This window comes from Nocardioides sp. GCM10027114 (genome assembly GCF_042659625.1).
Classification (GTDB): Bacteria; Actinomycetota; Actinomycetes; order Propionibacteriales; family Nocardioidaceae; genus Nocardioides.
This window is the reverse complement of record NZ_JBHSSS010000001.1, coordinates 57,327-101,440: the sequence shown is the minus strand read 5'-3', so window position 1 is coordinate 101,440 and position 44,114 is coordinate 57,327. Positions and strand designations below refer to the sequence as shown.

Sequence of the window (44,114 nt, the reverse complement as noted above, 5' to 3'; positions counted from 1 at the left end):
GGGCCTTGGACATGGCCGAGCATCGAGGAGCCCGGGAGTGTTTCCGATGTCCTGAGACATGGTGTCGCCGATGTCTTGAGACATCTGTCGCCTATGTCCTGAACCAGCACACTGCCGGGGGCGCCGGCGCGCGGTCCGCCCAGTGGGGCGGGCCGCGCCAGGTGTCAGGCGCGGTCAGGCCGGTACGGCGGTGACGACGAGGTTCTGCTGGTAGCCGCCGGCCTCGGGCAGGAACGCACCGGTGCACGTGACCAGCCGCAGCCGCTCGGGACCGGTGCGGGAGAAGACGCCGGCAGGGAGCGCCTGCCGGTCGAAGCGCTGGATGCTGTCGACGCGGTAGGTCCGGGTGCGGCCGTTGGCGAGCGTCACCTGGATGAGGTCGCCCGCCCGGATCTCCGCGAGGCGGGCGAGCGGACCGATGCCGAACCGCTCCGAGTCGACGTGCCCGGCCATCACGACCGAGCCGCGCTCCCCGGGGCCCGAGCCGTAGCGGTACCAGCCGAGGACCGACGGGTCGGCCGGGAGGCTCATCTGGCGTCCCTTGCCCACCCCGACGGGGCGGACCCGCGAGTCGAGTCCGACGCTGGGGACGCGTACGCGCGCCGGCGGTCGGGTGCGCGGCACCTTCAGGGCGTCGAGGGAGGCGTCGTTGCGGCCCACCACGGGGGCGGCCTTCGCCTTCTTGCCGCCCGACCGCGACGCGGGCCGCGCGGGGCCCGGCGCGGGGGCTGCCGGCGCGGCGTCGACGGCCGGGCCGGCGTCCGCCTCGAGGGCGGCCCCGCCGCGGACCTCGTCCACGGCGAGCGGTGTGCTGCCGCCGCCGGACAGCCCGGGCAGCACGACGACGAGGCTGAGCAGGAGCCCGGCGAGCGCGGCGACCGCCACGACCCACCAGGTCCTCCTGCCCAGCCTCGACTTCATCGATGCGACTCGTTCAGCTCGTCGTCACTGGCGAGCGCGGGCCGGGGCGAGCCGCGAGGCGGCGACACCCAGGGCCAGCAGGGACGCAGCGCCGAGGCCGAAGGCCCACAGCGGAGCGCCGTCCTCCATCGCGGCGGCACCGGTCTCGCCGCCGGGGACGCCGGACGGGGCCGAGTGCAGGTTGTCGATGGTCTGCACGGCGAGGTCGAGGTTGCCGTCCTCGGCGGAGCCCCAGGCGTAGACGATGGTCGAGGTGCCCTCGCCGAGGTTCAGGTCGGCCGGGCCGAGCACCGGGTCGCTCTCGCCGGCGAGGACCACGTCGGCGGAGTAGGTGCCGGCCGGGACGTCACCGGAGGCCTCGTTCGGGTTGGACAGGCCGTCGAAGAGCACCTGGCCGTCGGCACGGACGTCGACCGCGGGGGCGGCGGCGGTGTGCCGGACCACGAGCCGGGCTTGGCCGGCGTCGGTGGCGGAGGTGTCGTTGACGAACGGCGTCAGCACCGGGTTGCCGTCGGCGTCGAGGTGGGCCACCACGGTGGCGTTGGCGCCGGCGGGCACCTGGACGCCGTTGGCCTCGATGGCCGGGTCGGCGCTGTCGGGGGTGTCACCGTCGGCGAAGACCTGGAGGTCGTAGGTGCCGGCGGGCAGGGTCAGCGGATCGGTGAGGGTGCCGGGCTCGAAGTCGGGCAGCAGCTCCTCCCCGTTCGCGTAGACGTCGACCGTCAGGCCGGGCACGCCGTGCAGGACGGAGACCGTCGCTTCTCCCTCGGCCGCAGCGGCCGGCGAGGCGAACGCCGCGGGTACGACGACCACGGCGGCCGCGGACAGGGTGGCCAGGGTGCGCTTCATCGGACTGTTCCTTTCCTCGGAGAACTTGCCGGGGGTTCGGAACGGTCCACACAGCCGGATGGGAATCTCAACAACTTTTTTCAACAAGTTGTTTAGACCACTCCATGCCGGGACTGTGTCAGTCGTCGACCGCGGACGCCTCGACGACCCTCAGCCGGTCCGGCTGGAAGCCGTGGCTCATCCCCCAGGCCACGGCCTGCGAGCGGCGGGTGACGCCGATCTTCCGGTAGCCGGTGCGGATGTAGGTCTTGACCGAGTTGATGGACAGGTAGGTGCGCTCGGCGATCTCCTGGTTGCTCAGGCCCTGGGTGATGAGCGCCAGCACCTCCGCCTCCCGCGCGGTGAGGCCCCACTCCCGCCCCGGCCACTCCCCTGCGGCGCCCCGGTCGGACGTCTCGTCCAGCTCAGGTCGCACGACCTTGCCGGCGTGCACCGCCTCGACGCCCGCGATGATCTGGTCCGCGGTCATCCCCTTGGACAGGTAGCCCGCGGCGCCCCGCTCGAGCGCCCGGTCGACGAGGTCGGGCTGCACGTTCCAGCTGAAGACCACGACCTTCGCGTCGCCGCCGTTGAGCAGCACGTCGAGGTCGAGCCCGTCGCCCTGCACCTGCCCGAAGGTGTCGTAGAAGATGACGTCGACGTCGCTGAGCACCGGGAGCCCCGAGTCCAGCTCCACCACCCGCACGCGGTGGTCGTGGTCGTCGAGCATCGCGGCGATGCCGGCGACGACGATCTCGTAGTCGTTGACGATGGCGAGGCGGATCGGGGAGTCGGCCACACCCTGACTGTAGTCAATCGGTGTTCTTTCACCCGGCTGGATGAGGTGCCCGGCGAGACGGGTCCGTAGCGTGGCGACGGCCCGGTCCCCCGCCGGTGCGTCCCCCCGAAGGAAGCTCGTGCTCGACTTCACAGAGACTGGCAGTCCCCGACGCCTCGTGGTCGTGGCGGCCCACCCGGGCGACACGACGTTCGGCGCGGGTGGCCTGGTGGCCACGGCGCACGCGAGCGGCGTCTCCGTGTACGTCGTGCTGCTCACCGCCGGTCGGAGCCTGACCGGCCCCGTCGACCCGTCGCTCGCCCTGGCCCACGTCGCCGCGGTCGAGGGCGCCGTCGACCTGCTGGCCCCCGGAGCTCCCGTCGCCTACCTGGGGGCGACCCCCGGGACGCTCCACCAGCGGGTGGAGGAGATCGAGGCCGGCCTCCTCCCGCTCGTGCTCGGCGGCCGGCAGACGCTCGTGGCCGCACCGTGGCGGCGCGACGGCGACCCCGACCACGAGACGACCGGACGGGCCGCGGCAGCGGTCGCGACGTCGGCAGGAGCGCGGCTCGTGGAGTTCCCGGTCTCGGCCTGGCGGACCCGGCAGCACCCCTGGCCGACCCTGGAGCGGCTCGCGCTCGTGCCGGAGACCCAGTTCCGCAAGCAGCAGGCGGCCGACCGGCTGCGCGGGATCGACCGGTGCCAGCCGCCGCCCTCACGTGCCCTGGCGAACGCCGAGCACTTCGTCGTCGAGGCAGTCGTCCCGGTCGACGGCTGAGCCCGCCGACTGCTGGGAGGACGGTCAGGTCCGCGCGGCGTACTCGTCGATCTCCGCGATGATGCGGTCCTTGACCGGCTGGTCGGCGAAGGAGGCCGTCACCGCCGCCCGGGCCAGGTCCGCGACGCCGGCCTCGTCGAGGTCGAGCAGCTCGGCCGCGATCTCGTACTCGCGGTTCAGCGTCGTCCCGAACATCGGCGGGTCGTCGGAGTTGACCGTGATCGTGACGCCGGCGTCGCGGAACGTCGTGATCGGGTGTGCGTCGAGCGTCTCGACGGCCCGGGTCGCGATGTTGGACGACGGGCAGACCTCGAGCGCCACGCCCTGCTCGGCGAGGTGCGCCAGGAGCTCAGGGTCCTGCGCCGCGGTGGTGCCGTGGCCGATCCGCTCGGCACCGAGCAGCCGCAGCGCGTCCCAGACGGTCTCGGGGCCCGTGGTCTCGCCGGCGTGCGGCACGCTGCGCAGCCCCTCGGCGCGGGCGGCGTCGAAGTGCGGCTGGAACTGCGGCCGCGGCACGCCGATCTCGGGACCGCCCAGGCCGAAACCGATCAGCGCGTCGGTGCGGTGGCGCAGCGCGTACTCCAGGGTCGCGTCGGCGGCGGGCAGCCCGCTCTCGCCGGGGATGTCGTAGATCCAGCGCAGCACCAGCCCGAAGTCGCGCTCGGCGGCGACCCGGGCGTCCTCGATGGCCTCGGTGTAGGCCTCGATCGGGATGCCGCGAATCACGGAGGTGTACGGCGTGCAGGTGAGCTCGGCGTACCGCAGCTGCTGGCCCTGCATCTCGCGGGCGACCTCGTAGGTGAGCAGCCGGACGTCCTCCGGCGTGCGGATCAGGTCGACGACCGCGAGGTAGACCTCGATGAAGTGCGCGAAGTCGCGGAACTCGAAGAACTTCCGCAGCTCGTCGGGGTCGCTGGGCACCACGCCGGGGTGGCGCTCCGCGAGCTCGCCGACGATCCGAGCCGACGCGGAGCCGACGTGGTGGACGTGGAGCTCGGCCTTGGGCAGGCCCGCGATGAAGGACGAGAGGCTCATCCGAGCGAGTGTGGCAGCGGCTCCGCGCCCGTGCCGAATCGAGCCCCGCCGTCAGGAGAGGGCGTCGAGGATGCCCTGCAGCGGGTCCTCCGCCCGCTCGCCGTCGACGAACACCGTCGGGGTGCCGTTGACGCCGTTGCGCGACATCGCGTCGGTGGCGTTCTCGACCCACTGGTCGTAGGCCCCGCCCTCGACCAGCGGCCGGATCTCGGCCTCGTCCGCGCCGGCCGCGACGGCGTACTCGACCAGCTGGTCGTCCTCGTGGCCGGGCCCGCCCTCGGGAGTCTGCTCGGCGAAGAGCGTCTCGTGCAGCTCCGCGAACGCCTCGGCGCCGGCGACGTCGTACGTCGCGGCGAGGACGTTGGCGGCACGCGAGGAGTAGTCGTTGGTGGAGGCGTTGTCCAGGAAGGAGACGACCCGGTACTCGACGCGGACCTCACCCGCCTCGACCGCCTCGGCGAGGGGCTCGCCGACCGCGTCCTCGAGCTGCGCGCAGACCGGGCACTGCGGGTCCTCGTAGATCACGATCTCGGTGGGGGCCGAGGCGTCCCCGACCACGAGGCCGTAGTCGTCGGTGGCACCGTCGGGCGTCGCCTGCGGCACGTCGCCGGTGGTGTCCTGGCGGCTGCTGAGGAAGAAGACGACGCCGACCACCAGGACCAGCACGGCGACGATGGCGCCGGCCACCGCCATCTGACGGTTGCGGTCGCCGCGGCGCCGCGCCTCCAGGGCGGCCTGGGCGCGGGCGGCGCGCGACGCGTCAGCGGACTTCTTCGACATCGGTCTTCCTCTCCGGGACTCGGAACAGCACGTGGTCGAGCGCGAGGCGGGTGCGCGGCCTCCAGACCAGCCACAGCGACAGGGCGAGCAGCCCGACGTCGCGGGCGATCTCCCAGGGGTAGTCCTCGGCGGCGTCCTCCTTGAAGCCGCCGCCGCCGAAGCAGCCGCAGTCGATCTGCAGCCCGCGCGCCCAGGCCGAGGCGATCCCGACGATGAAGGCGACGAAGAGCAGCGACGACAGCACGCCGGAGACCCGCACCATGACGCCGAGGACCAGGCAGGCACCCAGCACCACCTCGCAGATCGGCAGCAGGTAGCCCACCGTCGGCACGACCGCCTCCGGGAGCAGGTCGTAGGCCCGTACCGCCCGCACGCTGGCGGCGGGGTCGGGCAGCTTGAGGGCGCCAGCGACGATCCAGACACCGCCGGTGACGAGCCGGGCGACCAGACCGAACCAGGCGCCCGCACCGGGGCGCGTCGAGATGCCGGGCCGCTGCTGCACGTGCTCGACGCTAGTCGTGTGACCTGAGCCGCGGCTGAGAATCCGGGCCCGGCGTATGGTTCAGCCCGTGAATGAACGACTCGTCTGGATCGACTGCGAGATGACCGGCCTCGACCTGCGGGCCGACGCGCTCATCGAGGTCGCGGCGCTCGTGACGGACTTCGACCTCAACGTGCTCGGCGACGGGATCGACCTGGTGGTCAAGCCGCCGGCCGAGGCGCTGGACCAGATGAACGACTTCGTCCGCACCATGCACCAGGAGTCGGGACTCCTCGACCAGCTCGACCAGGGGCTCACGCTCGCCGAGGCCGAGGAGCAGGTGCTCGCCTACATCCAGCAGCACTGTGCGCCCAACAGCCGGCCGCCGCTGGCCGGCAACACCGTCGCCACCGACCGGTCGTTCCTCGCACGCGACATGCCCACGCTGGAGTCGTTCCTGCACTACCGGATCGTCGACGTCTCCTCGATCAAGGAGCTCTCGCGCCGGTGGTTCCCCCGCGCCTACTTCCAGGCTCCGGCCAAGCGCGGCAACCACCGCGCGCTGGCCGACATCCAGGAGAGCATCGAGGAGCTGCGCTACTACCGGGAGGCGGTCTTCGTGGCTCCGCCCGGCCCCGACAGCGACGCCGCCCGCCAGATCGCGGCCCGCCACGGCGGCTCGCTGACCGGCCTTTCGGGCGAGCCGGCACCCGATTCCGCGATCACCGACTGATTCCCCTACACTTTCCGACAGCCCGGGCTCGAACCGGGCGCCCTGGTGGGTGTAGCTCAGCTGGTAGAGCACCTGGTTGTGGTCCAGGTGGCCGCGGGTTCAAGTCCCGTCACTCACCCCACCGCCCTCGGGCCCCGGACGCGATGTCCGGGGCCCGAGGCCATTTCTTGGGCGCGGCTCAGCCGACGACGGCTGCGGCGTCGAGCCGCACCCCGAGCCAGGCCGTCGCCGAGGCGTCGAAGTCGGGCACCGGGCGGCGTTCGGCCTCCTCCTGCGTCGTCGCCGGGCCGTTCTCCTCGATGTCCTCGATCAGCCACTCCATCTCGGCGATCTCCGTGCGCTGCGCCTCGAGGATCTCGTCGGCGAGCTCGCGCACGCGGACGTCGTCGAGGCCGGCACGCTCGCTCGTGAGGATCGCGATGGAGTGGTGCGGGATCATTCCCTTCATGTAGGCGGTGTCGTCGACGAGGGTCTGCGAGCGCGAGAGGTAGAGCGCAAGCAGGCCGAGGACCACGGCGCCGGCGAGGATGCCGACGTTCACCGGCAGAGAGCGGTACATCGCCCACATGAACGAGAGCATCACCACCGCCATGGCGGCGCCCATGAGCAGCGCCATGTAGACCCGCTCCTCACTGAAGCGGACGTGCTCGAGCTGCATGGAGTTGGTGTAGGTGAGTGCGAACATCACCGTGGTCGACGTCGCGATCATCGCGCCGAAGCGCAGGTAGCGGCGCAGGTCGGGGCGGTCGTGCTCTGTCATCGGGCGGTTCCTCCTCGGGTGGACGGACCTCTGGACTCGGACGGGTGCCCAGACCGGCGGGTGCCCAGACCGGCGGACGCGGAGGCGATGACCGCCGCGAGCACGAGAAGTGCCGTCACGAGGGGTCCGGACAGGCGGCGCCTCCGCGCGGGAGTCGCGGGAGTCGCTCGGGCGCACTGCCTCATCGACAGTTCCCCTACCCCGTCTGCGGCCTCCCAACCCTCCCGAGGCGCGCGAGCGGCGGGTCAGCGGCAGAAGGCGTGCACGACCAGATCGGGGTGCTTGCCGTCGAAGACGTGCGCGAGGGCCTTCGCCACCGCGTCCGGCCCGCCGTACGACGGCGCCTCGTCGCCGGGGCGGGTGACCACGACGTGGCCGGGCAGCTGACCCTGCACGTCCGGGGGCGCCTGCCCGGTCCAGCAGTCGTGCTTCTCGATCAGCCACGGCACCGAGCCGAGCGCGGCCGGCTTGGCGCTGACCGGGTCCTCCGTCTGGCCCCCCACGGCGACCAGCAGGACGACGCTGGTCCCGGCGAACCCCAGAACCGCGCGTCGCAGGTGGTGCACGGCGTCGGCTGCCCGCATGGTCCCCCTCGGTCGGCTGGCGGTCAGGGGTCCAACGACGTGAGCCGGCTCACGTTAGGGCTCCGCCCGCAGCCGACTAGACCGTGGCCGACGGAGTCAGGGCAGAGGGCACGCACGGCACCCGGCGGACACGGGGAGCCTCAGCCGGCCGCCAGCGGCTGGTGCCGGTCGCGGAGGAGGAACGCCAGCCGAGCTCGCTTGTGCGGGAGGTCGAGCACCCGGTCCGGCTCGAACCCGAGCCGGGTCAGCAGCCGCAGCGACTTCTCGTTGGCGACGTCCGGCTCGACGACGACGCGCTCGACGTCCGGGTCGGCGAGCACGAAGTCCAGGAAGAACCGCAGCAGGGTCCGGCTGTGACCCGGCCGGTGGCCGGTCGGGGGCGCGAGGAGGAGGTGGATCCCCCGGTCGCCGGGCAGCACGTCGTAGTGCTCCCCGACCGGCTCGGCCTCGGGCAGGTAGTCCTGCAGCAGCGCGACCGGCTCGCCGTCGAGCCGCAGCAGCCAGGCTCGGAGGCCGGGCTGCCCGGCGATCCAGGTGTAGACCTCGCGGACCTCCTCGAGGCTGTGGTCCTGCATCATCCAGAACCGCGCCCGCTCCTCGGTCACCCAGCCGTGGACCAGCGGCGCGTCGCGGTCGGGGTCGAGCCGGTGGAGCTCGAGCGCGCCGAAGCCGGGCACCGCGGCGCGGGCCACGGGGGCCGACAGCGCCTCGCTCACGGGGTCTCCTCGGTCAACCGGTCCCAGTCGGTCACCAGCGGCACCAGCCGGACGGCGGCCCAGTGCGGCAGCTGGTCGGCGTGGTGAGGGCTGCGGGGGTCGGCAGCGGCCCCGAGGGGCACCACCCAGCCGCTGCGCTCCCGGTCGGCGAGGTCCCAGACGTAGCGGGCCACCGAGCCCCGCCAGGCCGCGTCGTCGACGCCGGGCACCGAGCCGGTGCAGCGCACGCAGTCGGTGTCGCCACCCACGGCGTACGCCGGGAGGTGCGGCGGTTGCGGGCCGTCCGGCCCCTGCGGGGCGCCGTGGAAGGCGTGGGCGGCGAAGAAGGTGTGGCTCTCGCCCCAGGTGGCCGCATGGCCGGCGGCGTCGTCGAGCGCCTGGGTGGCCAGGGCCGCGAGGTCGATGCCGAACGGCTCGCCGGCCGCGACCAGCGTCTCCACGGCGACCCCGACGCGCGCGGTCGGGTCGAGCCAGGGCGCGAGCACCTGGTCGTCGACCACCGGCTGGGCCAGCGGCGCCAGCACCGGCTCGGCGGCAACCCGCCGGACGAGCGCCCCGCGCCAGGCGGCGAAGGCGGCGGCGCCGGCCGAGTCGGTCTCCATCCGGCCGTCCCACGCGAGCAGCAGGTCCCGCACCCGCTCCCCAGCCGGGCCGGGCGACAGGGGCCGCAGCAGGTCGCGGTACAGCTCGAGCGCCGGCAGCAGCGCGTCGGCGTGCACGGCCGCGAGGTCGTCCGCGGTGAGGTCGTCGCGGCCCTCGAGCAGCGCGCCGATCCGGGCCGCCCGGTGGGGAGGCGCGAACGTCGTGCCGATCGCCGCGCTCTCCGGTCCGCGGCGCTCGTTGGCGGTCACCACGTGCCCGTCGGCGGGCACGTCGGTGCGGGGCAGCGGGTCCACCCAGCCGGTCCAGCCGTGCGCCGGGTCGGCGGCGTCGACGATGCCCCGCCGGTTGGCCTCGGCCCGCAGCGGCACCCGGCCGGCGACGCGGTAGCGGACGGCGCCGTCCCGGTCGGCCGCGACGACGTTGTTGACGGGCTCCACCCAGCGGTCGAACGCCGCGTCGACGTCGTCGACGGAGCGCGCCCGCAGCAGCGGGAGCAGCGCGTCGAACCCCAGGTCGCCCAGCACGTCGGTGGGCGTGCGCAGGCTGAGCGCGTGGCCCGTGCTCCCCGGCTCCTCGGCCGGCTCGCCGGCGAGGACGCGGCCCCGCTCCGTGGCGATGACCTCGACGCGTACGTCCTCGGCGTCGCGCACCGCGATCGTCACGACCCGCGAGTCCGCGGGCTCCCAGCCGTGGGGGCCGAGGGCCTCGACCGTGCCGTCGGCGGTTCGCCGCAGCTGCTCGGCGTACACGTCCTGGGTGTCGGCCATGGCGTTGGTGATGGCCCAGGCGACGTCGCCGGCGTGCGCGAAGTGCTGGACACCGGGGACGCCGGGGAAGGCGAAGCCCGCCACGTCGAACCGGTCGTCGGCGTCCTCGCAGGCCAGCCGGACCTGCATGTAGACGCCCGGGCTCTCGAACGCGCGGTGCGGGTCGCCCGCCACCAGCGGGAAGCCGCTCGCGGTCCGGTCGCCGCCGACCGCCCAGGCGTTGCTGCCGCTGGTGACCGGCCCCTCGTGGGACAGCAGCCGGGCGTCGTCGCCGAGCACCTCCCGCGCCCGGTGGGCCCAGAGCTTGCCCGGGAGGCTGCCGAACAGCAGGTGCTGCGCGGCCATCACCGCGAGCGGCGTCCACGGCTGCCACGGTTCCGGCGTCGCGCCGAGCTGCTCGAGCTCGGGCACGTCGGCACGGAGACCCTCGTTCAGCCCCGCGACGTACGCCGCGACGAAGTCACGCGTCGCCGGCTCGAGGCCCGCGTGGGCGCGGCGTGCGACGTCGGCCAGCGCGGTGCGTCGCGCCAGCCGGTCCCACGCCAGGCCGGCCGGGCCGAGGAGCTCGGCGGTGGTGCCGGTGGCGCGGCGCCGGAGGTGCTCGAGCTGCCAGGTCCGGTCACGCGCCGTGACGAGCCCCTGCCCGTGGGCGAGGTCGTGCAGTGAGGTCGCGCGGACGTGCGGGACGCCGTACGCGTCGCGGTGGAGCCGGGCCATGTGAGGTGACCCTAACCGAGCGCGGCGGCGTCACCGCACCGGCTCGGCTCAGGCCGGGATGTGGCCGAACGCGCCGCGCTGGAAGTCCTCGTAGGCCTCGAGCACCTCGGCCTTGGTGTTCATGACGAACGGGCCGGCCCAGGCCAGCGGCTCCCGGATCGGACGGCCGCCGACGACGATCACGTCGAGCTTCGGCGAGCGGCTCTCCTGCGCGCGGTCGGCCCTGATCGTCAGGAAGTCGCCGGCGCCGAGGACGGCCGACTGCCCCATCCGGATCGGACGGCCCTCGGTGCCGACCGTGCCCTGGCCGTTGAGCACGTAGACGAGCGCGTTGAAGTCGACGTCCCACGGCAGCTCGAGCTGCGCGCCCGGCTCGATAGTCGCGTGGACCAGCGTCATCGGGGTGTAGGTCGACCCGGGACCGGCGTGGCCGTCGACGGAGCCGGCGATGACGCGGACCAGCGAGCCGGCGTCGGCCGAGGTGACGAGGGCGACCTCGCCGGAGCGCAGGTCCTGGTACCTCGGGTTGTTCATCTTGGCGTCCCGGGGCAGGTTCACCCAGAGCTGGATGCCGTGGAAGAGGCCGCCCTTCTGCACCAGCCACTCCGGCGGCGCCTCGATGTGGAGCAGGCCGCTGCCGGCCGTCATCCACTGGGTGTCGCCGTTGGTGATGGTGCCGCCACCGCCGTGGCTGTCCTGGTGGTCGAAGACGCCGTCGATGATGTAGGTGACGGTCTCGAAGCCGCGGTGCGGGTGCCAGGGGGTGCCCTTGGGCTCGCCGGGCGCGTACTCCACCTCGCCCATCTGGTCCATCATGATGAACGGGTCGAGGTGGGCGAGGTCGATGCCGGCGAACGCGCGGCGCACCGGGAACCCCTCGCCCTCGTAGCCCTGCGGGGCGGTCGAGACCTGCCACACGGGGCGCGGCTGGTCGCCGAGCCCGGGCGCGCGCAGGCGCTCGAGGACGGTCAGGTCGGGGACGGTGACGGCGGGCATGGCGTTCCTCTCTGCTTGGGACCACCTTGGTCGTGCGGGGTCACCCCGTCCAACGGTAGTTGAAAGTTGGATATTCCGCTCCTCCTTTCCCCGGCGGGTGCCGTGCGGCACAGTGCTGGACATGACGGGGGGCCGCGCACAACTGGAGCGCCTACAACCAGTCGCAGGTGGGAAGGGGCGTGCGACCGCTCCTCCGCCGCGTCCTGGAGCTCGCCGGGCCCGGCCGCGACCGGCTCGCCGTCGACCTCGGCGCCGGCGCAGGCACGTGTACCGCGTGCTGGCGCGACGGCTAGGTTGACCCGGTGACGTCACAGAGGGATCAGTACGACGCAGTCGTGGTCGGCGGCGGGCACAACGGCCTCGTCGCGGCCACCATGCTGGCCCGCGCCGGGATGTCGGTCGTGGTGCTGGAGCGGCTCGGCCAGGTGGGCGGCGCCGCGGTCTCGGCTCGGGCCTTCACCGGCCACCGGGCCCGGCTGTCGCGGTACTCCTACCTGGTCTCGCTCATGCCCGAGCAGCTGGTGCGCGAGCTCGGCCTCGACCTGGAGCTGGTGTCGCGGTCCACCGCGTCGTACACGCCGACGCTGCGCGACGGGAAGCCCGGCGGCCTCCTCGTGGAGCGTCCGGAGGGCCGGGCGACCGCCGCCTCCTTCGAGGCCCTCACCGGGGGCTCCGAGGAGTACGACGCGTGGCAGGCGTTCCACGCCGACGTGGCCAGCCTGGCCGGAGCCGTGGCGCCGACGCTGCTCGAGCCGCTGCCGACCGAGCGGGACGTCCGCGCCCGGGTGGCTCCCGAGGTCTGGTCCGACCTCGTGGCCACGCCGCTCGGCGACACCCTCGAGAAGCGGTTCCGCGACGACACCGTGCGCGGCATCGTCGCCACCGACGGCGCCGTCGGCACGTTCACGTCGATGCACGACCCCGCTCTCCACCAGAACCGCGCGTTCCTCTACCACTCGATGGGCAACGGCACCGGCGAGTGGCGGGTGCCCGTCGGCGGCATGGGGGCGGTGACCACCGCCCTCGGCCGGGCGGCGGGGAACGCCGGCGTGGAGATCGTCACCAACGCCGGGGTGAGCGCCATCCACGCCGGCGACGACGGCGCCGAGGTCGTCTGGCACGACGGCATCTCGTCGCAGACGCTGCGTGCCCGTCACGTGCTCGCCAACGTGGCGCCGTGGGTGCTGCGGATCCTCCTCGGCGGGCCCGAGGAGCCGGAGACCAAGCCCGAGGGCGCGCAGCTCAAGCTCAACATGCTCCTGTCGCGACTCCCGCGGCTGCGCTCCGGCGCCGACCCGCAGGTCGCCTTCGCGGGGACCCTCCACGTGGCCGAGGAGCTCAGCCGCCTCGAGACGGCGTACGCCGAGGCCGCCCGGGGCGAGATCCCCTCCGTGGTGCCGGGCGAGATCTACTGCCACTCGCTCACGGATCCGTCGATCCTCGACCAGCACCCGGAGGGCCAGCACACCCTGACCTACTTCGGGGTCCACCTGCCGGCATCGCTGTTCGCGGGCCCGGACCGCGAGGAGCGGAAGCGGCTGGCCGTGGAGCGCGCGCTCGCGGCCATCGACGAGCACCTCGCCGAGCCGATCGCCGACTGCCTGGCCCGCGACGCGCAGGGCGAGCCCTGCCTCGAGGCCAAGATCCCGCAGGACATCGAGGCCGACCTAGCGATGCCGGGCGGGCACATCTACCACGGCGACCTCGACTGGCCATGGGCCTCGAACCGGGCCCGGCTCGACACCCCGGCGCAGCAGTGGGGCGTGCAGACCGACGTCGAGTCGGTGGTCGTCTGCGGCGCCGGCGCACGTCGCGGCGGCGGCGTCTCGGGCATCGGCGGGCACAACGCGGCGAGCGCCGTGCTGGCCTCCCGCTGAGCCCGGCCGTGACCTGCGCAACAGCGATCGCGGCGGGGCCCTCCCGATTTCTCCGCGACGGACCCCGCTGGTAACGTATGCGTCGCTTCACCGGGCGCCATTAGCTCAATTGGCAGAGCAGCTGACTCTTAATCAGCGGGTTCGGGGTTCGAGTCCCTGATGGCGTACCAACACCGGAACCCCCGGGCTCTTCGAGCTCGGGGGTTCCTGTCGTTTCAGGACGGTTTCCCCAATATGGGGCGGGCTGAAGATGGTCCCTCTGCGCCATTCCACCTGACCGGGCACCGACCTAGCGTGGCGCCTACGCCTGGATCGGGTCGCGCTCCCGCTGCAACGAGGGAGGCGCCACACCATGCCCGCCAACTTCAAGATCGGATCCTGGGTCCTCGCCCTCGTGGTCGGGCCCCTGCTGGTGCTCGCCGGTCCACCCGCGAACGCCACCTCCGTCTCCGTGGACTTCGTGCACGTGGGCGGGGGGATCACCTGCTTCGGTGATCCGTTCAACCCCGGCGCCGTCGCCGGCACCGTGACGGCGACCCGGACGGCGTCCAGCCTGGAGCTCGACGTTCAGCTCAGCTCGGCGCTCACCTCGACCACGTTCTCGGTCGAGGTCTTCGAGGCCAACCCGAGCTGCGGGAGCGACGACGGCGCCGCGACCGGCCAGTACGTCTCGACGGACGCGACGGGCGCGGGCAGCGCTTCCATCGTGGTGCCGCTTCCGTGGAACCGGATCAACGGCATCCTCGGGGACGGAGCCGGCTCCGAGCTGGCGGTGATCGTGCTCGACAACCGGAACAGCAGCTGCGGGTGCGGTGATCAGTACGTCGCGACGTTCGACATGACGCTGCTCGACCCCCCGGCCGACACCGACGGGGACGGGGTCCCTGACGACACCGACAACTGCATCTCGACGCCGAACCCGGGTCAGACGGACTCGGACGCGGACGGTCGCGGCGACGCGTGTGACAACGAGACCTTCGGCGCATTCGAGGCACCGGTCGACGGACCGCCCACAGTCAACGCCGGCAAGGCCGGCCGGACCTACCCCTTGAAGTGGACGATCGTGGGACCCAGCGGGCTCCTCACCGATCTCGACGCCGTCTCGCAGATCAGGCACAAGTCCGTCGCATGCGGGACCTTCGTGGGAGACCCGGTCGATGCCCTCGAGTCGACCGCTTCGGGCGGTTCGGGCCTGCGCATCGCCGGAGACCGCTACGTCTACAACTGGTCCACGCCTGCGGCAGCCGGCTGCTACGAGCTCTACATCTCGCTGAGCGACGGCGGCGTGCACACCGCGCAGTTCAGGTTGAAGTGACTGACGAACACCGGAACCCCCGGGCCCTTACGGTCCGGGGGTTCGGCCATTTCAGAGTGCCCTTCCGGATCCCCGGCGTCCGCGGCCGAACGGCCTCGCCGCAACGGACTTCGGTCCTCCGGCGCATCCCCTTCCGCACTGTTGCCGGGCCGCTCCCCCGGCGAGGCTGGAGGCATGGAAGCCCTCTTCATCACGATCGCCATCGCCGTCTGGATCGTCACCGGGCTGGCCACCGGGCTCTGGATGGCCCGTCGCGGCCACGGGACACGGTGGACCCCCATCGCTGTGCTGCTCGGCCCGCTGTTCGTGCCCATCGCGCTGGACCGCGTCGAGCAGGAGACCCGCACGCTCGCCTCGAGCCACGACCCGGTCGACGGGATCGCCCCCAAGTCCGGCCTGACCGTCCTCGTCGGCGTCGACGGGTCGGCCGAGGCCGACCACGCGATCGAGACCGCGCTGGCGCTGACCGGGCCCGGCTGCGGACGCCTGGTGCTCGCCGAGGTCGTCGACTTCGACACGGCCGAGCTCGACAACCTGCAGGGCGCCGACGCCGCCACCGACCACCTCGACGAGGCGGCTGCCGAGGCCGCCCGGATCCTCGGGGACGTCCCGATCGACCGCGAGGTGCTGGTGGGCTCCCCCGGCCGCGCGCTGCGGGACTACGCCCACGCGCACCAGGTCGACGTGGTGGTCGTGGGCCGTCGCGGGCGCGGCGTGAGCGAGCGGCTCCTCGGCAGCGTCTCCGCCGACCTGCTGCGCCACTCCGAGGTGCCGGTGCTGGTGGTCGAGCCGAGCCGCGACCGGAACGCGCGTCACCGCTCGCCCGACGAGCAGGCCGCCGATGTTCAGACCGGGGGCCTCACGACCTCGTAATTGGGGCGCGGCCCGGCCGGCCGTCGACCTACCGTGGCCGGGTGACCGACATCGCCCGCCGCGCCGCCCTCGCACTGCTCGCCCTGAGCGTGCTCGGCGTCGCGGTCGCCATCCCGCTCGACCTGACCGCGCAGTTCGTGGCCCGGCCCGAGACGGAGCTGGGGTGGAACGCCCTGTGGGACGGCAGCGCGGTGAGCGCACCGCCGCCTCCCCTCGTGGGCCTGCTGCTGGGGATCTGGCTCACCACCCGCTCCGACCGAGCTCGCTTGATCGGGCTGTGGGTGCTGGTCCTCACCGGGATCGTCGTGACGATCGGCCACGTCGGCGAGTACAGCCACGGCGTGCCGTTCGCGGGCACGGACCGCGCGGTCTTCCTGGCCTTCAACGTCGTGGGGCTCGCGCTGTGCCTGCTGCTGGTGGGCAGCGCCCTCAGCGCCGCGGTGCGCCGCGCCGCGCCCGTGCCAGCCACCTGAGCCGGCCGGGGCTGCCGGAGCGCCGCGGGGTCGCCGTCGCGCCCGGGAGCGATCCCCGGCGGGCCGGGGATCCGTGGCGCCCGCGTGCGCAACGGCAGGCGTGGGCCGGCCGGGAGCCTGCGGTTGCGCACAAGTGACGTGAGCTCAGCCCGCCCGCGCGCCGGGCCCCGGCGCCCGCCTCCCGGCAGTCCACGTCAGCCCCCGGAGACGACGTACGACGACAGCAACTGCGCGCGCACCTGCGCCGGCGTCCAGGGGAAGCGGACCCACTTCCCCTTCGAGAAGAGCCGGGTCTGGTCCCGTGACCAGGGCGAGGCGGGGTCCTCGGCCTGGCCGTAGGTCAGGATCGTCCGCGCGTCCACCCCGCCCCCGTCCCGGAAGGCGACCGCCTGGATGTGCGAGGAGCCGTACGTGATCGGCCGGTAGCGGTCTCCGGCCTCGATGTAGCGGGACGCGAGCGCGTTGGCGTTGCCGACGGCGTCGCCCGTGCCGCCGCCGAGGGCGATCGGCGGTGCGCCGCGGTCGCCGGCGACCTGCAGCCGGCCCCAGCGGGCGTCGAGCGGGATCCCGCGCTCCCGCAGCGAGGCGATCGCGTCGGACATCGCCTGCCGCACCTGGGGGTTGCCGACGTTGAGGTCGCGCGGCGTCGTCAGCGGCCGCTCGGGGTCGAACGGCGTCAGCCAGACGCCCTGCGCGGGCAGCCGAGCCACGAACTCCTCGAAGATGTGCGTGCCGATCGAGTCGGTCTCCGACCGGCCGTCCCAGGCGGCGAGCACCTCGCACGCCTCGGTCTCCCCGGTGGCCAGGCAGACGGCCCCGAGGTCGTCGTCCTCGCGCATCACCTCGGCGGCCATCAGCCGGTTGGCGTGCTGGTGGCCGCGCAGCGAGCGCGGCGACTCGAGGCCGCCGTCGGCCAGCCGGTCCTGGACGTAGCGGTAGACCATGCGGGTGCGCATCGTCCGCTGGCAGCGCTCGCAGCCGATGATGCCGGCGAAGCCCTCGAGGCGGACCTCGTCGTTGGGCGTCCAGTAGGAGTCGTTGGCGTTGCCGACCCAGTCGCGGCGCACCACGGCCGGCAGGTTGCCGGGCCCGAAGATGCCGGGCCGGGCGGCGTCCTCGTCGGTGCGCCACTCGCACGTCGACCGGGCACGGGTGCCGTCGAGGCCCGGGAGGCCGGCCGCGCCCTGCAGCACGCGGCCGGTCGGCGTCATGCACTCCTCGGCGAGGGCGTCCGGCACGTTCGGCACGACCGAGTGGTCGGCGTACAGCACGTTGCCGTCGCGGTCGGCGGCGGTGGTGTTGACCCACGGCATGCCCGCAGCGCGGTCCTGCCGCCGCAGCAGGTCGCGGACGTCGCTGGCCTTGCCCATCTCCAGGAACGTGTCGACGGTGCGCAGGTGCTCGGCGTTGGCGTCGCGGAGCGCCCACACGCTCGAGGTCGACCACGGCATGAACGCCTTGGGGGCGTCGAGCACGTACCCCTCGGCTGTGCGGTAGACGTCCTCGGTGACCTGCTCGAGCCCGCCGTCCGCGGCGCGGACGGTGACGGTGACCTCCCGGCGCCGCAGCTCCTGCGGACCCGACTCGGTGACGTACGTCGTGGGACCGACGAGGCGGTACTCGTAGGGGGTGAACCGGAAGGCCGTCGAGACCGTGTGGCTCCAGGCGACGTGCTGGTTCCAGCCGATGTTCACGGCCGGCGAGCCGATGAGCGAGGCGCCCGCGACGTCGTACCGGCCCGGGATCGTCAGGTGCTGCTGGGTGAACCGGTAGCGGCCGCGCCACGGGAAGTGCGGGTTCCCGAGCACCATGCCCCGGCCGGTGGTGCTGGCCTCACCGCCGATCGCGGTGGCGTTGGACCCGAACGGCGACTCCGGGTCCCGGCCCAGCTCGGTGAGCAGGTCGTCGCGGTCGACCGCCGCCCGGGTCGGGTCCGGCGTCCCCGGGTCGTCGGGCGACGGCGGGTCGGCGTCGACGATCTCCGGGACGAAGACGCCGCTGGAGGCCAGCAGGTTGGCGAGGTAGACGCCGTACCAGAGGTCGAGCGCGGTGGCCCGGCGCCGCAGGTAGCCGGCGCCACGGCACTCCGGGTCGCCCACACCGTCGGGGCCGACCTCGTCGAGGTAGTCGTTGACGCCGGCGGTGTAGCCGCGGACCATCGCCCGCGCCTGGGCACCGGGACCGCGCACGTCGTCGCGCAGCAGCTTCTCGACCACCCGCCGGTTGCGCAGGTCGGTCACGAACGTGTCCACCTGCAGGTTGCTGGCGTCCAGCGTCACCTGGTCGTTGTAGCGGGCCTCCGGGCCGAGCCAGCGCGAGCGCTCGCCGCGCGCGGTGAGCAGCGTGTCGGCGAGGGTGCAGACCGACGTCTCCGCCGCGGCGTACCCGCTGCCGAAGCCGAGGTCGCCGAAGTCGTCGCCGGTGATGTGCGGGATGCCGTGCTCGGTGCGCTCGATCGTCGCGGAGTACCGCGGGGGCCGGTCCGGCGCCGCCGGCGCGGCCGAGGGAGAGGCGGCGACGGCCGCGAGCGGCAGCAGGGTCGCGCAGGACAGCAGGGCGGCGAGGCGGCGTCGGAGCACGACCCGCTCAACGGCGGGACCCGTCGCGGGTTATGGAGGACCCGCACCGTCGACGGCCGGCGCCGCCGGTCAGAGGTAGAGGCCGGTGGACTCGTCGCCGAGCCGGTCGGCGGCCACGGCGTGCACGTCACGCTCGCGCATCACGACGTACAGCTCGCCGTTGACCTCGACCTCGGCCTTGTCGTCCGGGTCGAACAGCACCCGGTCGCCGACCTCGACGGCACGGGCGTGCGGACCGGTGGCGACCACGCGCGACCAAGCGAGGCGCCGGGCCCCCATCGCCGCCGTGGCGGGGATGACGATGCCGCCCGAGGAGCGGCGCTCGCCGCTCTCCCGGTCGGTCTCGACCAGGATGCGGTCGTGCAGCATCTTGATCGGACGCTTGTCGGACACAGGGCTTCTCCGGGGCGGTGCGTCAGCGGGCGAGGCGGCGCACGACCGCGAACAGCGCGACGGTGCCCACGACGCCGCCGGCGACCTTGAGGATGTTGTCGGTGCGCGGGTGGCCCTCGTCGTCGACGAAGTAGGCCTTGATGGCGCTCACCTCACGGGTGACGATCGTCTTCGGGTGCGACCGGTAGAGGAGCTGGTCGATGGTGGTCGCCAGGCGCTCGCGGGTCTGCTCGATCTCACGCTCGAGGGAAGACGTCTCGTTGCTCACCCGGGAAGGCTACCAATCGCCCGCAGGTGGGCCGGATCGAACCCGAACGGCAGCTCCAGGCGGTGCGCCGCCATCAGCTCCTCGTCGGTCAGCACGTCGTACGTCGACCCGTCGGCCACCACGACCCCGTCGCTGAGGACGACCGAGCGCGGGCAGAGCTCGAGGGCGTACGGCAGGTCGTGGGTCACCATCAGCACCGTCACGTCGAGCGAGCGCAGGATGTCGGCCAGCTCGCGGCGGGACGCGGGGTCGAGGTTGGAGGAGGGCTCGTCGAGGACGAGGATCTCCGGCTCCATCGCCAGCACGGTGGCGACCGCGACCCGGCGCCGCTGGCCGAAGGAGAGGTGGTGGGGCGGCCGGTCGGCGAAGTCGGCCATGCCGACGCGGTCCAGCGCCGCCATCACCCGCTGGTCCAGCGCGGCGCCGCGCAGCCCGAGGTTGGCCGGGCCGAAAGCGACGTCCTGGCGGACGGTCGGCAGGAACAGCTGGTCGTCGGGGTCCTGGAAGACGACGCCGACGCGGCGCCGGATCTCCTGCAGGTGCAGCTTCTCGACCGGCAGCCCGCTGACGGCGACCGAGCCGGCCCCGGCCGTGAGGATGCCGTTGAGGTGGTGGACGAGCGTGGTCTTGCCGGCGCCGTTGGGGCCGAGCAGCGCGACCCGCTCGCCACGGTGGACGTGCAGGTCGACGCCGAAGAGCGCCTGGTGGCCGTCGGGGTAGGCGTACGCCAGGCCCCGGACGTCGAGCACGGGCGTGCTCACCGGCCCACCTCCTGCGGCAGGGACCCGGTGTAGCCGCGGGACAGCATGGCGAGGTGGACGCGCTCGCCCCGCTCGTAGGAGCGGACGAAGAGTGCGCCGAGCGAGCGGGCCAGCGCCGGCCAGTGGCGCGGTGACCGGGGCTCGCAGCCGCGGGCGCGCATCGCGACCAGCTGGCGGCCCATCTCGCCGGTGACGACGTCGAGGTAGCGGATCATGAAGCCGGTGATCTGCACGAGCGTGTCGGGCACGCGCAGCCGCTGCAGGCCGCGCAGCAGGTCGGCCGCCTCGGTCGTGGCGGCCAGGGTGAGCGCGGCCAGCACGCCGAGCGTGCCCTTGGCCAGCAGCGCGCCCGCGGCGACCAGCCCCGTCTCGGAGACGCTGACCCCCAGCACCTCGGTGCGCGGACCCGTGGACACGAACGGCACGAGCACCGCGAACACCACGAACGGCAGCTCGATCAGCATGCGCGGGGCGAGGTAGGTCGCCGGCACCCGCGTGGAGGCGACCACGGCCAGGAGGACGACCGCCTCCACCGCGAAGGCGGCGTACCAGTCGCGCGGGGTGGCGACGACGACGAGCATGAACGTCACCAGCGCGACCAGCTTGCGGTGCGCCGGAGCCCGGTGCAGCCAGGAGTGGCCGTGGTAGTGGAGCTTGTGGCCGTGACCGGCGCCCACGCTCAGGCCTCCGGTCTTGACGGGTCGCGGCGGCGCAGCAGCCAGAACCCGCCGCCGGCGACCAGCAGGACGACGCCGACGCCGACGACGCCGGAGATCCCGACGCTCCAGCGCTCGTCGTCGACGCCGCGGGTGGCGTAGTCGGCGAACGGGCTGTCGGCGGTCGCCGAGTCCTCGGCGGTGTCGAGGAAGCCGGTCTCGGCGGCGACGTGCTCGAGGCCGTCGGGGTTGCTGCTGGCGTAGTAGCTGGCGACGCCGGCCACGAGCAACGTGACCAGCAGGCCGGCGACGAGGAACGCTCTGCTGGTCGGGCGGTCCGGGCGGCTCATGCGGTCACCGCCGTGCGGATCTCGAGCTCGCGGCGGGCCAGCGCCGGCCGGGCACCGTGGACCAGGTCGGGTCGGACCGCGACGACGCTGCCGACCACGAGGCCGGTGATGACGGCCTCGCCGAGGCCGATCACGGTGTGCCAGGCGAGCATCGCGGCGAGCAGGGTGTCGAGGGCGACCGGGGCCTGGCCGCCGACGGCGAACAGGCCGGTGAAGACGACCGCGGTCGCGGGCACGCTCAGGAAGGCACCGACCGCCGCGGCCGGCGCGACCACGCCCAGCCGCTTCGGCAGCACGGCTTGGAGGCCGCGGAAGACGAGCCAGCCGACGGCCACCGCGACGAGGCCCATCAGGGTGATGTTGGAGCCGAGGGCGGTGATGCCGCCGTCCGCCATGAAGAGCGCCTGCACCAGGAGCACGACGCTCAGGCAGAGCACGGCGGTCCAGGGCCCGGCGAGCACCGCGGCGAGCGCGCCGCCCAGCAGGTGGCCGCTGGTGCCGGCGCCGACCGGGAAGTTCATCATCTGGCCGGCGAAGACGAACGCGGCGACGAGGCCGGCCATCGGGGCGGTCCGGTCGTCGAGCTCGCGGCGGGCGCCGCGCAGCGCCACCGCGATGCCGGCGGCCGCGACCGCCCCCGTGGCCACCGAGGTGGTGGCGTCGAGGAAACCGTCGGGCACGTGCATGCAGGACTCCTTGCGGGGGTCTGGGCGGGGGTCGGGACTGTCCGGCACGGGCGGCCGGGAAGGGGCTGGGCCCGGCTCGGTAGGTTGGTGGCCGGGTTACCGCCCAGTCTACGTTGTTGCGAACGACTCGCAACAAGCCGCCGAGCCCACCAGGAGGACCCCGTGACCGCAGCCCGCCTCTCCCCCGGCGACCAGGCCCCCGACTTCACGCTGCCGTCGGACACCGGCGAGAAGGTCACGCTCTCCGACCTGCGCGGCCGCAAGGTGATCGTCTACTTCTACCCGGCCGCGATGACCCCGGGCTGCACCAAGCAGGCCTGCGACTTCACCGACTCCCTCGACTCGCTGCGCGGCGCCGGCTACGAGGTGCTCGGCATCTCCCCGGACAAGCCGGAGAAGCTGGCGAAGTTCCGCGAGCGCGACGGGCTCTCGATCACCCTGCTCTCGGACCCCGACAAGGCCGTGATGACCCAGTACGGCGCCTTCGGCGAGAAGAAGCTGTACGGCAAGGTCGTCGAGGGCGTCATCCGCTCCACGCTCGTCGTCGACGAGCAGGGCGACGTCGAGGTCGCGCAGTACAACGTCAAGGCGACCGGCCACGTCGCCAAGCTCCGCAAGGACCTCGGCCTCACCGACTGACGCCGGCCGCTCGGGCTCCTCGCGCCCGGTCAGTCCCAGACGACGTGGTTCTCCCACTCGTCCCCGGAGAGGATCCGCGTCACGCCGGACCCGTCGGGCCGCATCACGCACACGTCGTCGGACGACTGGCCCGGCGTCGTGCACCCCATGACGATCCAGCGGCCGTTGGGCGAGTAGTCCGGCTTGAATGCGTGCAGCTCCGGGGTCGTGGCCAGCAGCTGTCGCGGCTCCCCTCCGGAGGCCCGCACGGTCCAGATCCCGTTGGAGTCGGCCGTCGGGTTCCGCCGGTCCTCGACGTTGTAGATGATCGTGCGGCCGTCGGGTGACCAGCGCGGGTGCTCGGCCTTGCGCAGCCACGGCGTGAGCCGTCGTACGCCGGACCCGTCCGCCTTCACGACGTGGATCGCGGTGGTCGCGGCGGCGTCGTGCCGGTAGCGCATGAAGACGATCCGCCTGCCGTTCGGTGAGAACTCCGGCTCGGTGTCGTCACCGCCGCCGTCGGACAACCGGAGCGGGCGCTGCCCCGATCCGTCGGCCGCCATGACCCACAGGCTCGTGGCGAAGTCCGAGTGGTGCTGCAGCACGTCGGAGTGGGCGTAGACGATGGTGCGGCCGTCGGGCGCGTAGTCGGCCGCCTCGTGGTAGCCCCACCCCTTGGTCAGGATCCGGAGGCCCTTGCCGTCGGGCCTGATCGTCGCTATCCGCTGGGGGCCGCGGGAGTCGGTGAGGTCGAAGACCAGCCGCCGGTGGTCCGGCCTCCAGTCCGGCCACCAGCCCTCCTGCCTGCCGACGGGCGCGGCGTCGCTGCCGTCGCTGTCGGCGGTCCACAGCCGGGGCCGGTCGGGGTCGGTCGTCCAGCGGGTGAACGCGATGCGGGGACCACCCCGGGGCACCGCCGCCGGTGGCGCGGACTCCGGGTCCGCGGGCGAACCCGTCTCGGACGCCGGGGGGAGGTCGGGGGGTTCCGGCGACCCGGCGGGCGCGGGCCCGCTGCACCCGCTCGCGACCACGAGCAGCGCCGCACCCACGAGCAGTCGCACGTCCCCTCCTGTCCCCCGGGTACTTCGATGGTGGCAGCCACGGCGGGTGCCGCACATCCTCCGACCGGGCGGTCCCGCCTAGACTCTGGCCCCGCGCGCCCGTAGCCCAACAGGCAGAGGCACCAGGTTTAGGTCCTGGACAGTGTGAGTTCGACTCTCACCGGGCGCACCGCCCGCCGGCGTCACGCGCCGTGCAGCACCCGATCGGGCCGCAGCACCATGACGCAGGTCCCCCAGGTGTCCGGCCGCCCGAAGCGCTCGGCGTACGCCGCCCGCGCCCGGGCCAGGTCGTCCGGCTCCTCGCTGACCACGGCGGCGCCCTCGACGGTGGCCCACAGGCTCGAGGTGTGCTCGGCGATCGAGGCCCGGCCGGTGCGACGCACGTTGCGGGCCTTGACCGTGGTGGGCCGGGTCAGCACCAGGAAGTCCTCGCCGCAGCGCATCGCCTTGACCGGGGTGAGGTGCGGACTGCCGTCGCGGCGCACGGTCCCGAAGGTCGCGAGCCGCGGACTGCTCCAGAAGTCGTCGAGGTGTGCGGGGATCACGGCGCCGACGCTAGGACCTCGAGCGCACTTCAGGTCAACGCGTGCGGCTACCCGGTGGCGGTGCCGAGTGCCTGGGCGACGACCGGGGCGATCTCGCGCAGCGCCTGCCCGCGGTGGGAGATGGCGTCCTTCTCAGCCGCAGGAAGCTCCGCCGAGGTGGTGCCGTCGGCGAGGTGCTGGTCGGCGACGAACAGCACGTCGTACCCGAACCCGCCGCTGCCCTTCTGCTCACGGATCACGCGCCCGGCCATCTCGCCGTGCACCACGACCTCGGTGCCGTCGGGGTGGCAGAACGCGACCGCGCACACGAAGCGGGCGCCGCGCCGCTCGTCGGGCACGTCGGCGAGCTGGTCGAGCAGCAGCCGGTTGTTGCGGTCGTCGTCCTTGGGCAGCCCCGACCAGCGGGCCGACAGGACGCCGGGCATGCCGTTGAGGGCGTCGACGCACAGGCCGCTGTCGTCGGCCAGGGTCGGCAGGCCGGTGGCGGCCAGGCCGGCACGCGCCTTGACCAGCGCGTTGCCCTCGAAGGTGGCCCGGTCCTCGACCGGCTCGTCGTACGCCGTCACGTCGTCGAGGCCGAGCACCTCGACGTCGGGGGCGTGCTCGCGCAGGATGCGCTGCATCTCGGCGAGCTTCTTGGCGTTGCGCGAGGCGAGGAAGACGCGGCTCACGACTCCAGCGCCTCCCGCTGCAGACGGGTGAGGTCGGCGCAGCCCTTCTCGGCGAGGTCGAGCATCGCGTCGAGCTCGGCGCGGTCGAAGGCCACGCCCTCGGCGGTGCCCTGGACCTCGACGAACTTGCCGTCGCCGGTCATGACGACGTTCATGTCGGTCTCGGCGCGGACGTCCTCCTCGTAGGGCAGGTCGAGCCGCGGGACGCCGTCGATGATGCCGACGCTGACGGCAGCGACCGAGCCGGTCAGCGGCTCGCCGGCGAGGGCGCCCTGCGCCCGCAGCTTCGCCACGGCGTCGGCCAGCGCGACGTAGGCGCCGGTGATGGCGGCGGTGCGGGTGCCGCCGTCGGCCTGCAGCACGTCGCAGTCGAGGACGATGGTGTTCTCGCCGAGCGCCTTGTAGTCGATCACCGCGCGGAGCGACCGGCCGATGAGCCGGGAGATCTCGTGGGTGCGGCCGCCGATGCGGCCCTTGACCGACTCCCGGTCGGAGCGGGTGTTGGTCGCCGCGGGCAGCATGGCGTACTCGGCGGTGACCCAGCCGAGGCCCGAGCCCTTGCGCCAGCGCGGCACGCCCTCGGAGGCGGAGGCGGCGCACAACACGCGGGTCCCGCCGAACTCGACCAGCACGGAGCCGGCGGCGTGGTCGAGCCACTTGCGGGTCAGGCGGATCGGGCGGAGCTCGTCGTCGGCACGGCCGTCGGCGCGGGCGGGGGCGTCAGTCATGGGGGCCAACCTAGTCGTCGGACTCAGAGCCCGATCGGCTGCCTCCGGGTGACCGCCAGCGGGGCCCGCCGGACCTCGGTCCACGCCAGCCGCGCGGCCAGCGGACCGAGGTCGCGGGCGCGGCGGCCCAGCCACGGCGCCCCTTCGACGACCATCCACCCGACGTCGCGGCGCCAGCTCGGCTCGTGGCCGCCGGAGGTCTCCAGCGCCGGCGGGTCGAAGACCAGACCCTCGCCGGCCAGCAGGTCGGCGTAGGCACGGGCCAGCGCCCGGTGCCCACGCTCGGAGGGGTGGAGCCGGTCGACCGACCAGAAGCCGCGGGTCGCCACCTCCGGTCGCAGCGCCAGGTCGACGCGCAGGCCGCCGTACCTGGCGCTGACCTCGTCGTAGACCCGGTTGACGGCCTCGATCCGCGCGAACAACGGCCGCCGCAGCACGCCCGGCAGCCCGAACACGGCGCCGTGGTCGTGGAAGCGGGCCGTCAGCAGCAGGGCTCCCACGGCGTGCAGCTCGTCGGCGCAGGCGAGCACGTCCTCGCGGAGCCGGGCCGGGTCCCAGGTGGAGCGCATCGTGTCGTTGACGCCCACGATGAGGGACGCCAGGTCGGGCCGGTGGGCGACCGCGCGGTCGAGCTGCTCGGCCCGCACGGTGGCCGCAGTCGCACCCGAGACCGCGGTGTTGCAGAACGAGACCGGGTAGCCGGTGGCCAGCGCGTCGGCGAGCAGCAGCGCCCAGCCGCGCCAGCCTCCCGGCACCGGGTCACCGATGCCGCAGGTGGTGCTGTCCCCGAGGGCGGCGAACCGCAGGTACCCCGTGCTCCGCATGGCTCCCAGCGTGGCGTCGGCGGGTACGGCGCCCTGACCCGGACGTGTCGGCTCCCTCAACGTCGGGTGAAGACCCGAGCGGTGCTGCGAGCGGCTGGGAAGGGGTCAGAGCTCGTAGGCGTCGCCGGCGCGGGCCAGCCGCAGCGGACCGTCGTACGTCGTGCGGGCGTCGGCGAGCGCCTGCTGCGGGTCGTGCCACGGCGGCACGTGGGTGAGCACCAGTTCGCGCGCGCCGGCCCGCTTGGCGCACTCCCCGGCCTCGGCGCCGGTGAGGTGGATGTCGGGCGGGTTGTCGTCGGCAGCCATGAACGAGGCCTCGGCCAGGAACAGGTCGACACCGTCGGCGACGCCGTCGAGGGCGGCACAGGCCGCGGTGTCGCCGGAGTAGCCGAGCGTGCGACCGCCGGCCGTGACCCGCAGCCCGTAGGCCGTGACCGGGTGCAGCACCTCGACCGCCTCGACCTGGAAGGGGCCCACCTGCACGGTGGTGCCGTCGTAGGGGCGGAAGTCGAACTCCTCGTGCATGCCCGGCTCGTCGGGCAGGTCGTAGGCGCGGGCCATCCGGTCGGCGGTGCCCGCAGGGCCCCAGACCGGGATCCGGGGCTGCTGGCCGGCCGGGTGGTACTTGCGGAGCACGTAGTAGCCGCACAGGTCGAGGCAGTGGTCGGCGTGGAGGTGGCTCAGGAAGACGGCGTCGACGGCCAGCGGGTCGGTGTACCGGTGGAGCGCGCCGAGCGCGCCGTTGCCGAGGTCCAGCAGGATCCGCCACGTGCGGGAGTCGTGCTCGGCCTCGAGGAGGTAGCAGCTCGCCGGCGAGTCGGGCCCCGGGTAGGAGCCCGAGCAGCCCACCACGGTGACCCTCACCTGAGGCCCCCCGCGAACTGGTGGGCGCTCACCATCTCGGGGCCGAGGAAGCGGCGTCCGATCGTCTCGAACTCGCCGGGCGCGCCGGTCGTCAGGAACCGGTGCTCCGGTTCGCCGCCCTCCCGCATCAGGCCGGTGTCGGCCAGCCTGCGGTAGAGGTCCTTGGCACTCTCCTCGGCGCTGCTCACCAGCGTCACCTGCTCCCCCATCACGAACGAGATCACACCAGTCAGGAGCGGGTAGTGCGTGCAGCCGAGCACCAGCGTGTCGACGCCGGCCGCGGTCAGCGGGTCGAGGTACTCGTGGGCGACGGCCAGCAGCTCGTCGCCGCCGGTCACCCCCTGCTCGACGAAGTCGACGAACCGGGGGCAGGCACGGGTGACGAGGTCGATGTGGGGCGCGGCGGCGAACGCGTCGTCGTACGCCATCGACTCGGCAGTGGCCCGGGTGCAGATGACGCCGATCCGGCCGTTGCGGGTGGCGGCCACCGCGCGGCGGGTCGCCGGGAGGATCACCTCGACGACCGGGACGTCGTAACGCTCGCGGGCATCGCGGAGCATCGCGGCGCTGGCGGAGTTGCAGGCGATGACGAGCGCCTTCACGCCCTGGTGGACCAGGTGGTCGAGGCACTCGAGGGCGTACTCGCGGACCTCGGCGATCGGCTTCTGGCCGTAGGGCTGGCGCGCGGTGTCGCCGACGTAGAGGACGGACTCGTGCGGGAGCTGGTCGATGACGGAGCGGGCCACGGTGAGGCCGCCGAAGCCCGAGTCGAAGATGCCGATGGGGGCATCGTTGCTCACTGCATGCACACCCCGAAGGCTAGGCGGTCGCGCGGACGCAGCGCACGATCCGCGACCCAGGTCACGGATGAGCGTCGTCACGTCAGCCCGCGGTTCGCGGCCCGCGGGTCACGTTCGTCGCCTACCCTGCCAGGCATGCGCGCGAGGATCCTCGCCCTGCTCCCCGCGCTCGTCGTGGCCTCGGTCGTGGCAGCGCCGGGGACGGCGCGCGCTGCCCTCGCCCCGACGGCCGGCCCGTCGGAGCCCCCGCCGGCCCGGACCGTCGTGGTCGTCTCGATCGACGGGCTGAACCCCGCCGCCCTGCGGCGGCTGGGCCGGCAGCGGGCGCCGGTGCTGCACCGGCTGATGCGGCAGGGCGCCTCGACCCTCAACGCGCGGACCGCGCACGAGCGCACCGAGACGCTGCCCAACCACACGACGATGGTCACCGGTCGGCGGATCGACGCGAGCCGCGGCGGCCACGGCGTCACCTGGAACGACGACCGGACCACCCCGCGCACCGTCCACGACGCCGCCGGCGAGCGGGTCGCCTCCGCCTTCACCCGGGTCGACGGCGCCGGGCGGCGGACCGCGTTGTTCGTGGGCAAGACGAAGCTGTCGCTCTTCGAGCGCTCGTGGCCGGACGCGGTGGACCGCTCCGTGCTGCGCGAGGACGACCGGCGGCTCGTCGACGTCGTACGCCGGGACATCGGGCGGCAGGGCCGGGCGCTGCGGTTCGTGCACCTGGCGGAGCCGGACCGGGCCGGGCACGAGCACGGCTTCCTGACCGCCCCCTACCTCGCGGCCGTGGAGCGCACCGACCGGCAGCTGGGCCGGATCGTCGCCAAGGTCGAGAGCAGGCCGCGGCGGGCGCGTGGGACGACGGTGGTGGTCACCTCCGACCACGGCGGCACCGGTCTGCGCCACCACGAGGCGGACCGCTGGGCCAACTACCGGGTCCCCTTCGTCGTGTGGGGGTCCGGGGTCGCCGCGGGCAGCGACCTCTACGACCTCAACCCCGACTACCGCGACCCCGGCCGGCGTCGCACGACGTACGCCGCGCAGCGCCCTCCGGTCCGCAACGGCGACGTCGCCAACCTGGTGACCCGGCTGCTCGGGCTGCGCCCCGTCCCCGGCAGCGAGGTCGGCCGGGCCCAGGTCCTCGACGTGCGGTAGCCGGTCTCCCGGGGGTCGAGCCCGTCGGGACCTGATCTGCTCGGCCGCCTAAGGCCGGATGTTCTGGTTCGCGCGGAACCGGTTCTCCGGGTCGTACTCCCGCTTGATGCTCACCAGCCGGTCGTAGTTCTCCTTGTAGTTGGCCTCGATCCGGTCCTGGTCGTCGGCCCCCATGAAGTTGATGTAGCCGCCCTCCTCGGAGTGAGGTGCGATGGCGTCGTAGTAGCCGCGGACCCAGGCGATGTTGGCGTCGTTCTCCGCCGGGTCGGGCCACATCCCCGCGACCACGGTCGCGAAGGTCGCGTCGCGGTACGCGAACGCCGTCTCACCCTCCGCGACGCGGTGGCAGGCGCCGTTGATCGAGTAGATGTGCACCGTCGAGTTCAGCGTCGGCAGCTTCGGCCCGTGCTCGAGGTGCGCGGTGATCGCCTCGTCGGTCAGCTCCCGGGCGAAGTTGCCCTTCCAGTAGTGCTGCAGCCCCGGGGGCACGAGGGCGTCGAAGGCGCTGTTGAGGGCCGGGTACGGCATCTCGCCGACGTGCTCGGCCACGACCGGCGCGATGTCCCGGAACGGCTCCAGCGCCGCCGGCCCGTCCTTGGTGTCGCCCGCCCAGCAGAAGACCATGGCGACGAACGGCTCGCCGTGCCGCTCCTCCGGGATGAAGGGCAGCGGTGGCGCGATCTGGAAGGCCGGGAAGCAGCCGAGCTCCTCGGGCGCGTCCTTGATGTGCTCGCGGTAGAACTCCAGGATCGCCCTGGCGTGCTCGAGCTCGAAGAACATCGGGCCGCCGTAGATGGTGCTCACCGGTGCCAGCCGGTACTCGAACGAGGTCACGATCCCGAAGTTGCCGCCGCCACCGCGCAGCGCCCAGAAGAGGTCGGAGTCCTCCTTCTCGCTGGCCTCGTGGAAGCGGCCGTCGGCGGTGACCACGTCGGCCGAGACCAGGTTGTCGCAGGAGAGCCCCAGCCCACGGGCGAGGTAGCCGATCCCGCCGCCGAGCGTGAGTCCGCCGACCCCGGTCGTGGAGATGATGCCGCCGGTCGTGGCCAGGCCGAACGCGTGGGTCGCGGCGTTGAAGTCGCCCCAGGTCGCGCCGCCCTCGGCGCGCGCCGTCTGGGTCAGCGGATCCACGCGGACGCCGCGCATCCGGGACAGGTCGACGACGACAGCGTCGTCCCACGTGCCGAAGCCGGGGACGCTGTGCGCCCCGCCCCGCGTCGCCACGGGCTTGTCGTGGGCCCGGGCGAAACCGACCGCCGACATCACGTCGCCGGCGTTCACGGGGCGCACGACGACCGCCGGCCGTTTGTCGATCATCGCGTTGTAGACGCGCCGAGCCTCGTCGTACTGCTCGTCGTCGGGAGCGATCACGTCGCCGCGGACGCTCTCCCGCAACGAGTCGAAGTCTGCAGGGTTCATGGCCGGTTCCTTCACTCGAGAGAGGTCCCGCGACGCGCGCGCGGGGTGTCCGGCCACTCAGCGGGCACAGGAACGCCGCGGGCTCCTCCGAACGTACGGCGACCAGCTCCCCCGCCGTCAGACACGACCGGGCCACACCCGTCCGGGCCACCCCCGGGAGGCACAGACGGACCCGCCCACCCGGGCCACCTCACCCCGGGGTCACCGAGACCCGGCAACGTGGGCGGCGACCACACGGTGGTCGAGCCCGTCGAGTCCCCTCGACCCGGCCCAGCGGCCCGAACGTGTTGCCCGCGCCGACCGCTGATGTCGCTGGGTCTCGACGAGCTCGACCGACGTACACCGATGCCCTGCCCACGTCACCGGGTCCCGACTGCTGGAGGTTCACCTGTTGGGGTGGCGCCCCTCCCCCGCGGGCGGCGGCTGTGCCAAGGTGAGCGGCATGGGCCACCTGGTGCTCGGACCGATGCTTCGTCACGTCGACGAGACCGGTGCGTGCGTGTGGGTCGAGACCACGGACGCGGGGACGGTGGCGGTCGTCGCCGGAGACCACCGCGCCGAGGCGCGGACCTTCGGCGTCCACGGCCACCACTACGCGCTGGTCTGTCTCGACGGCCTCGAGCCCGGCACGAAGACGCCGTACACCGTCGAGGTCGACGGGCAGCAGGTGTGGCCGGAGCCGGGGTCGCCGTTCCCGCCGTCGGTGGTCCCCACGATGGACATGAGCAAGCCGCTGCGGCTCGCCTTCGGGTCCTGCCGCACGTCGGTGTCGCACGACGAGGAGGGCAACAAGCTCCACGGCGTCGACGCGCTGCGCGCCTACGCGCTGCGGATGGCGGGCGTGACGGGCGTGGACCACGAGGCGGACCCCGACCCGGCGGACGAGGTGCGCTGGCCGGACCTCGTCCTCTTCCTCGGCGACCAGGTGTACGCCGACGAGACGAGCGACGAGATGCGCGAGTTCATCTCCTCCCGCCGCGACATCGACCAGCCGCCCGGGACGGAGCTCGCGGACTACCAGGAGTACGCCCACCTCTACCGGCTGGCGTGGTCCGAGCCGGCCAACCGCTGGCTGCTGTCGACGCTGCCGAGCGCGATGATCTTCGACGACCACGACATCCGCGACGACTGGAACACGTCGTACACCTGGAAGCAGCAGATGGAGGCCACCGACTGGTGGCACGGCCGCATCGTGGCCGGGCTCGCGTCCTACTGGGTCTACCAGCACCTCGGGAACCTCACCGCCGACGAGCGTGAGGCCGACGTCAACTGGAAGGAGATCGCCGCCCACGACGGCCCTGACGAGTACGACGCCTCGGCGCTGCTCGACGCCTTCGCGGAGCGGGTCGACCAGGAGCCGACCGAGTACCGGTGGAGCTTCGCGCGCGACTTCGGCGACCAGGCGCGGCTGGTCGTGATCGACTCCCGGGCGGCACGGGTCCTCGACCCGGAGGGACGCTCGATGCTCGACGCGGCGGAGTTCGACTGGCTCGACGACCAGATGCGCGGGGATGTCGACCACCTGCTGGTCGGCACGTCGCTGCCCTTCCTGCTCGGCCCGGGCCTGCACTACGCGGAGGCCTTCGTCGAGGCGCTCGCCCAGGGCGCGTGGGGCAGGCGGGCCGCACGGGTGGGCGAGTTCCTGCGGCAGGGCCTCGACCTCGAGCACTGGGCGGCGTTCCAGGACGGCTTCCAGCGGGTCGCCCGGATGACCCTCGAGGTCGCCCGCGGCCGGCGTGGGCGGCCCCCGGCCACGGTGACGTTCCTGTCCGGCGACGTCCACCACAGCTTCGTCTCGGAGGCGCGGCCGACGCGGCGCGAGCGGCGGCGCGGCGGGAAGCCGCAGAGCCGGCTGATCCAGGCGGTGTGCTCCCCCATCCGCAACCCGATGCCGCGACGGCTGCGCTTCCTGGTGGCGGTGCTGGCCTACGGCGTCGCGGGCCCGATCGGCCGCCTCGTGGCCCGGTCGGCGAAGGTGCCCGACGCGCCGCTCAAGTGGAAGCTGCGCGCGGGCCCCTGGTTCGACAACAACCTCGCGACGCTCGAGGTGCGTGACCGCGGGCTGCGGATGTGGTGGGCGACCGGCGTGGTCGAGGACGGCCGCCACGACCGCCCCCGGCTCGACCTCGTGGAGGAGGTGACCGTCCGGTGAGCACCGAGACGCTGGGTCCCGCCCCGGACGCCGTGATCGCCGCGGCGGCGCGCTGGGTCTGGGTGCCGCCCGGTACCGAGCAGATCACCACCGACGACTACCGGCTCACCCACTTCGCCGGCTACTCCAGCGTGCAGTGGTCCGGCACCGTCCGCGACCTCGACGACGTCGTCGACGAGGCGGTCTCGGCCGCCAACGAGGCGGGCTCGCACCGGCTGCGCTGGTGGATCACCGACCGCACGGTCCCCTTCGACACCCCGGGCGCGCTCGTCGCCCGCGGGTTCTCGCACGTGGAGACCGTCGAGATCATGGCCCTCGGCCTGCGTGACGCGCGCGCGGTCGCCATGGAGGAGCAGCAGGCGCCGCCCGGCGTCGACGTCGTCGAGGTGAACGACAAGGAGGCGCTGCGGGTCGCCGACGAGCTGGGCGCCACCGTGTTCGAGTGGCCGCGGCTGACCGAGGAGCAGCTCGACGCCGAGCTCACGGAGATCCGGGCCGGGACCAACGCAGCCTGGCACGTACGCCGCTACCTGGCGCTCGTCGACGGGGTTCCGGCCGCCAGTGCGGGCGCGACCCTCGACGGCGACGCGCTGCGGCTGTGGGGCGGCGCGACCGTCCCGGAGCGGCGCCGGCGCGGCGCGTACCGCGCTCTCGTCGCGCGGAGGCTGCTCGACGGCGCCGGCACCGGCGCGTCGTTCGCGCTGGTCAAGGCCGTCGACAGCACCTCCGCGCCGATCCTGCGCCGGCTCGGCTTCGAGACGTTCGGCCACGAGCACTGCTTCCAGCGCCCGCTGCCCTGACGTCAGCTGAAGATCATGCAGCTGGAGGTGGCGTGGGCGACCAGCTTGCCGGCGCCGTCGGTGAGCCGGGCCTCGGCGAGGGCGGTGCGCCGGCCGCGCTGGATGACCGTCCCCTCTGCGGTGAGGAGCCCGGAGTCCACCGTCGCCGGGCGCAGGAACTTCACCGTCAGGTCGAGGCTGGTGTACATCTCCCCGACCGCGAGGGTGGAGTGCACGGCGCACCCGGCGGCAGTGTCGAGCAGGGTCGACAGCACCCCGCCGTGCACGGTGCCGAGCGGGTTGTAGTGGAACTCCGCCGCGGGCATCGCGGTGACGACTCGGCCGCGCTCCGCGCGGAACTCCGTGAGCCCGAGCGTCGCCATGAGCGGGGGCGGCGGCAGCTCGCCGTCGACGATGGCCTGCAGCTGGCCGAGCCCGTCGAGCTCGAGCATCCGGTGCAGGTCGCCCTGGCCGGGTCGGGCGTAGGTGAAGGTGCGGGTGACGGTGTCGAAGGCGCCGTTGTCGGCGGCACGCTCCGCGGCCCGGTCCTGGGTCTCGGTCATGGACGCAGCATGGCGGGTGCTTGCTGAGTCTGTCAACGAGACCTAGTCTCGACCGCATGACGGACGCCGCCGCCCCGGCCACCCCGCCCGCGCTCGCCTTCTCCACCGACAACTGCACGATCGGTCGCGCCATGGCGGTGCTCGGGGAGCGCTGGACGGTCGTTGTGCTGCGCGAGGTCTTCAACGGCGTCCGCCGCTTCGACGACATCCGCAGCCACTCCGGCATCCCCCGCCAGGTCCTCTCCCACCGACTGCAGTCGCTGGTCGACCAGGACATCCTGCGCAAGCACCCGTACCGCGAGGCCGGCTCGCGCGTCCGCCACGAGTACCGGCTGACCACCAAGGGCCTCGACCTCTACCCCGTCCTCGTGGCCGTTGCGGCCTGGGGCGACCGCTACCTCGCCGATCCCGAGGGCCCGCCCGTCGAGTTCGCCCACCGCGACTGCGGCGGCCGGGTCGAGGTCGGCCTCGCGTGCGCGGAGGGGCACGACGTCGACGGGGTGCGCCAGGTCGTCATCCACCCCGGGCCGGGCGCACGCCCCGTGGACTGACACGACCGGGCTACCCTCCGGGGCGTGTCCCTCGTGCTCGCCTCCGCGTCCCCCGCCCGCCTGCAGACCCTGCGCAACGCCGGCCTCGACCCGGTCGTGATCGTCTCCGGGGTCGACGAGGACCAGCTCGACGGGCTGCCGCCGGCCGAGCTCGCCCTCCAGCTCGCCGAGCTCAAGTGCGCCGCCGTCGCCGGCCGGGACGACCTCCCCGACGACGCGGTCGTCCTCGGCTGCGACTCCGTGCTCGAGCTCGACGGGGAGGCCTTCGGCAAGCCCCACGACCCCGACGAGGCCACCCGGCGCTGGAAGACCATGCGGGGTCGCACTGGCGTGCTCCACACCGGCCACTGCCTGCGCGACTCCGCCAGCGGAAACGTCGCGGCCGCGACTGCCTCGACCACCGTCCACTTCGCCGAGCTCACCGACGACGAGATCGCGGCGTACGTCGCCACGGGCGAGCCGCTCCACGTCGCAGGCGCGTTCACCGTCGACGGCCTCGGCGGCGCGTTCGTCACGGGCATCGAGGGCGACCACCACAACGTGGTGGGCGTCAGCCTGCCGCTGGTCAGGGAGCTGGCGGCCGAGCTCGGTCGATCCTGGACCGACTGGTGGGCCCTCTGAGCTCTTCCTCGATCTCGGCCGCACCCAGCCGGATCGGGAACGCCCCCGGCGGGTGGCGGAACACCCAGCTGCGGAACAGGAAGAACCGCGCGACGTTGGCCAGCAGCAGGCCGATGACGTTGGCCGACACGTTGTCGGAGATCGGGTCGTCGAGGCCCAGCAGGTTGCGGCTGATCCACAGGCAGGCCATCGGGATCAGCATGGTCGCGAAGTTGATCGAGACGAACGCCGTCACGCCGCCGTCGGCGTGCCGCGCCTCGCGGTCGCGGAACGCCCAGCTGCGGGTGCCGAAGAAGCTGATGGCCATGCCGACGCCGTTGGCCAGCACATAGGCCAGCACCGGGCGCTTGTTGAGCGGCGCGTCGTCGAGCGCGCCGTAGCCGTGGACGAGCAGGTTGAAGATCAGCAGCGCCACGATCGTGGCCAGCAGGCCGACGGCGAGGAACCGTCCCACCTCGGCGGTGAACCGCTGCCATCGCTCTCCCATGCGCCCGAGGCTATCGGTCGCCCCCTGCGGCACGCCTCACCGTTACAGGGGGTGACCGGACCGGCGGTCAGCCGAGGGTCACTCGACCGGCAGCCCGAGGCCCCGCGCGATGAGCATCCGCTGCACCTCCGAGGTGCCCTCGCCGATCTCGAGCACCTTGGCGTCGCGGTAGAAGCGGGCCACGGGGTACTCCTCCATGAAGCCGTAGCCGCCGAAGACCTGGGTGGCGATCCGGGTCGCGGTGACCGCGGACTCGGTGGCGTAGAGCTTGGCCACCGCGGCGGCCTGCTTGAACTCCGCCATCGACGGGCCTCCCGAGCCGCCCGCGGCGTCCATCGCGTCCTTCATCGCGGCCGCCTTGTAGGTCAGCAGGCGCGAGGCGTGGAGCATCACCTCGAGATCGGCGACCTGGAACGCGAGGCCCTGCTTGCGGCCGATCGGCACGCCGAAGGTCTGCCGCTCGCCGGCGTACTGGACGCTCATGTCGAGGCAGGCCTGGAGGCAGCCGACGGCCAGCGCCGCGATGGCCACCCGGCCGTCGTCGAGGGTGGCGAGGAACTGCGCGTAGCCGCGTCCCCGATCGCCGAGCAGATGGTCCTCCGGGACACGGACGTCCTCGAGGCTGAGCGGGTGGGTGTCGGAGGCGTGCCAGCCGAGCTTGTCGTAGGCCTTCTCGGCGGTGAAACCGGGCGTCCCGGTCGGCACGATGATCGCGGAGATCTCGGGCCTGCCGTCCTCGCGCTCGCCGGTGCGGGCGGTGACGGTGACGACGCTGGTGATCTCCGAGCCGGAGTTGGTGATGAACTGCTTCGAGCCGTTGACGACCCACTCGCCGTCGGAGAGCACGGCCTTGGTCCGGGTCGCGCCGGCGTCGGAGCCGGCGCCCGGCTCGGTGAGCCCGAAGCCGGCGAGCTTCTGGCCGGCGACCAGGTCGGGGAGCCAGCGCTCCTTCTGCTCGGCGGTGCCGTAGGTCAGGATCGGGTTGATCCCCAGGCCGACCGCGGCCTCGAGCGTGATGCCCATCGACTGGTCGACACGGCCGATCTCCTCGATCGCCAGGCACAGCGACGTGAAGCCGCCCTCCTCGCCGCTGAGGCCGGCGCCGCCGTACTCCTCGGGCGCGGTGAGGCCGAAGAGGCCGAGCTGTCCCATCTTCTGCACGACGTCCACCGGGAAGTGGTGGTCGCGGTCCCACTGGGCCGCGTGGGGCGCGATCTCCTTCTCCGCGAAGTCGCGGACGTAGCGCCGGAACTGCTCGTGCTCAGGGGACAGGTCGAAGCTCATGCCGGCCATGGTAGCCGGACAAGTTAGCGGTTGTTAACCACTCGGCGCCGGGTCGCCATGGGCTGGCGGTCCGGACCGCCGCCCGGGTGTGACGCACGCCCGTTGGAAACCCTCAGGAGTCCCGGCGTAAGGTAAGGCAGTCCTAAGCATTCGTCCCCGAAGGATGCCCGTGCTCAAGAAAGCCCTCGTGGCCCCGGCCCTCGCTGCCCTCGTCTCCCCCCTGCTCGCCGCCTGCGGTGGCGACGACGGTCCGTACATCACCGTCTACAACGCCCAGCACGAGGAGCTGATGGAGGAGGTCGCCCCGATCTTCGAGGAGAAGACCGGCATCGACGTGCGCCTGCGCAGCGGCAAGGACCTCGAGCTCGCCAACCAGCTGGTCGCCGAGGGCGACGCCTCGCCGGCAGACGTGTTCCTCACCGAGAACTCCCCCGCGATGACGCTGGTCGACAACGCCGGCCTCTTCACCGAGATCGACCAGGAGACGCTGGACCTGATCCCGGAGGAGTACGTCCCGTCCAACGAGAGGTGGACGGGCTTCATCGCCCGCTCGACGGTGCTGATCCACCACGAGTCGGTGTCCGAGGCCGAGCTGCCCGACTCGCTGCTCGAGCTCGCCGAGCCCGAGTGGGAGGGCCGCGTCGCCTTCTCGCCGACCGGCGCCGACTTCCAGGCGATCGTCAGCGCCGTCCTCGAGACGGAGGGCGAGGAGGCCGCCCGCGAATGGGTCCAGGGCCTGGCCGACAACGGCACCGTCCTGGAGAACAACCTCGTGGTGATGGAGGCCGTCAACGCCGGCGAGGTCGACACCGGGATCATCTACCACTACTACTGGTACCGCGACCAGAAGGAGGCCGGCGAGAACAGCAGCACGTCGAGCCTGCACTTCTTCGACGACCGCGACCCCGGAGCCTTCGTCAGCGTCTCGGGCGCCGGCGTGCTCGCCTCCAGCGACAAGCAGGAGGACGCCCAGGCCTTCGTGAACTTCCTCGCCAGCGAGGAGGGCCAGGCCGCCATCGCCGACTCCTACGCCCTGGAGTACCCCCTCAACCCGGCCGTGTCGCTCGACCCGCCGGTCAAGCCGTTCGGGGAGCTCGAGCCGCCGCGCATCGACATCTCGACCCTCAACAGCGAGACCGTGGTCGAGATGATGCAGGACTCCGGCCTGCTCTAGGAGCCCGTTGACCCTCGCCCCCACCCTCGAGCCCGGCCCGCTCGTCCCGTCGGAAGGACCCGACGAGCGGGCCCGGCGGACGCCTGCCCTCCTGCTGCTCGCCGGCGCGCTCGTCGCCGCGCTGGCGCTGGTGCCGCTGGGGTTCGTCGCCGTCTACACGGTGCTCATCGGGCCGGCCGAGGCGTGGGAGCTGCTGGCGCGGCCGCGGGTCCTCCAGCTGCTGACCAACACGTTGAGCCTCATGGCCGGGGTCACCACCTTGTGCCTCGTGCTCGGCGTGGGCGCGGCCTGGGTCGTCGAGCGCACCGACCTGCGGTTCCGGCCGCTGTGGCACGGCCTGCTGGTCGCGCCGCTCGCGGTGCCCGCGTTCGTCAACAGCTACAGCTGGGCGTCGCTCTCCCCCGAGGTCAAGGGGTACGGCGGCGCGCTGCTGGTGGTCACGCTCTCCTACTACCCGCTCGTCTACCTGCCGGTCGTCGCCACGCTGCGGGGGCTCGACCCCGCGCTCGAGGAGGCGGCGTACTCCCTGGAGCACGACCGCTGGCGCACCTTCCGGCGGGTGGTGCTGCCGCAGCTGCGGCCGGGCATGCTCGGCGGCGCGCTGCTCGTGGCGCTGCATCTGCTCGCGGAGTTCGGCGCCCTGCAGATGCTGCAGTTCCCGACCTTCACGACGGCGATCTACGACCTCTACGGCTCCACCTTCAACGGGCCCGCCGCCAACATGATCGCCGGTGTCCTCGTGCTGTGCTGCCTGCTGCTGCTGACCGCGGAGCTCCGGCTGCGCGGACACCGGCGCTACGCCCGGGTCTCCCACGGCGCGGCACGCCCGCCGGAGCGCCTCCGCCTCGGCGCGGCCGGCATCCCGGTCGCGCTGCTCCTCGGCGCACTCGTCGTCGCGGCGGTCGGCGTGCCGACGTACAGCCTGGTCCACTGGCTGCGGGTGGGCAGCTCCACCGAGTTCCCCGTCGGCGAGCTCGCGGCCGCCGCCGGCACCTCGCTCGGCCTCGGCGCGGCCGCCGCGCTGCTCACCGTCCTGCTCGCGCTCCCCGTCGCCTGGCTGGCGGTCCGCTACCGCAACGCCGCCAGCACGATCGTCGAGCGCAGCACGTACGTCGCCAACGCACTGCCCGGCATCGTGGTCGCGCTCGCGCTGGTCACCGTGTCGATCCGGGTGGCGCAGCCGCTCTACCAGACCTTCGCGCTGCTGCTCGTGGCCTACGCGATCCTCTTCCTCCCCCGTGCGGTCGTCAGCGTCCGCGCCGCGCTCGAGCAGGCCCCGGTCGTGCTCGACGACGTGGCCCACAGCCTCGGCGCCGGCCCGATCGCCACCGCTCGCCGGGTCACCCTCCCGATCATCGCGCCCGGCCTCGGTGCCGGCGCGGCGCTGGTCTTCCTCGCGGTCGCCACCGAGCTCACCGCCACCCTCATGCTCGCCCCGATCGACACGGCGACGCTGGCCACGAAGTTCTGGTCGGCCTCGTCGTCGGTCGCCTACGGCGCGGCCGCGCCGTACGCCCTGCTCCTGGTGCTGATCTCGATCCCGGCCACGATCCTGCTCGGCCGGCACGCCTCCCTCAGCACCCCGTCCGGGAAGGAGCCGACGACGTGAGCAGCCTGCACCTCGACGGCGTCACCAAGACGTTCGCCACCCTGACCGCGGTCGACGCGGTAGACCTCCACGTGCCCCAGGGCTCGTTCACGGCCGTCCTCGGCCCCTCGGGATGCGGCAAGACCACGCTGCTCCGCATGGTCGCCGGCTTCCTGCAGCCCGACCGCGGCACCATCCGGTTCGACGACCAGGTCGTCGCGGGCGGTGGCCGCGTGGTGCCGCCGCAGCAGCGCCGGGTCGGCTACGTGCCGCAGGAGGGCGCCCTGTTCCCGCACCTCGACGTGGCCGCCAACATCGCCTTCGGCCTGCCCCGCGGCCGCCGCCGCGGCAAGCGCGTCGCCGAGATGCTCGACCTCGTCGAGCTGCCCGCGGCGTACGCCTCGCGGCACCCGCACGAGCTGTCCGGCGGCCAGCAGCAGCGCGTGGCGCTGGCCCGCGCGCTCGCCCCCGACCCGTCCGTGGTGCTGCTCGACGAGCCCTTCTCGTCCCTCGACGCGGCGCTGCGCGTCACCACCGGCCGCGCGGTGGCCCGCGCGCTGCACGCCGCCGGCGCGACCGCCGTGATGGTCACCCACGACCAGGACGAGGCGCTCTCGCTGGCCGACCAGGTCGCGGTCATGCGGGCCGGCCGGCTCGTCCAGGCCGCGACGCCGCACGACCTCTACCGCACCCCCGCCGACCCCGACGTCGCCCGCTTCGTCGGCGGCGCCACCGTGCTCCCGGCACTCGTCGAGGGCGGCCACGCCTCCTGCGCCCTCGGCCTCCTGCCGCTGGCCGAGCCGTGCCCCGAGGGCCCGGCCCAGGTGCTGGTCCGGCCCGAGCAGATCCGGCTGGACGGCCATGACGGGGCCGAGGGTGCGACCGAGGCGCGGGTCGACGAGATCAGCTTCTACGGCCACGACGCCGCTGTCCGGCTCTATCTCCTGCCCGACGGGCCGGCGGTCGTGGCGCGCGTGCTCGGCCTCGAGTCCCCCGGCGTCGGCGCCACCGTCAAGGCGGGGGTGGCGGGCCGCGTCGTGGCGTTCCCGGCCGGAGCCACGCCGTGACCGTCCTGCTCCCCGGGCGGCCCCCGCGCCTGCCCCTCGCTCCCTCCCGGCCCGACCCGGTCCTCGACCTCGCGCGGCACGGCCGCCGCACCGCACTGTGGACCGACCACGGGACGCTGTCGTACGCCGACCTCGCGGGGCGGGCGGCCGCGCTCGCCGGCGACGTGCTCGGCAACGAGCGCCGGCTCGTGCTGGTCGAGGGGGCCAACCGGGTGGGCTCGGTCGTCGCCTACCTCGCCGCGCTCCAGCACGGCCACCCCGTGCTGCTCGTGCCCCACGGCCGCGACGACCGGCTCGCCGCGATGGTCGAGGCCTACGACCCCGACGTCGTGCTGCGCCCGGGGGGCGCCGCCGCCGACGACGCCTTGGACCCCATGGACGTGACCGTCGAGGTCCGCCGCGACGGCTCCGCCCACGACCTGCACCCCGACCTCGCCCTGCTGCTGAGCACGTCCGGCTCGACGGGCTCGCCCAAGCTCGTGCGGCTGAGCCGCGACAACGTGCGCGCCAACGCCGCCGCCATCGCGTCGTACCTCCGCCTCGGCCCGGAGGACCGCGCCGCCACGTCGCTGCCGCTGCACTACTGCTACGGGCTCTCGGTCCTGCACAGCCACCTGCTGGTCGGCGGCGGGCTCGCGCTCACCGAGACGTCCGTCGTCGACGAGTGCTTCTGGGACCGCTTCGCCGAGGCCGGCGCGACGTCGTTCGCCGGCGTCCCCTACACGTTCGACCTGCTCGAGCGGTCCGGCTTCGCCGAGCGTGACCTGCCGACACTGCGCTACGTGACCCAGGCCGGCGGCCGGCTCGCGCCCGAGAAGGTCCGCAGGTTCGCCGGGCTCGGCCGCGAGCGCGGCTGGGACCTCTTCGTGATGTACGGCCAGACCGAGGCGACCGCCCGGATGGCGTACCTGCCGCCCGAGCGCGCCCTCGACCGGCCCGAGGCGATCGGCGTCCCGGTCCCCGGCGGCAGCTTCCGCATCGACCCGGTGCCCGAGAGCGCCGCCCCCGGCACCGGAGAGCTCGTCTACCGCGGGCCCAACGTGATGATGGGGTACGCCGCGACGCCCGTCGACCTGTCACGCGGCGCAGAGCTGGTCGAGCTGCGCACCGGCGACCTCGCCCGCGAGGTGGACGGGCTGGTCGAGGTGGTCGGCCGCCGCGACCGGCACGCGAAGGTCTTCGGACTGCGGATCGACCTCGACCGGGTCGAGCGGCTCCTCGCCGACGAGGTCGAGGTGCGCTGCGTGGCGCACGACGACGCGCTGCACCTGTTCACCACCCGGCCGCGCGAGCGGCGCCGCGTCGCGGCGCGCGCCGCGCAGCTGTGCGGCCTGCCGCCGGGAGCAGTGGTGGTGCACGTCCTCGACGCGCTGCCGACGACGGCGAACGGCAAGCCCGACCACGGCGCCCTGCTGCGCCAGGCCCGGCTGCACCACGAGGCCGCGCAGGCCGGCAGCACCGGCGTCGTGCCGGACACGTCCGCACCGGCCACGGCGGAGGCCGTCCGCGACCAGCTCGCACTCGTCCTCGGCCGCCCCGACGCCTCCGTCGACGACAGCTTCGTCGGCCTCGGCGGCGACTCGCTCTCCTACGTCGAGCTCTCGACGCGGCTCGACCGGATGCTGGGCGACCTGCCGCCGGGCTGGCACACCCGGTCGGCCACCGAGCTGACGCACCTGGCCGGCCGGGCCCGCCGGGGCGCGGAGACGAGCGACAACGACGGCGGGCCGCACCGGCGGCGAGGGGCCTCGGTCGACACCTCGGTGGCGCTCCGCGCACTCGCGATCCTGCTGATCGTCGGCACCCACGCCAACCTGCTCACCATCCCCGGCGGCGCCCACCTGCTGCTCGCCGTCGCGGGCTTCAACCTCGCCCGGTTCCACCTGACCGGCCGGCCCCGGCCGGAGCGGCTCCGGCTCGGGCTCGCGGCCGTCGCCCAGGTGGCCGTGCCCAGCGCGCTCTTCATCGGCGGCGTGGCTGCCGTCACCGGCATGTACGACGCCCCGACGGCGCTGTTCCTCAACGGCCTGCTCGGCAGGGACAGCTGGACCGTCGACTGGCAGTTCTGGTTCCTCGAGGCGCTGCTGTGGTCCACCGTCGGCATCGTCGGCCTCATGGCCGTCCCCTGGGTGGACCGGCTGGACCGGCGCGCGCCGTTCGCCTTCCCGTTGGGGCTGGTCGCGGCGGCGCTGGTGCTGCGGTTCGCGTGGACGGGCGTCGAGGCCGGCGCGACCGAGCGCTACACGCTGGGGCCGGTGCTCTTCCTGGTCGTGCTGGGCTGGCTGGTCGCCCGCGCCCGGACCCTGCCGCAGCGGCTGCTGGCCGTCGCGCTGACCGCCGTCGGCACCGTCGGCTTCCTCGGCGACCTGCAGCGCGAGCTGGTCGTCGTCGGCGGCGTGGCCGTGCTCGCCCTGGTCGCCGGGCTCAGGCTCCCGCAGCCGGTCGCGTCCCTCGCCGCCTTGCTGGCGAGCGCCTCGCTGTGGATCTACCTCACCCACTGGCAGGTCTACCCCCACCTGGAGATGGACCACCCGTTCCTCGCGACGGCGCTCTCGCTCCTCGTCGGCATCGGCTACGCGCGACTGATGCAGCCCCTGACCCGGCGGCTGGCCAGGCTCACCCGCGCCTGAGCCGCGGCGACTCGCTCAGCGCACGATCCGCAGGTTGAAGCCGGCGGTCCCGAGCGCCCCCATGGTGCGCAGCCACAGCGGCAGCCACATCTCCGGGCCGCGGGCGGTCTCGATGCCGCCGAGGTCGATGACGTCGGCGTGGCCGAGGTCGTGGAGCAGCCCGGTCACGAACGCCTTGGCGTCGGCGTCGTCGCCGGAGACGAAGACGGTGGTCGGCTCCCCCAGGCTCGCCGGGTCGGTCATCAGCGCGGCCGTGAGGGTGTTGAGCGTCTTGACCACCCGGGCCCCGGGTACGGCGCGCTGCACCTGCTCGCCGAGCGAGTCGTCGTCCTTGACGAACAGCGTGGGCGGGAAGCCCCGCGAGAAGTCGAGCGGGTTGCTGATGTCCACGACGACCTTGCCGGCGAGGTTGTCGTGGCCGGCCTGCTCGAGCACGTCGAGCGTCACCTGCCCGCTGCTGGCGTTGACGACCAGCCCGGCACCCGCGGCCGCGTCGGCGAAGGTCGCCAGCCGCACGTCGGCGTGGTCGGCCGCCCACGCGGCGTACTCCTCCCGCGCAGCGGTCCCGTCGGGGTCGCGCGTGCCGACCGTGACGCGGTGCCCGAGCCGGGCCAGCCCGGCAGCCACGGTGCGGCCGACGGTGCCGGTGCCGAGCACGGCGACGTCCAGGGGACCTGAGGACCGGGCGCTGGTCATGTCATCGCAACGCCCGGTGTGACCCAGGTCATTCCCGATCGTCAGATTCCGGTCGTGCTCGAGATGAAGCTGCGGATGGACGGGTTGTTGACCTCGGCGTAGACGCCGGGGAAGCCCGGAGTGGCGCAC

Annotated in this window: 47 protein-coding genes and 3 tRNA genes (1 of these 50 only partly in view); 19 read left to right on the top strand and 31 right to left on the bottom strand. The window is 73.5% G+C overall.

What is annotated here, in order from left to right:
• Positions 1–174: 174 nt before the first annotated feature.
• The 3 genes from ACFP2E_RS00505 to ACFP2E_RS00495 all read right to left on the bottom strand — a co-directional run bounded on the left by ACFP2E_RS00505 (position 175) and on the right by ACFP2E_RS00495 (position 2,548).
• Positions 175–921: a class F sortase gene (locus ACFP2E_RS00505; RefSeq protein WP_378522139.1), complete on the bottom strand. Its 747-nt coding sequence runs from the start codon at positions 919–921 to the stop codon at positions 175–177.
• A gap of 24 nt (positions 922–945) precedes the next feature.
• Positions 946–1,770: a DUF4397 domain-containing protein gene (locus ACFP2E_RS00500; RefSeq protein WP_378522140.1), complete on the bottom strand. Its 825-nt coding sequence runs from the start codon at positions 1,768–1,770 to the stop codon at positions 946–948.
• A 118-nt stretch (positions 1,771–1,888) separates the two neighbouring features.
• Positions 1,889–2,548, bottom strand: coding sequence for a DNA-binding response regulator (locus tag ACFP2E_RS00495; RefSeq protein ID WP_378522141.1), 660 nt, complete (start codon positions 2,546–2,548; stop codon positions 1,889–1,891).
• A 118-nt stretch (positions 2,549–2,666) separates the two neighbouring features.
• Here ACFP2E_RS00495 and ACFP2E_RS00490 point away from each other — a divergent pair, with 118 nt between their 5' ends.
• Positions 2,667–3,305 (top strand): PIG-L deacetylase family protein, encoded by a 639-nt coding sequence (locus tag ACFP2E_RS00490; protein ID WP_378522142.1) that lies wholly within the window; start codon positions 2,667–2,669, stop codon positions 3,303–3,305.
• A 24-nt stretch (positions 3,306–3,329) separates the two neighbouring features.
• Here the strand turns inward: ACFP2E_RS00490 and ACFP2E_RS00485 are convergent, their stop codons facing one another.
• Genes ACFP2E_RS00485 through ACFP2E_RS00475 form a run of 3 tightly spaced genes read right to left on the bottom strand, consistent with a single transcriptional unit; the run spans position 3,330 to position 5,622 of the window.
• Complete coding sequence (locus ACFP2E_RS00485; RefSeq protein WP_378522143.1) at positions 3,330–4,340, bottom strand: adenosine deaminase; 1,011 nt, start codon at positions 4,338–4,340, stop codon at positions 3,330–3,332.
• A 51-nt stretch (positions 4,341–4,391) separates the two neighbouring features.
• The gene (locus ACFP2E_RS00480; RefSeq protein ID WP_378522144.1) at positions 4,392–5,120 is read right to left on the bottom strand and encodes a DsbA family protein; all 729 of its coding nucleotides are present in this window, start codon (positions 5,118–5,120) and stop codon (positions 4,392–4,394) included.
• Complete coding sequence (locus tag ACFP2E_RS00475) at positions 5,101–5,622, bottom strand: DoxX family protein (RefSeq protein WP_378522145.1); 522 nt, start codon at positions 5,620–5,622, stop codon at positions 5,101–5,103. The genes ACFP2E_RS00480 and ACFP2E_RS00475 overlap by 20 nt, the downstream gene beginning before the upstream one ends.
• A 55-nt stretch (positions 5,623–5,677) precedes the next feature.
• Between ACFP2E_RS00475 and orn the strand changes: the two genes are divergently transcribed.
• Positions 5,678–6,334 (top strand): oligoribonuclease, encoded by a 657-nt coding sequence (orn, locus tag ACFP2E_RS00470; RefSeq protein WP_378522146.1) that lies wholly within the window; start codon positions 5,678–5,680, stop codon positions 6,332–6,334.
• Between the two features lie 45 nt (positions 6,335–6,379).
• Positions 6,380–6,455, top strand: a tRNA-His gene (locus ACFP2E_RS00465).
• A gap of 57 nt (positions 6,456–6,512) precedes the next feature.
• On the opposite strand, the gene ACFP2E_RS00460 is transcribed toward ACFP2E_RS00465, so the two are convergent.
• The 5 genes from ACFP2E_RS00460 to ACFP2E_RS00440 form a co-directional block, all read right to left on the bottom strand.
• On the bottom strand, positions 6,513–7,094 hold the full coding sequence (locus ACFP2E_RS00460; protein ID WP_378522147.1) for a DUF305 domain-containing protein: 582 nt from the start codon (positions 7,092–7,094) through the stop codon (positions 6,513–6,515).
• 245 nt (positions 7,095–7,339) lie between these two features.
• Positions 7,340–7,678: a hypothetical protein gene (locus ACFP2E_RS00455; protein WP_378522148.1), complete on the bottom strand. Its 339-nt coding sequence runs from the start codon at positions 7,676–7,678 to the stop codon at positions 7,340–7,342.
• 140 nt (positions 7,679–7,818) lie between these two features.
• Positions 7,819–8,394: a GNAT family N-acetyltransferase gene (locus ACFP2E_RS00450; protein ID WP_378522149.1), complete on the bottom strand. Its 576-nt coding sequence runs from the start codon at positions 8,392–8,394 to the stop codon at positions 7,819–7,821.
• Positions 8,391–10,481, bottom strand: a complete 2,091-nt coding sequence (locus ACFP2E_RS00445; RefSeq protein ID WP_378522150.1) for a penicillin acylase family protein — start codon at positions 10,479–10,481, stop codon at positions 8,391–8,393. Before ACFP2E_RS00445 ends, ACFP2E_RS00450 begins: the two co-directional genes overlap by 4 nt.
• 48 nt (positions 10,482–10,529) lie before the next feature.
• Positions 10,530–11,477, bottom strand: coding sequence for a pirin family protein (locus ACFP2E_RS00440; protein WP_378522151.1), 948 nt, complete (start codon positions 11,475–11,477; stop codon positions 10,530–10,532).
• A gap of 302 nt (positions 11,478–11,779) precedes the next feature.
• Here ACFP2E_RS00440 and ACFP2E_RS00435 point away from each other — a divergent pair, with 302 nt between their 5' ends.
• The 5 genes from ACFP2E_RS00435 to ACFP2E_RS00415 all read left to right on the top strand — a co-directional run bounded on the left by ACFP2E_RS00435 (position 11,780) and on the right by ACFP2E_RS00415 (position 16,015).
• Entirely contained in the window at positions 11,780–13,354 is a 1,575-nt protein-coding gene (locus ACFP2E_RS00435) for a phytoene desaturase family protein (RefSeq protein WP_378522152.1), read from the top strand.
• A gap of 94 nt (positions 13,355–13,448) precedes the next feature.
• Positions 13,449–13,524: transfer RNA gene (locus ACFP2E_RS00430), tRNA-Lys, on the top strand.
• Between the two features lie 182 nt (positions 13,525–13,706).
• Positions 13,707–14,669, top strand: a complete 963-nt coding sequence (locus ACFP2E_RS00425; protein ID WP_378522153.1) for a PxKF domain-containing protein — start codon at positions 13,707–13,709, stop codon at positions 14,667–14,669.
• A gap of 174 nt (positions 14,670–14,843) precedes the next feature.
• The gene (locus ACFP2E_RS00420; RefSeq protein WP_378522154.1) at positions 14,844–15,542 is read left to right on the top strand and encodes a universal stress protein; all 699 of its coding nucleotides are present in this window, start codon (positions 14,844–14,846) and stop codon (positions 15,540–15,542) included.
• Positions 15,543–15,583: 41 nt separating this feature from the next.
• The gene (locus tag ACFP2E_RS00415; RefSeq protein ID WP_378522155.1) at positions 15,584–16,015 is read left to right on the top strand and encodes a hypothetical protein; all 432 of its coding nucleotides are present in this window, start codon (positions 15,584–15,586) and stop codon (positions 16,013–16,015) included.
• A gap of 194 nt (positions 16,016–16,209) precedes the next feature.
• Here ACFP2E_RS00415 and ACFP2E_RS00410 read toward each other — a convergent pair whose 3' ends face one another.
• From ACFP2E_RS00410 to ACFP2E_RS00380, 7 genes are all read right to left on the bottom strand, one after another.
• The gene (locus tag ACFP2E_RS00410) at positions 16,210–18,594 is read right to left on the bottom strand and encodes a penicillin acylase family protein (RefSeq protein ID WP_378522156.1); all 2,385 of its coding nucleotides are present in this window, start codon (positions 18,592–18,594) and stop codon (positions 16,210–16,212) included.
• A 69-nt stretch (positions 18,595–18,663) separates the two neighbouring features.
• Positions 18,664–18,963 (bottom strand): GroES family chaperonin, encoded by a 300-nt coding sequence (locus tag ACFP2E_RS00405; protein ID WP_378522234.1) that lies wholly within the window; start codon positions 18,961–18,963, stop codon positions 18,664–18,666.
• Positions 18,964–19,009: 46 nt separating this feature from the next.
• A complete protein-coding gene (locus tag ACFP2E_RS00400; protein ID WP_378522157.1) occupies positions 19,010–19,255 on the bottom strand; it encodes a DUF3618 domain-containing protein in 246 nt (81 codons plus the stop codon).
• Positions 19,252–20,016, bottom strand: coding sequence for an energy-coupling factor ABC transporter ATP-binding protein (locus ACFP2E_RS00395; protein WP_378522158.1), 765 nt, complete (start codon positions 20,014–20,016; stop codon positions 19,252–19,254). Before ACFP2E_RS00395 ends, ACFP2E_RS00400 begins: the two co-directional genes overlap by 4 nt.
• Positions 20,013–20,693 (bottom strand): cobalt ECF transporter T component CbiQ, encoded by a 681-nt coding sequence (gene cbiQ / locus ACFP2E_RS00390; RefSeq protein ID WP_378522159.1) that lies wholly within the window; start codon positions 20,691–20,693, stop codon positions 20,013–20,015. Before cbiQ ends, ACFP2E_RS00395 begins: the two co-directional genes overlap by 4 nt.
• A 2-nt stretch (positions 20,694–20,695) precedes the next feature.
• The gene (locus tag ACFP2E_RS00385; RefSeq protein WP_378522160.1) at positions 20,696–21,022 is read right to left on the bottom strand and encodes a PDGLE domain-containing protein; all 327 of its coding nucleotides are present in this window, start codon (positions 21,020–21,022) and stop codon (positions 20,696–20,698) included.
• Positions 21,019–21,708, bottom strand: coding sequence for an energy-coupling factor ABC transporter permease (locus ACFP2E_RS00380; RefSeq protein ID WP_378522161.1), 690 nt, complete (start codon positions 21,706–21,708; stop codon positions 21,019–21,021). Before ACFP2E_RS00380 ends, ACFP2E_RS00385 begins: the two co-directional genes overlap by 4 nt.
• Before the next feature lie 162 nt (positions 21,709–21,870).
• Between ACFP2E_RS00380 and bcp the strand changes: the two genes are divergently transcribed.
• The gene (bcp, locus tag ACFP2E_RS00375) at positions 21,871–22,347 is read left to right on the top strand and encodes a thioredoxin-dependent thiol peroxidase (RefSeq protein ID WP_378522162.1); all 477 of its coding nucleotides are present in this window, start codon (positions 21,871–21,873) and stop codon (positions 22,345–22,347) included.
• Positions 22,348–22,376: 29 nt separating this feature from the next.
• On the opposite strand, the gene ACFP2E_RS00370 is transcribed toward bcp, so the two are convergent.
• Positions 22,377–23,387, bottom strand: a complete 1,011-nt coding sequence (locus tag ACFP2E_RS00370) for a hypothetical protein (RefSeq protein ID WP_378522163.1) — start codon at positions 23,385–23,387, stop codon at positions 22,377–22,379.
• Between the two features lie 95 nt (positions 23,388–23,482).
• Between ACFP2E_RS00370 and ACFP2E_RS00365 the strand changes: the two genes are divergently transcribed.
• Positions 23,483–23,556: transfer RNA gene (locus tag ACFP2E_RS00365), tRNA-Leu, on the top strand.
• Between the two features lie 13 nt (positions 23,557–23,569).
• Here ACFP2E_RS00365 and ACFP2E_RS00360 read toward each other — a convergent pair.
• From ACFP2E_RS00360 to murI, 6 genes are all read right to left on the bottom strand, one after another.
• Complete coding sequence (locus ACFP2E_RS00360; RefSeq protein ID WP_378522164.1) at positions 23,570–23,932, bottom strand: pyridoxamine 5'-phosphate oxidase family protein; 363 nt, start codon at positions 23,930–23,932, stop codon at positions 23,570–23,572.
• A gap of 47 nt (positions 23,933–23,979) precedes the next feature.
• A complete protein-coding gene (rdgB, locus tag ACFP2E_RS00355; RefSeq protein ID WP_378522165.1) occupies positions 23,980–24,603 on the bottom strand; it encodes an RdgB/HAM1 family non-canonical purine NTP pyrophosphatase in 624 nt (207 codons plus the stop codon).
• Positions 24,600–25,331: a ribonuclease PH gene (gene rph, locus ACFP2E_RS00350; protein ID WP_378522166.1), complete on the bottom strand. Its 732-nt coding sequence runs from the start codon at positions 25,329–25,331 to the stop codon at positions 24,600–24,602. Before rph ends, rdgB begins: the two co-directional genes overlap by 4 nt.
• 23 nt (positions 25,332–25,354) lie before the next feature.
• A complete protein-coding gene (locus ACFP2E_RS00345; RefSeq protein ID WP_378522167.1) occupies positions 25,355–26,155 on the bottom strand; it encodes an SGNH/GDSL hydrolase family protein in 801 nt (266 codons plus the stop codon).
• 105 nt (positions 26,156–26,260) lie between these two features.
• Positions 26,261–27,019: an MBL fold metallo-hydrolase gene (locus tag ACFP2E_RS00340; RefSeq protein WP_378522168.1), complete on the bottom strand. Its 759-nt coding sequence runs from the start codon at positions 27,017–27,019 to the stop codon at positions 26,261–26,263.
• Entirely contained in the window at positions 27,016–27,819 is an 804-nt protein-coding gene (murI, locus tag ACFP2E_RS00335) for a glutamate racemase (RefSeq protein WP_378539243.1), read from the bottom strand. The genes ACFP2E_RS00340 and murI overlap by 4 nt, the downstream gene beginning before the upstream one ends.
• A 135-nt stretch (positions 27,820–27,954) precedes the next feature.
• On the opposite strand from murI, the gene ACFP2E_RS00330 reads away from it, so the two are divergent.
• Positions 27,955–28,974: an alkaline phosphatase family protein gene (locus ACFP2E_RS00330; protein WP_378522170.1), complete on the top strand. Its 1,020-nt coding sequence runs from the start codon at positions 27,955–27,957 to the stop codon at positions 28,972–28,974.
• Positions 28,975–29,022: 48 nt separating this feature from the next.
• Here ACFP2E_RS00330 and ACFP2E_RS00325 read toward each other — a convergent pair whose 3' ends face one another.
• A complete protein-coding gene (locus tag ACFP2E_RS00325; protein WP_378522171.1) occupies positions 29,023–30,393 on the bottom strand; it encodes an FAD-binding oxidoreductase in 1,371 nt (456 codons plus the stop codon).
• 442 nt (positions 30,394–30,835) lie between these two features.
• On the opposite strand from ACFP2E_RS00325, the gene ACFP2E_RS00320 reads away from it, so the two are divergent.
• Positions 30,836–32,545, top strand: coding sequence for an alkaline phosphatase D family protein (locus tag ACFP2E_RS00320; protein ID WP_378522172.1), 1,710 nt, complete (start codon positions 30,836–30,838; stop codon positions 32,543–32,545).
• Positions 32,542–33,345: a hypothetical protein gene (locus ACFP2E_RS00315; protein ID WP_378522173.1), complete on the top strand. Its 804-nt coding sequence runs from the start codon at positions 32,542–32,544 to the stop codon at positions 33,343–33,345. Before ACFP2E_RS00320 ends, ACFP2E_RS00315 begins: the two co-directional genes overlap by 4 nt.
• Before the next feature lie 2 nt (positions 33,346–33,347).
• On the opposite strand, the gene ACFP2E_RS00310 is transcribed toward ACFP2E_RS00315, so the two are convergent.
• On the bottom strand, positions 33,348–33,887 hold the full coding sequence (locus ACFP2E_RS00310; RefSeq protein WP_378522174.1) for a PaaI family thioesterase: 540 nt from the start codon (positions 33,885–33,887) through the stop codon (positions 33,348–33,350).
• 56 nt (positions 33,888–33,943) lie between these two features.
• Here ACFP2E_RS00310 and ACFP2E_RS00305 point away from each other — a divergent pair, with 56 nt between their 5' ends.
• Both ACFP2E_RS00305 and ACFP2E_RS00300 read left to right on the top strand, forming a co-directional pair.
• Positions 33,944–34,438 (top strand): winged helix-turn-helix transcriptional regulator, encoded by a 495-nt coding sequence (locus ACFP2E_RS00305; RefSeq protein WP_378522175.1) that lies wholly within the window; start codon positions 33,944–33,946, stop codon positions 34,436–34,438.
• A gap of 24 nt (positions 34,439–34,462) precedes the next feature.
• A complete protein-coding gene (locus ACFP2E_RS00300) occupies positions 34,463–35,059 on the top strand; it encodes a Maf family protein (RefSeq protein WP_378522176.1) in 597 nt (198 codons plus the stop codon).
• Here ACFP2E_RS00300 and ACFP2E_RS00295 read toward each other — a convergent pair.
• Together ACFP2E_RS00295 and ACFP2E_RS00290 are read right to left on the bottom strand one after the other, a co-directional pair.
• Positions 35,004–35,546 (bottom strand): GtrA family protein, encoded by a 543-nt coding sequence (locus ACFP2E_RS00295; protein WP_378522177.1) that lies wholly within the window; start codon positions 35,544–35,546, stop codon positions 35,004–35,006. The genes ACFP2E_RS00300 and ACFP2E_RS00295 overlap by 56 nt on opposite strands.
• 78 nt (positions 35,547–35,624) lie before the next feature.
• Positions 35,625–36,830 carry an acyl-CoA dehydrogenase family protein gene (locus tag ACFP2E_RS00290; protein ID WP_378522178.1) on the bottom strand — a complete coding sequence of 402 codons (1,206 nt, stop codon included), beginning with the start codon at positions 36,828–36,830 and terminating at the stop codon, positions 35,625–35,627.
• A 169-nt stretch (positions 36,831–36,999) separates the two neighbouring features.
• Between ACFP2E_RS00290 and ACFP2E_RS00285 the strand changes: the two genes are divergently transcribed.
• From ACFP2E_RS00285 to ACFP2E_RS00270, 4 genes are read left to right on the top strand one after another with little or no spacing between them, the layout of a single operon-like run.
• Positions 37,000–38,004, top strand: a complete 1,005-nt coding sequence (locus tag ACFP2E_RS00285) for an iron ABC transporter substrate-binding protein (RefSeq protein ID WP_378522179.1) — start codon at positions 37,000–37,002, stop codon at positions 38,002–38,004.
• Between the two features lie 7 nt (positions 38,005–38,011).
• Positions 38,012–39,613 carry an ABC transporter permease gene (locus tag ACFP2E_RS00280; protein WP_378522180.1) on the top strand — a complete coding sequence of 534 codons (1,602 nt, stop codon included), beginning with the start codon at positions 38,012–38,014 and terminating at the stop codon, positions 39,611–39,613.
• Positions 39,610–40,659: an ABC transporter ATP-binding protein gene (locus ACFP2E_RS00275; protein ID WP_378522181.1), complete on the top strand. Its 1,050-nt coding sequence runs from the start codon at positions 39,610–39,612 to the stop codon at positions 40,657–40,659. The genes ACFP2E_RS00280 and ACFP2E_RS00275 overlap by 4 nt, the downstream gene beginning before the upstream one ends.
• Positions 40,656–43,289: an AMP-binding protein gene (locus tag ACFP2E_RS00270; RefSeq protein WP_378539242.1), complete on the top strand. Its 2,634-nt coding sequence runs from the start codon at positions 40,656–40,658 to the stop codon at positions 43,287–43,289. The genes ACFP2E_RS00275 and ACFP2E_RS00270 overlap by 4 nt, the downstream gene beginning before the upstream one ends.
• Before the next feature lie 15 nt (positions 43,290–43,304).
• Here the strand turns inward: ACFP2E_RS00270 and ACFP2E_RS00265 are convergent, their stop codons facing one another.
• Complete coding sequence (locus ACFP2E_RS00265) at positions 43,305–43,985, bottom strand: NADPH-dependent F420 reductase (protein ID WP_378522184.1); 681 nt, start codon at positions 43,983–43,985, stop codon at positions 43,305–43,307.
• Between the two features lie 41 nt (positions 43,986–44,026).
• Positions 44,027–44,114, bottom strand: the 3' portion of a protein-coding gene (locus ACFP2E_RS00260; protein ID WP_378522185.1) for a S1 family peptidase. It continues 725 nt past the right edge of the window; 88 of the gene's 813 nt are visible here — the last part of the coding sequence; the start codon falls outside the window, past its right edge; the stop codon is at positions 44,027–44,029.

What these genes read in the sequence shown, in the direction of transcription:
- ACFP2E_RS00505 (WP_378522139.1), bottom strand. Translation starts at nt 921, where the DNA reads ATGAAGTCGAGGCTGGGCAGGAGGACCTGGTGGGTCGTGGCGGTCGCC.
- ACFP2E_RS00500 (WP_378522140.1), bottom strand. Translation starts at nt 1,770, where the DNA reads ATGAAGCGCACCCTGGCCACCCTGTCCGCGGCCGCCGTGGTCGTCGTA.
- ACFP2E_RS00485 (WP_378522143.1), bottom strand. Translation starts at nt 4,340, where the DNA reads ATGAGCCTCTCGTCCTTCATCGCGGGCCTGCCCAAGGCCGAGCTCCAC.
- ACFP2E_RS00480 (WP_378522144.1), bottom strand. Translation starts at nt 5,120, where the DNA reads ATGTCGAAGAAGTCCGCTGACGCGTCGCGCGCCGCCCGCGCCCAGGCC.
- orn (WP_378522146.1), top strand. Translation starts at nt 5,678, where the DNA reads ATGGTTCAGCCCGTGAATGAACGACTCGTCTGGATCGACTGCGAGATG.
- ACFP2E_RS00460 (WP_378522147.1), bottom strand. Translation starts at nt 7,094, where the DNA reads ATGACAGAGCACGACCGCCCCGACCTGCGCCGCTACCTGCGCTTCGGC.
- ACFP2E_RS00455 (WP_378522148.1), bottom strand. Translation starts at nt 7,678, where the DNA reads ATGCGGGCAGCCGACGCCGTGCACCACCTGCGACGCGCGGTTCTGGGG.
- ACFP2E_RS00445 (WP_378522150.1), bottom strand. Translation starts at nt 10,481, where the DNA reads ATGGCCCGGCTCCACCGCGACGCGTACGGCGTCCCGCACGTCCGCGCG.
- ACFP2E_RS00440 (WP_378522151.1), bottom strand. Translation starts at nt 11,477, where the DNA reads ATGCCCGCCGTCACCGTCCCCGACCTGACCGTCCTCGAGCGCCTGCGC.
- ACFP2E_RS00425 (WP_378522153.1), top strand. Translation starts at nt 13,707, where the DNA reads ATGCCCGCCAACTTCAAGATCGGATCCTGGGTCCTCGCCCTCGTGGTC.
- ACFP2E_RS00420 (WP_378522154.1), top strand. Translation starts at nt 14,844, where the DNA reads ATGGAAGCCCTCTTCATCACGATCGCCATCGCCGTCTGGATCGTCACC.
- ACFP2E_RS00405 (WP_378522234.1), bottom strand. Translation starts at nt 18,963, where the DNA reads ATGCTGCACGACCGCATCCTGGTCGAGACCGACCGGGAGAGCGGCGAG.
- ACFP2E_RS00385 (WP_378522160.1), bottom strand. Translation starts at nt 21,022, where the DNA reads ATGAGCCGCCCGGACCGCCCGACCAGCAGAGCGTTCCTCGTCGCCGGC.
- ACFP2E_RS00380 (WP_378522161.1), bottom strand. Translation starts at nt 21,708, where the DNA reads ATGCACGTGCCCGACGGTTTCCTCGACGCCACCACCTCGGTGGCCACG.
- rph (WP_378522166.1), bottom strand. Translation starts at nt 25,331, where the DNA reads ATGACTGACGCCCCCGCCCGCGCCGACGGCCGTGCCGACGACGAGCTC.
- ACFP2E_RS00345 (WP_378522167.1), bottom strand. Translation starts at nt 26,155, where the DNA reads ATGCGGAGCACGGGGTACCTGCGGTTCGCCGCCCTCGGGGACAGCACC.
- ACFP2E_RS00330 (WP_378522170.1), top strand. Translation starts at nt 27,955, where the DNA reads ATGCGCGCGAGGATCCTCGCCCTGCTCCCCGCGCTCGTCGTGGCCTCG.
- ACFP2E_RS00325 (WP_378522171.1), bottom strand. Translation starts at nt 30,393, where the DNA reads ATGAACCCTGCAGACTTCGACTCGTTGCGGGAGAGCGTCCGCGGCGAC.
- ACFP2E_RS00320 (WP_378522172.1), top strand. Translation starts at nt 30,836, where the DNA reads ATGGGCCACCTGGTGCTCGGACCGATGCTTCGTCACGTCGACGAGACC.
- ACFP2E_RS00310 (WP_378522174.1), bottom strand. Translation starts at nt 33,887, where the DNA reads ATGACCGAGACCCAGGACCGGGCCGCGGAGCGTGCCGCCGACAACGGC.
- ACFP2E_RS00305 (WP_378522175.1), top strand. Translation starts at nt 33,944, where the DNA reads ATGACGGACGCCGCCGCCCCGGCCACCCCGCCCGCGCTCGCCTTCTCC.
- ACFP2E_RS00295 (WP_378522177.1), bottom strand. Translation starts at nt 35,546, where the DNA reads ATGGGAGAGCGATGGCAGCGGTTCACCGCCGAGGTGGGACGGTTCCTC.
- ACFP2E_RS00290 (WP_378522178.1), bottom strand. Translation starts at nt 36,830, where the DNA reads ATGAGCTTCGACCTGTCCCCTGAGCACGAGCAGTTCCGGCGCTACGTC.
- ACFP2E_RS00265 (WP_378522184.1), bottom strand. Translation starts at nt 43,985, where the DNA reads ATGACCAGCGCCCGGTCCTCAGGTCCCCTGGACGTCGCCGTGCTCGGC.